Annotated in this window: 50 protein-coding genes, 2 tRNA genes and 2 pseudogenes (2 of these 54 running past the window's edge); 12 read left to right on the forward strand and 42 right to left on the reverse strand. The window is 40.4% G+C overall.

The features are described from left to right. From HMPREF9009_RS01630 to HMPREF9009_RS25625, 7 genes are all read right to left on the reverse strand, one after another. On the reverse strand, positions 1-134 hold the beginning of the coding sequence (locus HMPREF9009_RS01630; RefSeq protein ID WP_049701259.1) for a zinc ribbon domain-containing protein. The gene continues 454 nt to the left of window position 1, outside the view; only the first 134 of its 588 coding nucleotides appear in the window; it begins with the start codon at positions 132-134; its stop codon lies off the left edge, out of view. A gap of 53 nt (positions 135-187) precedes the next feature. After that, on the reverse strand, positions 188-1,753 hold the full coding sequence (locus HMPREF9009_RS01635) for a dynamin family protein (protein WP_049701260.1): 1,566 nt from the start codon (positions 1,751-1,753) through the stop codon (positions 188-190). Between the two features lie 6 nt (positions 1,754-1,759). Then, the gene (locus HMPREF9009_RS01640) at positions 1,760-3,610 is read right to left on the reverse strand and encodes a dynamin family protein (RefSeq protein WP_049701261.1); all 1,851 of its coding nucleotides are present in this window, start codon (positions 3,608-3,610) and stop codon (positions 1,760-1,762) included. Between the two features lie 23 nt (positions 3,611-3,633). Continuing rightward, a complete protein-coding gene (locus HMPREF9009_RS01645) occupies positions 3,634-4,023 on the reverse strand; it encodes a DUF805 domain-containing protein (RefSeq protein ID WP_008023117.1) in 390 nt (129 codons plus the stop codon). A 31-nt stretch (positions 4,024-4,054) separates the two neighbouring features. Further along, positions 4,055-4,417 carry a DUF805 domain-containing protein gene (locus HMPREF9009_RS01650; RefSeq protein WP_049701262.1) on the reverse strand — a complete coding sequence of 121 codons (363 nt, stop codon included), beginning with the start codon at positions 4,415-4,417 and terminating at the stop codon, positions 4,055-4,057. Between the two features lie 209 nt (positions 4,418-4,626). Beyond that, on the reverse strand, positions 4,627-4,974 hold the full coding sequence (locus HMPREF9009_RS01655) for a hypothetical protein (RefSeq protein ID WP_133304333.1): 348 nt from the start codon (positions 4,972-4,974) through the stop codon (positions 4,627-4,629). 49 nt (positions 4,975-5,023) lie between these two features. Further along, positions 5,024-5,200: a hypothetical protein gene (locus tag HMPREF9009_RS25625; RefSeq protein WP_153882610.1), complete on the reverse strand. Its 177-nt coding sequence runs from the start codon at positions 5,198-5,200 to the stop codon at positions 5,024-5,026. A 1,239-nt stretch (positions 5,201-6,439) separates the two neighbouring features. Between HMPREF9009_RS25625 and HMPREF9009_RS01660 the strand changes: the two genes are divergently transcribed. Continuing rightward, a complete protein-coding gene (locus HMPREF9009_RS01660; RefSeq protein ID WP_004323779.1) occupies positions 6,440-8,548 on the forward strand; it encodes a BT4734/BF3469 family protein in 2,109 nt (702 codons plus the stop codon). A 373-nt stretch (positions 8,549-8,921) separates the two neighbouring features. Here HMPREF9009_RS01660 and HMPREF9009_RS01665 read toward each other — a convergent pair whose 3' ends face one another. Further along, positions 8,922-9,266 (reverse strand): hypothetical protein, encoded by a 345-nt coding sequence (locus HMPREF9009_RS01665; protein WP_049701263.1) that lies wholly within the window; start codon positions 9,264-9,266, stop codon positions 8,922-8,924. A gap of 280 nt (positions 9,267-9,546) precedes the next feature. Here HMPREF9009_RS01665 and HMPREF9009_RS01670 point away from each other — a divergent pair. The 6 genes and pseudogenes from HMPREF9009_RS01670 to HMPREF9009_RS01690 all read left to right on the forward strand — a co-directional run. Then, positions 9,547-10,494: pseudogene (locus HMPREF9009_RS01670) on the forward strand (hypothetical protein); the annotation flags it as partial. A 323-nt stretch (positions 10,495-10,817) separates the two neighbouring features. Next, on the forward strand, positions 10,818-12,041 hold the full coding sequence (locus HMPREF9009_RS01675) for a site-specific integrase (protein WP_049701264.1): 1,224 nt from the start codon (positions 10,818-10,820) through the stop codon (positions 12,039-12,041). 25 nt (positions 12,042-12,066) lie between these two features. Continuing rightward, a complete protein-coding gene (locus tag HMPREF9009_RS01680; RefSeq protein ID WP_049701265.1) occupies positions 12,067-13,206 on the forward strand; it encodes a PDDEXK nuclease domain-containing protein in 1,140 nt (379 codons plus the stop codon). Between the two features lie 15 nt (positions 13,207-13,221). After that, positions 13,222-14,223, forward strand: coding sequence for a phospholipase D-like domain-containing protein (locus HMPREF9009_RS01685; protein WP_049701266.1), 1,002 nt, complete (start codon positions 13,222-13,224; stop codon positions 14,221-14,223). A gap of 24 nt (positions 14,224-14,247) precedes the next feature. Beyond that, a complete protein-coding gene (locus HMPREF9009_RS25635) occupies positions 14,248-14,421 on the forward strand; it encodes a hypothetical protein (protein ID WP_153882608.1) in 174 nt (57 codons plus the stop codon). Positions 14,422-14,527: 106 nt separating this feature from the next. Further along, positions 14,528-14,746 carry a hypothetical protein gene (locus HMPREF9009_RS01690; RefSeq protein WP_049701267.1) on the forward strand — a complete coding sequence of 73 codons (219 nt, stop codon included), beginning with the start codon at positions 14,528-14,530 and terminating at the stop codon, positions 14,744-14,746. Positions 14,747-14,771: 25 nt separating this feature from the next. Here the strand turns inward: HMPREF9009_RS01690 and HMPREF9009_RS01695 are convergent, their stop codons facing one another. From HMPREF9009_RS01695 to HMPREF9009_RS01735, 9 genes are all read right to left on the reverse strand, one after another. Then, positions 14,772-16,598: a WG repeat-containing protein gene (locus tag HMPREF9009_RS01695; RefSeq protein WP_049702198.1), complete on the reverse strand. Its 1,827-nt coding sequence runs from the start codon at positions 16,596-16,598 to the stop codon at positions 14,772-14,774. Positions 16,599-16,774: 176 nt separating this feature from the next. Beyond that, entirely contained in the window at positions 16,775-17,497 is a 723-nt protein-coding gene (locus tag HMPREF9009_RS01700; RefSeq protein WP_049701268.1) for a hypothetical protein, read from the reverse strand. Positions 17,498-17,501: 4 nt separating this feature from the next. After that, entirely contained in the window at positions 17,502-18,428 is a 927-nt protein-coding gene (locus HMPREF9009_RS01705) for a relaxase/mobilization nuclease domain-containing protein (RefSeq protein ID WP_049701269.1), read from the reverse strand. Then, positions 18,394-18,777, reverse strand: coding sequence for a MobC family plasmid mobilization relaxosome protein (locus HMPREF9009_RS01710; protein ID WP_049701270.1), 384 nt, complete (start codon positions 18,775-18,777; stop codon positions 18,394-18,396). Before HMPREF9009_RS01710 ends, HMPREF9009_RS01705 begins: the two co-directional genes overlap by 35 nt. Positions 18,778-18,935: 158 nt before the next feature. Beyond that, positions 18,936-19,895 (reverse strand): toprim domain-containing protein, encoded by a 960-nt coding sequence (locus tag HMPREF9009_RS01715; RefSeq protein ID WP_049701271.1) that lies wholly within the window; start codon positions 19,893-19,895, stop codon positions 18,936-18,938. A 202-nt stretch (positions 19,896-20,097) separates the two neighbouring features. Continuing rightward, positions 20,098-21,324 carry a primase-helicase family protein gene (locus tag HMPREF9009_RS01720; protein WP_049701272.1) on the reverse strand — a complete coding sequence of 409 codons (1,227 nt, stop codon included), beginning with the start codon at positions 21,322-21,324 and terminating at the stop codon, positions 20,098-20,100. Between the two features lie 3 nt (positions 21,325-21,327). Then, positions 21,328-21,618: a helix-turn-helix domain-containing protein gene (locus HMPREF9009_RS01725; RefSeq protein ID WP_049701273.1), complete on the reverse strand. Its 291-nt coding sequence runs from the start codon at positions 21,616-21,618 to the stop codon at positions 21,328-21,330. A 127-nt stretch (positions 21,619-21,745) separates the two neighbouring features. Next, positions 21,746-22,648, reverse strand: a complete 903-nt coding sequence (locus HMPREF9009_RS01730) for a hypothetical protein (protein WP_049701274.1) — start codon at positions 22,646-22,648, stop codon at positions 21,746-21,748. A 241-nt stretch (positions 22,649-22,889) separates the two neighbouring features. Then, a tRNA-Leu gene (locus HMPREF9009_RS01735) sits at positions 22,890-22,973 on the reverse strand. A 164-nt stretch (positions 22,974-23,137) separates the two neighbouring features. On the opposite strand from HMPREF9009_RS01735, the gene HMPREF9009_RS01740 reads away from it, so the two are divergent. Continuing rightward, a complete protein-coding gene (locus HMPREF9009_RS01740) occupies positions 23,138-24,220 on the forward strand; it encodes a mannose-1-phosphate guanylyltransferase (RefSeq protein WP_004310696.1) in 1,083 nt (360 codons plus the stop codon). 147 nt (positions 24,221-24,367) lie between these two features. Here the strand turns inward: HMPREF9009_RS01740 and HMPREF9009_RS01745 are convergent, their stop codons facing one another. From HMPREF9009_RS01745 to rpsO, 3 genes are all read right to left on the reverse strand, one after another. Next, on the reverse strand, positions 24,368-26,017 hold the full coding sequence (locus tag HMPREF9009_RS01745) for an AMP-binding protein (protein WP_049701275.1): 1,650 nt from the start codon (positions 26,015-26,017) through the stop codon (positions 24,368-24,370). A gap of 35 nt (positions 26,018-26,052) precedes the next feature. Beyond that, a complete protein-coding gene (locus tag HMPREF9009_RS01750; protein ID WP_004296396.1) occupies positions 26,053-26,628 on the reverse strand; it encodes a helix-turn-helix domain-containing protein in 576 nt (191 codons plus the stop codon). 186 nt (positions 26,629-26,814) lie between these two features. Continuing rightward, positions 26,815-27,084: a 30S ribosomal protein S15 gene (gene rpsO, locus HMPREF9009_RS01755; protein WP_004296393.1), complete on the reverse strand. Its 270-nt coding sequence runs from the start codon at positions 27,082-27,084 to the stop codon at positions 26,815-26,817. Positions 27,085-27,239: 155 nt separating this feature from the next. Here rpsO and typA point away from each other — a divergent pair, with 155 nt between their 5' ends. Continuing rightward, a complete protein-coding gene (gene typA, locus HMPREF9009_RS01760) occupies positions 27,240-29,039 on the forward strand; it encodes a translational GTPase TypA (RefSeq protein ID WP_049702199.1) in 1,800 nt (599 codons plus the stop codon). A 91-nt stretch (positions 29,040-29,130) separates the two neighbouring features. On the opposite strand, the gene HMPREF9009_RS01765 is transcribed toward typA, so the two are convergent. The 5 genes from HMPREF9009_RS01765 to pckA all read right to left on the reverse strand — a co-directional run bounded on the left by HMPREF9009_RS01765 (position 29,131) and on the right by pckA (position 35,915). Beyond that, on the reverse strand, positions 29,131-29,655 hold the full coding sequence (locus tag HMPREF9009_RS01765; RefSeq protein ID WP_004317547.1) for a chromate transporter: 525 nt from the start codon (positions 29,653-29,655) through the stop codon (positions 29,131-29,133). Further along, positions 29,652-30,209 carry a chromate transporter gene (locus HMPREF9009_RS01770; RefSeq protein ID WP_004317546.1) on the reverse strand — a complete coding sequence of 186 codons (558 nt, stop codon included), beginning with the start codon at positions 30,207-30,209 and terminating at the stop codon, positions 29,652-29,654. Before HMPREF9009_RS01770 ends, HMPREF9009_RS01765 begins: the two co-directional genes overlap by 4 nt. A gap of 31 nt (positions 30,210-30,240) precedes the next feature. Next, positions 30,241-32,733 carry a glycosyl hydrolase family 95 catalytic domain-containing protein gene (locus HMPREF9009_RS01775; protein WP_049701276.1) on the reverse strand — a complete coding sequence of 831 codons (2,493 nt, stop codon included), beginning with the start codon at positions 32,731-32,733 and terminating at the stop codon, positions 30,241-30,243. Positions 32,734-32,850: 117 nt separating this feature from the next. Then, positions 32,851-34,158, reverse strand: coding sequence for a MutS-related protein (locus tag HMPREF9009_RS01780; RefSeq protein WP_049701277.1), 1,308 nt, complete (start codon positions 34,156-34,158; stop codon positions 32,851-32,853). Positions 34,159-34,307: 149 nt separating this feature from the next. Beyond that, positions 34,308-35,915 carry a phosphoenolpyruvate carboxykinase (ATP) gene (gene pckA / locus HMPREF9009_RS01785; protein WP_004317539.1) on the reverse strand — a complete coding sequence of 536 codons (1,608 nt, stop codon included), beginning with the start codon at positions 35,913-35,915 and terminating at the stop codon, positions 34,308-34,310. A gap of 280 nt (positions 35,916-36,195) precedes the next feature. Between pckA and upp the strand changes: the two genes are divergently transcribed. Next, positions 36,196-36,849, forward strand: a complete 654-nt coding sequence (gene upp / locus HMPREF9009_RS01790) for a uracil phosphoribosyltransferase (protein ID WP_008023141.1) — start codon at positions 36,196-36,198, stop codon at positions 36,847-36,849. Positions 36,850-36,853: 4 nt separating this feature from the next. On the opposite strand, the gene HMPREF9009_RS01795 is transcribed toward upp, so the two are convergent. The 6 genes from HMPREF9009_RS01795 to ahcY form a co-directional block, all read right to left on the reverse strand. Continuing rightward, entirely contained in the window at positions 36,854-37,729 is an 876-nt protein-coding gene (locus tag HMPREF9009_RS01795; protein ID WP_049701278.1) for a helix-turn-helix domain-containing protein, read from the reverse strand. A gap of 38 nt (positions 37,730-37,767) precedes the next feature. Further along, the gene (locus tag HMPREF9009_RS01800; RefSeq protein ID WP_004302396.1) at positions 37,768-39,405 is read right to left on the reverse strand and encodes an efflux MFS transporter permease; all 1,638 of its coding nucleotides are present in this window, start codon (positions 39,403-39,405) and stop codon (positions 37,768-37,770) included. 49 nt (positions 39,406-39,454) lie between these two features. Further along, positions 39,455-40,546 (reverse strand): HlyD family secretion protein, encoded by a 1,092-nt coding sequence (locus tag HMPREF9009_RS01805; protein ID WP_049701279.1) that lies wholly within the window; start codon positions 40,544-40,546, stop codon positions 39,455-39,457. A gap of 22 nt (positions 40,547-40,568) precedes the next feature. Further along, complete coding sequence (locus HMPREF9009_RS01810) at positions 40,569-41,900, reverse strand: TolC family protein (protein WP_008023145.1); 1,332 nt, start codon at positions 41,898-41,900, stop codon at positions 40,569-40,571. 282 nt (positions 41,901-42,182) lie between these two features. Then, complete coding sequence (locus HMPREF9009_RS01815) at positions 42,183-44,696, reverse strand: YfhO family protein (RefSeq protein ID WP_049701280.1); 2,514 nt, start codon at positions 44,694-44,696, stop codon at positions 42,183-42,185. Positions 44,697-44,847: 151 nt separating this feature from the next. Continuing rightward, positions 44,848-46,266, reverse strand: a complete 1,419-nt coding sequence (ahcY, locus tag HMPREF9009_RS01820) for an adenosylhomocysteinase (protein ID WP_049702200.1) — start codon at positions 46,264-46,266, stop codon at positions 44,848-44,850. 183 nt (positions 46,267-46,449) lie between these two features. On the opposite strand from ahcY, the gene HMPREF9009_RS01825 reads away from it, so the two are divergent. Then, complete coding sequence (locus HMPREF9009_RS01825; protein WP_049702201.1) at positions 46,450-47,640, forward strand: sensor histidine kinase; 1,191 nt, start codon at positions 46,450-46,452, stop codon at positions 47,638-47,640. A 136-nt stretch (positions 47,641-47,776) separates the two neighbouring features. Here HMPREF9009_RS01825 and HMPREF9009_RS01830 read toward each other — a convergent pair whose 3' ends face one another. After that, positions 47,777-49,465: a S41 family peptidase gene (locus HMPREF9009_RS01830; protein ID WP_049701281.1), complete on the reverse strand. Its 1,689-nt coding sequence runs from the start codon at positions 49,463-49,465 to the stop codon at positions 47,777-47,779. 46 nt (positions 49,466-49,511) lie between these two features. After that, the gene (locus HMPREF9009_RS01835) at positions 49,512-50,501 is read right to left on the reverse strand and encodes an adenosine kinase (protein WP_049702202.1); all 990 of its coding nucleotides are present in this window, start codon (positions 50,499-50,501) and stop codon (positions 49,512-49,514) included. A gap of 77 nt (positions 50,502-50,578) precedes the next feature. Here HMPREF9009_RS01835 and HMPREF9009_RS01840 point away from each other — a divergent pair. Then, a tRNA-Asn gene (locus HMPREF9009_RS01840) sits at positions 50,579-50,652 on the forward strand. 117 nt (positions 50,653-50,769) lie between these two features. Here HMPREF9009_RS01840 and HMPREF9009_RS01845 read toward each other — a convergent pair. The 9 genes and pseudogenes from HMPREF9009_RS01845 to HMPREF9009_RS01885 all read right to left on the reverse strand — a co-directional run. Further along, a complete protein-coding gene (locus tag HMPREF9009_RS01845; RefSeq protein WP_008025715.1) occupies positions 50,770-51,705 on the reverse strand; it encodes an ISAon1 family transposase in 936 nt (311 codons plus the stop codon). Between the two features lie 40 nt (positions 51,706-51,745). Continuing rightward, a complete protein-coding gene (locus HMPREF9009_RS01850; RefSeq protein WP_008640050.1) occupies positions 51,746-52,117 on the reverse strand; it encodes an ISAon1 family transposase N-terminal region protein in 372 nt (123 codons plus the stop codon). 75 nt (positions 52,118-52,192) lie between these two features. Further along, entirely contained in the window at positions 52,193-53,185 is a 993-nt protein-coding gene (locus HMPREF9009_RS01855) for an ISAon1 family transposase (RefSeq protein ID WP_182425236.1), read from the reverse strand. Further along, on the reverse strand, positions 53,151-53,531 hold the full coding sequence (locus HMPREF9009_RS01860; protein ID WP_049701282.1) for an ISAon1 family transposase N-terminal region protein: 381 nt from the start codon (positions 53,529-53,531) through the stop codon (positions 53,151-53,153). The genes HMPREF9009_RS01855 and HMPREF9009_RS01860 overlap by 35 nt, the downstream gene beginning before the upstream one ends. 64 nt (positions 53,532-53,595) lie before the next feature. Beyond that, a pseudogene (locus HMPREF9009_RS01865) lies at positions 53,596-54,078 on the reverse strand (ComF family protein); the annotation flags it as partial. A gap of 43 nt (positions 54,079-54,121) precedes the next feature. Next, positions 54,122-54,925, reverse strand: coding sequence for an inositol monophosphatase family protein (locus tag HMPREF9009_RS01870; RefSeq protein WP_049701283.1), 804 nt, complete (start codon positions 54,923-54,925; stop codon positions 54,122-54,124). 241 nt (positions 54,926-55,166) lie between these two features. Next, complete coding sequence (locus tag HMPREF9009_RS01875; RefSeq protein ID WP_049701284.1) at positions 55,167-56,708, reverse strand: hypothetical protein; 1,542 nt, start codon at positions 56,706-56,708, stop codon at positions 55,167-55,169. A gap of 13 nt (positions 56,709-56,721) precedes the next feature. After that, positions 56,722-57,501: a hypothetical protein gene (locus tag HMPREF9009_RS01880; protein ID WP_049701285.1), complete on the reverse strand. Its 780-nt coding sequence runs from the start codon at positions 57,499-57,501 to the stop codon at positions 56,722-56,724. A gap of 7 nt (positions 57,502-57,508) precedes the next feature. Beyond that, positions 57,509-57,671, reverse strand: partial view of an endonuclease/exonuclease/phosphatase family protein gene (locus HMPREF9009_RS01885; RefSeq protein ID WP_004302417.1) — the final stretch only. 611 nt of this gene lie beyond the right edge of the window; the window shows 163 of its 774 coding nt (coding positions 612-774); its start codon lies beyond the right edge, outside the window; the stop codon is at positions 57,509-57,511.

The following is a 57,671-nucleotide window of genomic DNA, read 5'->3' on the forward strand; positions in this document are numbered from 1 at the left end:
GTTATCATAGTAGTGGGCATAAAACCAAGCTCTGATAATCTTTCAAAAAAACTTTCTAATTGTAGAACATTACCACATACGCGACAATATTTTGCATCATCCGGATTATCACATCCACAGTTATTACACTTCATAATTATTACTTTTCTATCTATCACATTATTATATCAGAACGAGTTAAAACTCTTTAGCTATTATACAAGAAGGCACGTGCTTGATTATACTGATAATCCATCTCCTGCAATTTCTTACGCAAATGTGCATAAGAAGACAAGATCACACGTTTCCATTCTTTTTCATCAGGATCAAATTCATCATTGAGTTCTTTTCTCCAAAAACCCTCACGCTGGTAAGCATACTTTATCATATCTTGGGCAGACATATTTTCGCCCGAAAAGCCTAAACGTTCAGGAGCAGAAGAACCATGTTCACCACAGAGACGAAAGAATTCTTCAGCGACGTCATCAACAAGTTCTATTTTACGACAATATATCTTATTCAATAATTCGTATTCATTATGTTCATGAACCAACGCTGAAAAGATATCTGCTATACGTTGTTCTATGCGATTCAAAAGCTGCCGTTCTATTTGTCCGCCATCAGACGCTCTTTCTTCATGTATGACATGTACTAGATTTTGATAAATGCTCTCGAGCTTGATAAGTTTAGCACGCCCTCCAAAATGATTATGAAGTACTGTCATGAACTCATGTGCACCACTTTCGGTATAAAGTAGTTTCTTTGCCCCCAAAAGATTCGCATCAGGCTCGGTTTGTATATAGCGAACTATCAAATCAATGGCATACAAATCTAGTTTCATTAATAACTCTTTACGCTGCATCATATTAATGGAAACTTCATAATCCGGATCTACAAAATCTGCTGCCGACATCATCAGACAGGGCAATAAATCTTTATCTTTGACAGCTAACTCTCGTACTAATCCAAACTCTTCCTCTGTCATGGTAGAAGCCCGCATAAACAGTAAAGATGAAATAGGATAAATATTAAACAGAGTTTTACGCAACATGGGATTATTTGCCAAAGTATTAGCTGCCATACGTTGCCCTATTTGTAATGCCGTCCAGCTATGCTCTGCATCTTCCATCCATAAAATGTCTATTTTGGAAAGAATCCCGATTGCATTAAGTGGATTGAAATTCCCTCCCCGATTGAAATCCTGAACAACCTTAAGAGTATTTTCCGCCACAGAATTAGTAAACAACATAATCACCGCATCAGGACGGACATGCTTTAAGAAGTCGAGTGTATTTTGAGAATCCTGCCCACGAACAGCATCCAACCCGGGAGTATCTATGATATTTATCTCACGTAATATTTCAGCATCGTCAAACGTTTCAATGTAACTTACATTATTCAGTAATTCCTTCCGCCCGTCACTTTCTATTGTCCATCGGAGGAATTCCTCCGGTTTTCTATAAGAATCCGGAGAACCATCTTTATGATGAATAATAATATCAGATTCCGGTGCTCCATATTTCAGCCAACCAACATTATAAGTCACCTCCATTTGTCCCGTTGCCATCACTCCATCTTTTCCTAAAATCGCATTTACAAGAGTAGACTTGGATGAACTGATCTTACCAATAATTGCCAATTGCATAGGTTCATGCAGTTTTTTTATGGAACGTTCCAGCGTTTCATGTAAAATAGGTAACGACCCGGACGGAATGGTCTTAAACAACTCATTCAGTTCTATTTCTATAGCATTTATATTATAACCTTCTTCCATAAATCACTAACAAATAGTCTCATTTGGATCCTGACGCAGTTTTTCTTCCTTATTTTCATGTGCCTGAAACGGATTAGAAAGGATTAGATCAATCATGTGTTTTTGAGTGACTAAAGGATTCATCAGCCGTTCCAGTTCCATTTTACGAGATAAAATCGTTTTTTGATTTTGTGAAAGTTTATTCAAATCAGCCATTAATGTTTGTAGGGTTGTTTGCACTTCCTGCACACGTTGTGACACTACCTTAATCCAAACCTGCTGAAATTCAGTAAAACGACTTTCAACAAAAGTACGCAACTGTTGCATAGCCACAGTTATTTGAGGTTGGTATTGCTCTCGCAATTCCGCTACTTTAGATGCACGGACCGTATCAGAGTGGCTCTTTGCAGCGATGCCCAGCCCCACGGCAATAGGGATAAAAAGAGGAAGGCCGAATCCAAAAACACCAGCTAAGGAGCCCACAACCAAATTAGTTGCAAAACCAGCACCCATACCAGGAACAAGAGACATCAAACGTCTGTGAATAGGTACCTCATTTTCTGCATTTACTTCCATTATTGAGTAAGAAAAATCTTTCACTTGATATTTCAACATTCCCTGAAATTCTTCTATTCGAGATATGCGATCGAAAGCATGTCGAAGTTCTAACACTATTTCGGCACCAAGTGATTCCAACGCCAAGTTCAACTGTTGTCCAATCCACTTACCACCGTTCTCTTTAGTCGCCTGCTCGCTCTGCAATAGTTTATTTAATCCATTGGAAGAGAATAGTATACTTTGCTCATTCAAATGATTGATTACTTCTTCACGAACTTCTGTAATTTTCTGTTGAATTTTAATCCGGAATTCAGATGACGGATTATTCAAGTCATATAACTGTTTTTGAATAATTGTTTCCTTTTGCTTAAGCTCCGTCAGAACTTTCGGATCCGGCATTTTTATCTGGGTTAGCTGAATCTTTATCGGCTCAATGACTTGCTCTAGTAAATCTGAAAAGTCATCACGAATATTCCTTATTATATCTTCTTTATAAGCAATCATCAGACGCTGAAGCTCCGAATCAATCAAACTAAAATGTGATTTCTCGTACATCTTCTCCACATGAGTTTGATTAAATGCCTGTTTAAACTTTGAAGACACTGCTATCACATTCGGCTCTTTAGAAGTGGAAGCATGATTCTGAATCTTTTGCACAGTATCTTGTTGTACTTCAACAACCTGCTCCGGAGTTTTCAAATCACATTTATTGATAATAATCGCACTATGTTTAGCATAACGGGTTACCTTCTGATTGTAAAAATCAAGTTCTGTAGTTGTCAAAGGTTCATTGACGTCTGTCATAAAAAGAGTTATATCCGCTTGTGGCAAAAAATAAGTCGTCAAGAAAGCATGTCGTGGGTCCAATCCTCCAACCCCTGGAGTATCAATCAAAACCAGTCCATTTTTCAGGCATTCCAATGGAAGTTCTATTTCCAAATAAAGTGTATTTTGTACTTGTTCAGCACGTCCCACAGTATACTTTTGAATGTCAGCATAAGGAATTTCCGCCTTTTGAACATGAGACAAGTCACCAAAATATCGTATTACCCGTTCTGCATCTCCATATCGAATGATAGAGACCACCGAAGTACATATATCTTGGTCTACGGGACAAATATTACGCCCAATCAACGCATTTACAAAGGAAGATTTGCCCCGTTTAAACTCCCCGCAAATAAGAACTTTTACTTCTGTATTCTGAATCTGCCTGATCCGTTCTTGAATCTTGGCAAGTGAATCTTTTCTATTTAGTCGCTCCAAAATTGGAGTAACAGCGGTAATTACACCAGTTATTTTTCTTATATCTTCTTCAACCATAATTCATAAATTTCAACTATTTATTATACTGTCGGCCCTCCATATTCATTATAAAAATGATCCCCTTTCGTACAAAGCAGAACAATATTATAGATTGGTATCAATATGTACCAACCGCTTACTCCGACATCATGCATCCGTCTCACTGCGACAGCCAAGGATGGAATAAGTACAGCCAAAGAATAAATAGTTCCGACAAATGGTATAATCGAAAGAAAAATATTAACTAAAAAGAAAGACCAATATTCTTTTCTACTGGCCCGTCCCTCAAATATCGCATATTTCTTCATAGCATATGCATAATATTCAAATACATCTTTTTCCTTGGATACACTTGATTGAATACTATGGCCGCAATAACGACAAAAATGCGCGTCTCCTGGATTTTCTATTCCACATTTAATACATTTCATTATTCATTTACATTTACTCCAACTACATAAATCAATCATCATAGGGAAAATAAGGAGCCGAACTGTCATATTCATCACCCGCATCATTGCTATCCAAGCAAAACAAATATAACAAATACAGAGAACCTATAATTGGAACTAGGCCTGCGAGAAGCATCCATCCTGATTTTCCGACATCGTGTAATCTTCTCACCGCTACAGCCACACTAGGCACAATAACAAGAATTACATATATCACAGACAATATACCCGCCGAAACCAATGCCAATATTAAGGTCACTAAAAAATTGAAAAGAACAAAATTCCAATACTCTTTCCGGCTTGCACGCCCCTCAAAATTTCCATAATTCTTCCAAACATGAAAATACCAATTGTAATCTACATTATTATCCATAAATCGTAATATTAGAATTAAACATTTATATAATAACTTATTAAAAGCCCACAAATAGGTAATAATTAACCCTCTACAGCATTTCACTAGTTAAAAAATTAGTTATCAACAGAAAAACAGATTACCTATATATAAGGTAATTATCAGTTCTTCTTTTTAATATAAGAGACGATAACTCTAAAATTCTATCAGTTCATCTTTCTCATTTATCACTCTCCTAAATCGTCAAAATTAAAGTAGTAATCATCAATACAATATTTATATTCGTATGTTGGATGATTATGATTATAAAAAACATTGGCTTTAACTTCCAATTCTTTCTCATCATCTGTTTTTCCTTGTGATCGATAGACAGCTATATAAGAATTGTCTTTACAGTATATATCATAATAGAATATTGTTTGGATAGATGTCCATTCCAATAAATATTTATCATATCGCAAACATACAGGTTGAATTGTAGCCACAAAACGGCCATGGTCAGGAGTACATGATATTGACACCAATACCACAATTACTACTAACATAGATTTTAATGTTCTTCTTATAGTATTCATTCTTCTAAGATTTTAAATTCTAAACACACTGCCACCTTTCTCAAATATACTATGACGATTTTAATTGTTCATAAATAGCTATGGCAACTATTATTGAAATGATAACAGCTATAGTTATGTTAACTCCTGAAGATGCAAACTTATTAAAGACCACCCATCCTGCTCCAATACAGAAAACAAGTATCAAAACAATACCCCATCCTGGAATTTTTTCATTCATACTCATATACAATTCAATTTTTAAATACCATTCAGCGAAATATAAACGCAAAAAGCGCAGACCCAATCGTCATCCGTCCCCAGGTATCGCCAAACACCCACTGCACAAATGAACAAATTTGTCTACGCTTCGTTATATTATAAGAAGAGTCATACCACCCAACTTTTATCCACGCAAGATAAAAGAGAGATGTTTAGATATTCAGGTTATAATAATAGAAGTTACAGACCGTTTGACTTCATTCTGGCAGTTCTTTCAATTGGCGATTTCAGGGAACCGGAACTAGCTTACGCTCGATAACTAATATTTCATTTAAACACAGATAAGTCTCTTTAGACTTATCATCATTCGCAAAGATAATGCGAAAAAAGAATTATGCAAATAAATTCTTCATTTATCTGATAAAATAAGAAAGCAGCACGATAATCAGTATTAGCTTTTAACAGATACAAATATCATGCTGCTAAAATGTTGTCCTTGTGCAGTCCTTTCATTGGCGATTTCAGAGACCAGGACAAACATATTTTCCATATTCTAGTTCACTGCATCATCTTTACAAGTCTCAAATATAACGAATAATATAGCAGGGAAAAATTACAAAAGTCCCAATCATGCCTAAACAACCCAAAAGCGGTACTATTGATTCGAAAAACATGTCTATCATGACATTTTTTATTTTGCAAATTATAACAACAAAAAGATAGCATTCGTTACAAATATATTATTTACATCTTTCATCTTTCACCTTAAGTCATAAAACATCCTATTTATCGCACTTTCAAACCATTGACAGTTCTTTTTCAATCTATCACCCAATCTTTCATCTTTCACCACCTATCACATCAAAGAAACAGCTATTTCTTTCCTGAACTATTAATAGATAAGTTCCTTTTCATTAAATATAAACTTCCTTTTCATTAATAGAAAACTTATTCCTCACCTGATTCAAACTATAAATGCAAGTTCCGTTTTTATAAATGAAACTTGCGTTTATAAAAACGGAACTTGCATTTATATAATCAAAGCTTTCATTTATAGATTGCAAACAGCCAAAAGAAACTTCTCTATTAGACGAAAAAAACTTTGCATAGGAAAGAAAGGAAGTTTTCTATTAATAGCCAATGCAAGAGATAGTACATAAGAAGAGTCCAATAAAGAGTAGATTATATATTTGGAGAGTCCAATAATAAAACATACCTTTACTCGCCTTTTAAATAAAGAGACATAAACAAAAACACATCTATCATGAAACTTACTTTGATGCGGGACAACGGAGAAACGACAACCATGCGAACGTTGGACATAAACATACAAATAGAAACGATGAAGCATGAAACGAAAGCCCAGCCAGTCAGCAACCTACGCACGAGCATCCGTTACGCATCACCGGACAGCAAACTGGACGACGTCAAGAAATTGGTCAAAGTTGTCCCAGCTGCCACTTTTCGCAAAACAGTCAACGGTATACAGATGACCGGATATAACGGCATTATACAAATAGAAGTGAATCATCTCGCCAACCGGATGGAAGTAAACCGGGTGAAGCAGGAAGCGGCCGAACTTTCACATACATTCGCAGCCTTTATGGGTTCCGGAGGACATTCCGTAAAAATATGGATACGATTCACACGTCCCGATAAGTCACTTCCTCAAAAACGGGAAGAAGCGGAAATATTTCAGGCAAATGCCTACAGAAAAGCGGTCAGCCTATACCAGCCCGCCCTTTCCTATGCTATCGAACTGAAGAATCCTGCTCTGGAACAGTTCTGCCGACAGACTTATGACCCGGAACTTTATTACAACCCTGAATCTACCGTGATTTATATGCGGCAGCCATTGGAAATGCCTTCGGAAACAACTTACAAGGAAGCTGTGCAAGCAGAAGCATCTCCATTCAAACGGTTGATTCCGGGATATGACAGTTTCGACACATTATCCGCTCTCTTCGAAGCTGCTTTAAACAAGGCATATCAATCACTAAGCGAATTACAGCCAAGGATCCATATTCATTCCGATGAAGACCTGAAGCCTTTGCTGGTTCAGGTAGCGAAGAACTGTTTTCAGGCAGGAATACCGGAAGAAGAGACGATCCGTTGGTCCACCGCCCATTTCTATACAAAGAATAAAGAATTCCTGATCCGGCAAACCATACAGAATGTATATACGTGCGAAAAAGGTTTCGGAAAGAAATCTCCCTTATCAGCAGAACAGGAACTGGAATTTCGGACGGAAGAATTCATGCAGCGCCGATATGAATTTCGCTACAATACGATGACGACAGTTACGGAATACCGCGAACGAAACACGTTTTGTTTCTGTTTCCGTCCCATCAGTAACCGCATACGGAACAGCATCGCAATGAACGCACGCCTGGAAGGGCTTAACCTATGGGACAGAGACGTCGTCCGGTATCTGGACTCCGACCGTATCCCTATTTTCAATCCTATTGAAGATTTCCTTTTCAGGCTGGACATCCATTGGGACGGACGTGACCGGATTCGGGAACTGGCAACCCGGGTTCCTTGCAACAATACCCACTGGCCTGACTTGTTTTACCGCTGGTTTCTGAATATGGTTGCCCACTGGCGTCAGACAGACCGGAAGTACGCCAATTGTACTGTACCGTTACTGGTCGGTCCGCAGGCATACCGAAAATCCACCTTTTGCCGAAGTCTGCTTCCACCTGAATTACAGGCTTATTATACCGACCGCATTGATTTCAGCAATAAGCGGGATGCCGAACTTTCTCTAAATAGATTCGCACTCATCAATATGGATGAATTTGATCAGAACCGAGTGAGCCAGCAGGCATTTCTGAAACATATTCTTCAAAAACCGGTTGTCAACGTCCGGCGTCCGCATGGCACCGCTACTCAAGAGATGCGCCGATACGCATCTTTCATTGGGACAAGCAATCACAAGGACCTACTGACTGATACTTCCGGCAGCCGACGCTACATCGTCATTAACGTGACCGGTCCCATCGACTGCTCCCCCATTGATTATGAGCAGCTTTATGCACAAGCCATGCACGACTTATATAGAGGAGAGCGATATTGGTTCAACACGGAAGATGAAAATGTCATGACGGAGAATAATCAGGAATTTCAAGTCATGCCGGTTGCCGAACAGTTGTTTCACGAATATTTCCGAGGGGCAAAAGAAGGAGAAGAATGCGAGCAACTCCTTGCCATTGAAATACTGCAACAACTACAACATGACAGCAAGATTCATGTATCTATCTGCAGTATTGTCCAGTTCGGAAGAATATTACAAAAGAACAAAATACCTTCTTTGCATACGAAACGCGGTAATTTCTACAAAGTAATACGAATCAAGCCGGGAAGAGGATAAGTTTGCAATAAAAAATATCCAGTGAAAGATGACAGATCAGTGACAGATCATTTTACATCTATCACCAACGTACAACTACCATAGACAGGGAGTTTCAGCAGAAGGTGAAAGATTGAAAGATAAAAGCATAAAGAAAAGCTTTAGTGGAGGGAGTATAGATATAAGACGAAACATCGCCTAACAAATTTTCGTTCTACTCAAATTGAAAAAATAGACTCATTTAAATGGAGCCTGCATTCAACTTTAGTAGAACGAAAATGATCATGTAGATTAAATAAATTATTAATGAAAGAACCGAAAATTAAGTATAGCGTCATAACAGATTATCTTTTACGATTCTCCGTTTGACAGGTTTAGATTAAACGAATAGTACTTATTTTGCTTTTTTCTTTTTCTTCGCGTTATCCTTCTTACGCATATCCTGGTATTTCTTATATTGTTCATCGGTCAGAATGCTTTTTATTTTAGCATCTATTTCCTGCCTTTTCTTTTGCATTTCTTCCCGCGTAGGTCTTTCATTCGATTTATTTTTCGCAGGTCTCATTTCTTCCATTGCAGCTTTGAAATCTTTGGCCTGCTTTTCATTCAAACCCAGATCGGTAACAATCTGTTCCATACGTTTCTCTCTATCAGCCTTTCCATTCTGACGATTTTGAGCCATACATACAGTTGAGCCAATCAATAACGCAACTGCCAAACTTAAAATTTGCTTTCTCATCATTTTAATTCTCATATTAAATAAGTTATGTATGTTAGACCTCACAAATGGGTGAAAGTTAATTCGATAATGAGGCCAAAAACTGTTTTTTCACATTATTTATCAAAGGGCAGCTAGTATCACATCGAAAAACGAATAAACGTTTTCTTATCCGGTAAAAAAACAGCAATATCCAGTTTATCGGTTTAGAAATATTATTTCTATATTTGCAGGAAACAGATCAAAAGCTTGACATAACCCTTATGCAAACCTATTACAAAACCGATTAATAATTAAAACGATGAGAACACTTTTCTTTATTCTGCCATTTATCTTTATCACTACAGGATGTATTAAACAGAATACAGAAAAAAGTGATATTTTGACAAAAGAGGATATAGCCAAATTTGACAGTTTATTTAATGCCTGGGAAAAAGAAATACACAACAATCCCAAAGTACAATTAAGTTCAAGTACCCGTGCTTACACCATTTTACCCCAATTCAAAGAGCTAAAAGCTATGGGTAAGAAAATTATCCCATGTATCATAGAACAGTTTGAAAAGGACAATAACACTTTTTTTGCTTTACCTCTTTATGACGAATTACAAGATAATGACAGCCTAAAATCTCACAGAGAAACAAGCGAACAAGATAAAGTGAGCGAGATTGTGCAGAAATTCAGAGAACAGGAAAAAAGAAAGATGTGGGAAGAAGCTAATAGCTACAAGACGTCTATAACCGACACTACTTTCCTGAAGACAAGAGGGACGATGTCGTATGCTGCAATAGATTTATTCACGGGACGAGGTTTCAATAAAGATTACGCATTTAATCAGGTTGTCTATTTGAAAGCCTTACAAAGAGCCCAGAAACATCTGTCTGTCGTAAATGGTCAGTTGGCATGCGACTTAAAGTCAGGTACAGAAATATATATTTCCGAAGATTTATACCTATTTATCACCGACCTTTTTAAGGATTGGAATACGTGGCTGGAATCGGGAAAATATGAGATAATAAAAGACGAACAAGGGCTTTATACAGTGTTACCTAAGAAAACCAACCAATCATCGCAAACGAACTCCGTCACATTGCGACCTATTCCCCGTGACATTCCGACTGGAGAGGACATAAGTCCCGCTTCGCTTTCTATAGAAACAGAACACGATCATTATCCGCTATCAACTACAGAAGTAAAAATAACCATCACCAACCACTCTCACTATGAATATGAGTGCGAATTTCGGTATGACCAACGAGTTACGAGGAGTAGAAAAGAAAAGCGGAGAAAGTATTTCTACTTTCTCCGCTTCAGTACCCAGACCCGGTACAAGCCATAGAAATCATAGGAAAACAAAAGAATTCATCTTCCTTATTATCAACTACTTGTAAATTTCCTATTTTCTCCATTTTTGCCATATTTTGCCCATTTTCTGTTATTCAGTACACTTTTAGTACACTTTGAAATATTATTTTCTTTTGTACCTTTGCAATATCAGAAAACAAAAGAAAATCAACTATTTAGCGTAATCACCCGGTTATGGCACTTAAATCGGGATAAAACCTCTAAACAATGGCAAAGTTAGAAAATAAAACGAAAGAAAACCCCAAGTTAGAGCAGAATAAGCTCTCGGATGGTAGAATTAGCCTTTACTTAGAGTATTATTTAGGTAGAGAGGAAAAGCCCGTATTAGATGAAAACGGCAATCAAGTGTACTATGATAGTGGAAAGATGCAAGGCAAGCCCAAGTTTGCAGTAAAGCATAACAGGCGAAAAGAAAATCTTAGCTTGTATCTGATAGACAAGCCTCGCACCCCTGCCGAACGACAGCAGAACAAGGAAACTTTGGAACTTGCCACAAAGATACGTGCGGAGCGTGAGCAGGAATTTAAGGAAAGTATGTTGGGCTATCGGTTGAAAAAAGATAGAACGGTCAATTTCTTAGACTATTTCCAAGCCTATATCAACAGTTATACCAAGAAAGATATTCGCATGTTACAAATTGCGCTTAGCCGTTTTAAGGACTTCTTAAAAGAGCAATACCCCATGAATGAGTTTAGTATCAAACCGGAACTTATTACCAAAGAAATGATGGAGCAGTTTGTAGCCTATTTGCAATCCCGAAGTGTGGGTGAGGGAGCTAAAAGCATTTACCAGCGTTTCAAGAAAGTTATTCGATATGCGATTGACCACGATGTAATGTTGAAAGACCCATGTAAAAGTGTTACCTGCAAAGTGGATAGCCAAATGCTTCGGAAAGATGTTCTTTCTCCCGAAGAAATACAAAAGCTGGCGGCTTGCCATTATGACAACGAGAACCCGAATGTCAGACGGGCTTTTATCTTCTGCCTATACTGCGGTTTACGCTTCTGTGATGTAAAAGACCTGACCTATAAGAATGTGGATTACGCTAATCGGTTATTGAAGTTTGAGCAAAGCAAAACAAAGGGACATTCAGCCAGTAGTGGTGTAGTTATTCCTCTGAATGACGGTCTATTGTCTATCATTGGTGAAGCCCCGGCAGATAAAAACTGTTTGATATTCGATTTACCTACTTACGAAAGTTGCTGTAAATCAGTAAAGCGTTGGGTAAAGAGAGCTGGGATAGACAAACATATAAGCTGGCATTGTGCTCGGCATTCGTTTGCCGTGAACATTTTGAACAATGGGGCAAATATCAAAACCGTAGCCAGCCTTTTAGGGCATAGCGGATTGAAACATACAGAAAAATACACCCGTGCGGTGGATAAATTAAAAGAGGAAGCAATAAACAGCTTGCCCGAACTAAAGTTTTAACCATAAAAGACTTATCTTTGTAACTATGAACTTTGAAGCATTAGTAAAACATATCAGCACGATACAGAACACGTTGCAGGCACAAGCCGCACACGCTGTAAACCTTGCCCTTACTTCCCGTAACTGGCTTATGGGGTGCTATATCGTGGAATTTGAGCAGAACGGAGAAGACCGTGCCGCATACGGTGAACAACTGTTGAAGAAGCTGGAGCAACGACTGAAAACAAAAGGTCTGAATGAACGTAGATTCAGGGAATTTAGACGGCTGTACCTTGTTTATCCACAGCTAAAAGAGTCTGTCACACAATATATTGCATCACAAATACAAATTCGGCAGTCATTGACCGCCGAATTCACTGAACCAATTCGGCGGTTGGTGACCGCCGAATCTGAAAATGGCGTTTGGAAGCTATCAACAGAATACCCACAAACCGAAACATGGATGATTCCAGCTGATAGATTATTCAACAGATTATCTTCCACCCATTTAAATACTATATCGGGAATTGAGAACCCGGTAAAACGTGCTTTCTATGAAATGGAAACTATCCGTGGCTGCTGGTCTGTAAAAGAGTTAGAGCGGCAAATCGCATCTTTATATTACGAACGTAGCGGACTATCCAAAAACAAAGAAGCCCTCTCCGCTTTAGTCCAGCAACAAGCAACCTTATTGCAACCCAAAGATATTATCAACACCCCTGTTACTTTAGAGTTCTTAGGATTGAATGAACGTGCATTAGTGACGGAAAACGATTTGGAACAATCCATTCTTGATAACCTGCAACACTTCTTGTTGGAGATGGGACATGGTTTCTGCTTTGAAGCCCGGCAAAAACGTATCTTGATTGATGAAGATTATTTCTTTGCCGACCTCGTATTCTATCACCGCATTTTGAAGTGCCATATCATTGTGGAATTAAAGATAGACAAATTTCGCCATGAGTATGCTTCGCAACTAAATATGTATCTGAACTATTTCAAAGCGGAAGTAATGCAGCCGGATGATAATCCGCCTATCGGTATTCTGCTTTGTACTGAAAAGGGTGATACATTAGTGAGGTATGCCACTGCTGGATTAGACCCGAATATCTTTGTACAGAAATACATGATAGAGCTTCCAACCGAAGAAGAAATACAGGAATTTATTTCTTGTCAGAACTATTAAAAAGAATATCCACATATGATACAAGCTTATTTTTCAAATATAAGAAACATAATTCTTAATGAAATACACAACTCTAAAAGAGATATATCAATAGCCGTTGCATGGTTTACTCAACGAGATTTATTTAACGCTATAATTGGAGCTATAGATAGAGGTGTAAATGTTTCGCTTATCCTCATTAATGATATTATCAATCGCAATGAATATGGTCTTGATTTTTCATTATATCTTCAAAAGGGGGGTAAATTATGTTTTGTTGATAGCAAAAAAGTTCTAATGCACAACAAGTTCTGTTTGTTCGATGGTCATCTTTTAATAACAGGATCGTATAATTGGACATATGCAGCAGAACAAAGAAATGCAGAAAATATAATAACCACGGATGAATTAAATGTATGTAATGATTACACAAATTACTTTACTAGTCTTTGGAATGGGCTAACAGAAGTAACTGAATATTCTCGCATACGTTTATCAGATATAGTGGAAGATAATTTTCTTCAAGAATATGACGACATTATCGAAGAGTATAAAAGCATGGAAAATAGCAATCTTATTTCACCAGAAACTTTAAAGACCGTTTATGATTTAAAAAATAATATTGCTATAACTAAATTAGCAACAGTCGTATCACAAGACAAACGCCATAACCCAACATTAAAATTGAACGTAGGAATGAGGTGTCGCATTAATAATATTGATAATAGGACATTAAACATTATAAAACAAGGTCAAACTTTACCGTTTACAAATACAGTTGATACTTGTACTGTAGTAGACAATCAAGAATGTATTGTTTGCGATATTTTATTTGGCAATAATGATAATGCAGACAACAATAAACCGTTATTAAAGATTCGATTAGAGAACTTACCAAAACTGAAAGCTGGTCAAGTAAAACTCAAGACCAAAGTTACGATAGATACCAATGGGTATATGCATGTCGAATTCGTTTGTATCAATACAGGAATAGCAAAAGAAGCAGTATATAACTTCCCTGACATAATCAATTATTAAAGTTATAAGGGAATAATAACTTCAATGTTATTTTTGAAAGACCATGCATTAGTGACGGGAAACAACTTGGAACAATCTATTTTTGAGGGGAATGTGTCAAAACTGACACATTCCCCTCAAACGACTAAGCATAGCATACACTTTATCATCAAAAGTACACTGGCAAAAAGAAAAGCAGAAGTCAGTTTCTCTTCGTAAGCATATATATCACTGTCAATAGAAATAGGTTTAGTCCATTTTGGATATATAGACAAAGGTATGGACTAAATGTACTGCCAAGCCAGCTATCCAAACATTCAATCCTATGCAAATTGAAACATTTCCTTCATGGTCTGTGGTAGAAAAAAGGAATCATAAATATGAATTTGCAGAAAAAATTGAGCCTTCTTGCTCTATCATATATATTGAGAATCCTAACTTCAATAAAGAGCAATCTCAAAAGTATGCCATAGAAATATTGCAAGATTTTATCCAAAACAAGCTTAAATATACATCCAAGAATGAAATGTCAACCACTACTTGATAAATATAAAATTATAAGAGTGTTTTTAAAAATTCCAGAAACGTTCATCTTGCTGATCCATATCCAAACCATCATTATAATACCTCCAATCGTATGAATCTGCCGAATCATCGGACATACTCTCTCTTACTTCTTCATAATGTTCATCCTCCCAAAGATATTTAAAATCTTCATAATATGGATACCAAAAACGATTAATATCATTGTCATTATGAGGTATGTGCTTCCAATACTGTGCAATCAATATTTTATGTTCCTCACTTAACTCAATAGTTCTCCAACCATCAAATGATTCAAAAATTGGATATAACAATTCATACAACTGAGACCCAGTTACTTTTACCATATCCTCTTGACAAATAGCATCTTCGTAGAACTTCAATAGACAGCATTGGCATTGATATATATCATCTTCTTCGTCATATTTAATAATTTTAAATCCTATAGCTATATTATTATATGGATTAGTAATCAAGTTAAATTGTGGCTTCAGCAATTCTTTTGCAACATTTCTTATACCAACTAAGCCACTTTCATTTTGAATAAAAAACAACTCACTATTTATTGATTTTATATCTATATATGTTGGAGCAATAACCATTCGCTCATTGCAAAAAACAATTCCTTTCAATCGCACTATTGAACCATCAGTCTTTACAAATTCTTTACTTGTACCATACACTACAGCGGTGTCATTTATAGAAGAAGCCGAACAGACACTAATTCCCTTTATTATCTTATCATCTTCACTATATCTTTTTCCTTTGCACAATTTAGGAGATTCCCCTATAAGCAGGCCTTCACCCACAGGTAAATTGTTACATAGAAAATCAAATTCATATTCTATTTCTTCACGAGTTTCATTTATTAAATGTCTAGAAATAAATGATATCAAATCTTTATCTACAATGACAGAACACATTTTATCACAATTTAATTCTTTTACTAATTCGTCACCATATTCAATTTCAGTGTTTCCCCAATAAGTTGTTTTCCAATAAGATTTAACAACTATTCCAAAATTAAGAATAAAATAATTAGTTCCGATTTGACAGTTATTAAATCCACCTATAATCATAGTACCTTCTAAATCGTATAAATCATATGTTCCATAATATCTATCCACGAACTCATCACCACATTTATATTCATCATCTCCAGCTATAAAATACTTATTAATATGATGGATAGCATGATACTTTACGGGAATTATCTCTTTACCTTGCCAATTGCAGCATCCCCATACTCCATTCCACGTACAATCAGGTTCAGCTTCTTCTATAGCTCCAAAATTTACATAAACATAGTCCCAATTTCCACTTCGTACTATTTTAGAATATATTGTAGGGATGATTTCCCGTCCATCAAAATCCACCAACCCCTTACGGTGATTATCAGCATCCTCTACAAGTATAGTCCTTCTACACAACATATCATTAGAAACTTCTCTTGGAAACTCTAATATTGGAATAGGATTACTATATTTTATCCGAAAAAACTCCTTTCCTGATGAATCAATGACTCCCCATCTATTACCCAATAAAACATCATACTTATTTCCATTAGCTTCCGCTCTTTTCTCAAATTTATCATAAACAAAAGGAATAATATCCCAACCTTCTGAATTCACCACACCATATTTTCCTTCATGCCTACAAAGCAATCTGCCATTCTCCAAAAGAACAATTGGCACCTCAGACCAAATGTCATAATTATCACAATCATAATCATCTACCACTATATACTCATTTTCATCCATCTTGGCTGAGTAGAAATTCATATTATCAACATCCTTAAATAGATGATTATATTCTAATGCGTCATGACATTCAACAAACAAAGGCTTATCCATAGCTATTTTCATTTTATCTCTACACAAAAGTAACAAAGAGTTTGCAATTAAGCTCATCAATCCATTAAAATCCTCCTAAAAGCACTCTATTTATTTAATATGCCAATTTAATAAGCTGTTAGACTACGATAAAAGAGCCAAAACAATGAGTATCATTTGCTCTGGCTCTCTATTCTTTATGGATTTCCTAACTTATCCGCTTTTTTTCTTAGCTGCTCAGCTCGTTCATTCAAAAGCCTTGCCCTTTCCAGTGTTTCCGCTTGCTTCCTACTACGATATTCAAAACCAATCACTGAATCAGTCAGGATTTTGATAAAAGCGTTATCACGTTCCCTGCTGAAATTCATCTCCAGCAAATTGATGTCGCTTCCCTCTGCCTTTCCTTTCGTCAGGAGATAACGGTATTTTATATCATTATCCTGTAGCTCCTGCATACGTTCTGCAAAACGGATATTCAATGTCAACGATACAAGGCAAACGATTATTCCTGCCAAAAGAAGAAAGAACTTGGGTTGCAGGTAGGAAGTTATCCGATTGAGGATTCTATCCTGCCAAGAAGCAGGCTTTGTTTCTTCATCTTTCCGTGTATCGTAAGCAGCCAGTGCATCCATCAAAGATTTCAGGCAAGCATAAGAAGCCGTCACATATTTTTTGACGTATTCAAGGGATTGCCGTTGTTCCTGTTCCCCTTTCCTCATGGCAGCAAGCTGGGTTGAAATGGCTTGCAGTTCGTTTTCGGGAATAGCCGGATTATTCCGCAATTCCAAAAGACACTGTTCTATTGCATCAAATCGCTTCATCGTTTCTTCCCGACTGACTGGCATTATTTGCTGCTCCTGCTTTTCTTTCAGTTCTGTAACCATAGAGAGAAGCCCCTCCAAAATCAAATTATTCTCCATACGCTTATAACTTTAGGTGTTTTTTCTTCTTTTTCTTCTTCTTTCTCAAAAAGGAATCATCGGGCATTTCATCAGCCGGGACTGACAAACCGGAAAACAAACCGCCTAAACCTGTGATAAATGAATTATCCGCCTTGCCGGACATGGCTATTGGTTCCCAAATGGATTCGCCAAACGTCTGCCTGTTGCTTCCGGCAGTAGTTAGTCCTGCGTCCCCAAAACATTTATCCAGTTTGGAGAAACTAAAACTGCGGTCAATCTCCGAACCCTTGAACGTGTATTCACCTTTGGAAAAGGAAATGCCCTGCACTTCATCCGTCTGACCTTTGTATTTGAAATGAATACCGATACCTTTCTCCGCCAGTTGCCGTTGTAACTGTTGCCAGTTCTTGGATTTACCGATTCCATTCTTTACAGCCGTGTAAATCTCGTATTTCGATTTGTCCGGCTCTCGCAAACGGTGCTGCTTCACCTGTTCTTTTCCTTTGGCAAAGTAAAGCCCATGTTTGGTTTTCAATTTCTTGCAAACCTGCTCATTCCGGTACATATCGTTTTTGTCGGATATGGTCTTGCCATCATTGTCTATCCGGTTGAATACGATATGTACGTGCGGATGTTCCCGGTCTTGATGGCGCACGATGATGTACTGCGTATCGGTGATTTTCATTTCACGCATATACTCCTGTGCAAGCTGTATCATTTTCTCGTCCGTCAGTTTGGGCGCATCCACTGCCGAATAGCTTAACGCAATGTGTCCGACTGGCTTTTTCAAGCCGGGATTCATTTCGGTTTGCATACAGAAGCTGCGTATGATGTCCCGGTTACTTTCCACTAACACCCCCTCCGCATGAAGCAAGACTGCCTGTTCCTTACCCAGCACATAGTCTACACAGCCCTTAAATCCGCTTCCCTTTTTTATTTTTCCAATCATCTGATAGTTGATTTATGATTTCAACAATTTTATCTTTTAGCCTTACCAGTTCCACCGCCACTAGTGCGAATCCTCCGGCATTGGCACGGTGCGCCAGTTGGTTGATGTTGTTGGCTTCCCCTGCCAGTTTGCGGATAGTATCGGCATCCTGTCTGTTCAGCCGGGGCATTATCTCTGCCGAAACGACCGCCTGCCGGACGTACTCGCTGACGGGCAGACCGGATTCTCCAGCTCGTTTCTTGATGGCGTAATATTGAAGTTCGGTCAGCTTCGTACTGACTACACGTTTCTGCTTGTCTATCCGGCTCTTTGCCGGACGACCTCCTGATTTATTTCTTATCTCTGTCATATATTCTTTCTTGTTAGGTATATCTTAAAAATTGCGACCAACGGGAGAAATTTTCTTTGCTGTCAGGCAAAGAAAGGTAGTTTCGGTCTACCGAAACATAACCTTGCTACCCAAAATCATACCGCTTGCTATTGGTACGCCGTTTAAACTTCACTTGTCTAAATTCCCATGCCTTTCTTCCGCTTAGGAACTACGAGGTGTTCGATTTTCCGCCTCATATTGTGCTGTCGGGCATCCTGCTTTTTCTGCCGTTCACCACACAGATACTCGTTCAAATCATTGTAGCCCTTATACAAGAAAGATGAATCTCTGACACGATAAGAATATTCGTTCCGTATCGCATTGGTTGCTTTCCACCCGGCATCATCATTGTCGAGCATACAATGGATGTGCTCATAACCACTCAGCGCATCAATGGCTTTATTGACTTTGGATGTCGAGTTGAGTATGAGATAATCCTGCCCGTCAAGGCAAGGCATATTGGGCGATTTCTCCATTCGTATGGTAAGGAATGAAAGATAATCCATAAAACCCTCGAATACGAAGCAGGTATCTTTTGATTCTCCTTGTTGCCGTATATGGGTGATGTCCTTAGGGGCAATGCACCCCTTGAAAAACGAATTGCGCACCTCATACCCTCCAGCCACGTTTGGAAAGCCAATAGCAAAGAAAGGTTTGCCATTGTTGGTGAAATGGAGTTCCTTACATTCTATTTTTGCCAGTGCAACGTTGATTTCACGTCCCTGCAAATAGCGAAGCAATGCCGGATGGGAAAGCTCACAAACTTCCAAATGCTGGAAACTCGGCTCTGACCGTTGCTTGCGAAAAGAAAAATTAACTGGGCGAATATGTGGCGACTGGCTGGCAATCTTCTCCAGCAGATACGGTAAAGAATCGATTGAATAAAGTTCTTTTGCCAACGAAAGAATATTACCACCTTTGCCCAGTCCAAAATCAAACCACAAATTGAGGTCGGTATTCACCTTGAAAGATGGCTCTTTCTCTGCTCTGAATGGTGATTTGTACCAAAGGCTGTTGCCTTGTTGCTTAATGGGGTTATACCCCAAACTATGCAGATAGTCCGATATGGGTATCTGCTTGGCTGTATCTATATTCATACTTATACAGAATTAAGTTGGTGAAAAAATAGATGGATTGATGATATTACGCATAAACATCTGATTATATGGCGAGTACCGTTCATCAAATTCTCATCAGAATCCGGCTGCTGAAAGAAATACTCTTTTCTCTTTTCATCAGCACCTATATCCGAGTGAGAAAATGATGAATACATATACCGTTTATTACCAGCATATTGCATCAATCATTCATCAATTCATCAGAATGGGTTAGCATTTCTCTTGTCACAGTATAATAACGCCCTATACCCTTGCTTTCGGAATAGCGTTCAGGGGCGTTGTAATTCCCCTCATATCTCGCATAAGTCAGGCTATTGGATGCAGGTTTAAGTTTCCATATCTCCTGTAGCACTTTGCGGATTTGGATAGTATCTACTCTGACACGGGCATACTCCAACAAGAAAATCAAGTCTTTCGGGATGAAAGAAACGCTATCCACTCCCATAGAATCCATAATATCCAACAGAATGTCCGTTAGTTCCACCTCCATACGGCAACGGTTGCTACGGATAATGTGTTGCAAGGCTGCTGTGCGGATTTGTTGCGGAGAGAACCACATTCTGCCGTATTGCTCCGTAGAGAGTTTCCGGTGCAATAAGAAGTGCAGGAAATGCGGAATCTCTGCTTTCAGCTTCGGCAGGATATTCGGGTCGTCAGTCTGCAAAGCAGGAACTTGCCGTACCCAATAACGTATTTCTCCCGAATCAATGATGACAGGCAGGTGTTCATTGTTGGACGAAAGTATAAACTTGGCAAAGAAAGCGACTTCATAACGGTCTTTCCCTTTGGCTTCTATCTTGTAGGACAAAGCTGTACTCAAGTTTTTCAACCGTTCTGAATCTTCCCTGCGGTCTAACAGCACTTCATCCACCGCTATTATCAGTTTTCCTGCCCAGTCTGAATTGAATTGGCTACGGAAATCCTCATTCGTGTTGAAAGTCACGTTCCCTTGAAAGAGTGCTTTCAGGAAGTTTAGAAAGGTACTCTTTCCCGTATTGCGTTCCTGCGATGTCAGTAGCAGGATAGGCAACTTCTGTACGGGTTGTGTATAGAGCAATTGCACATAGTCAAGTCCCAGCTCATATTGTTTCCCGAATATGTGCTTGAAAAGGGACAGGACAAGCGGACACTCTCCCGGCATGGGAGTGTGTCCTATCGGTTCATACAGGTTCAGAAACTTATCAATCACCGATTGGTAGTTGATATGGTTAGGAACAGTGCAAAATCCATCGTACTTCGGGATTTCGGAAAGTTTGTCATTCCCATAATCCTGCCTGAAAGTTTCCACATTCCACACTACACGCCGTTCTATGAACTCGCCGTTGATGGACGGCTGGCGCACCATCTTGTACAAGGTGGTGCCCACACGTGCAAACTGCTTGATGTCTGATACTCCTTTCTCTGCCATACACTAACGCTTTAGGCTTTTGTTGGCAAGGATATACCGCTGCGCTTCCTGCTCAATCTGCATTTGCGTTTTGATAGGATTCTGACGTAGCCATGCTTCCAAGTCCGCTTTCTCAAAATAGAGCATCTTCCCCTGCGGCTTATAGTGGGGTATCAAGTTGCCCGAAGTTAGTTTGTACAGGTAACTCTTGGAAAGGTTTAGAAACTTGCTCGCTTCATCAAAGCTAAGCACATTCTTGGTCAAAAACAACATCTGTTCGAGTTCTTCCACTCGCATCTCTAATGTTTTATCCATATTGTCTTTAGGATTAAGTGAAACAATATGAAGGTGCGCACCCTCGTTTTCTTTTCGTTAACGAGGGCAAAATTAGAGCTAATAAAATGGACGGACGTTGACCTTTGTCTGACCTCTCAACCTATGCTCAACCTTTCTTTAGTTCTTTGATGTATTTGTCAATGATTTCATGACCTTTCGGCTCAATGTATTTGACGTTATCATTGGCTGTGGATAAGTCTGTACGTGTCAGTGACTTATTCTTTGTCTTACCAAAGACCAATTGTTTTTTGGCGATAACCGACTGCCATTCATAGGTGATATAGTCATAAGCACTCAGCTTCATCATCAGATAAGCAAGCAGACGGTTATTATTGGACTTCAAAACCCCATCCAGTTTGCAAGCAAAGAAGTTTTTCAGGATAGTAGTAGTGACAGAGGTAGTGAATACCCGTGCTTCATTCACGCAATTGGTAAGGATGGCTATTTCTTTAGAAGTAAAATTAGATTGGAATGGATTGGATTTGCCGAGAACTTTAACAGACTTAGGATGTTCTTCTTTGGGTTCTTGGAGAGCTTCTGCCGGAATCTTTTCAACAGGTGGCAGCAGTTTTTCTTCCTGCGCTTGCAGATATTTCAAATACTTAGAAGATACAATGAACCGGACAATAACAGAAAGATAAGGCAAGCTATCGTCATAGGCGGTTGGCGTCTGCAAGTACTCTTCCATATCGAACTTAACACATTCAAAAGCCAAATATGTTTTGCGCTCTTGGGAAGTCAGGTCTTCAAAGAAACTGCTTTCCCATAAGAAATCATGAAGCTCCATATCCGTATGGATAGAACGCAAAGCGCAATAAGTCTGCCGTAATCTCACAACATCCTCGGCAATACGAAATATTTCCTGCCGCAAGTAATCTTTCAACTGCGATTCATTCAGGTATTCCTTTTTCAAGGAAAACGCATCAACCATTGTTTTATAATCATGCTGAATGCAAGCATCAACAATCTTCTGTATCTCACGGAACTGTATTTCACGGCTATCTTCCATAACAATATTCTCTTTTGGGTGTAATTCACTTGCAAAGATAATGGCAGGAAGTACTTTTGAAAGAAAGAAAAAGCCGGGAAAAAGAAGAAACGCCAAGAGAACGAGTTAATAAAATATAAATGTAAGCCACACAAAACAAGCAAAGTACACCTTATTTTTATTTTCGCCAGCCAGTACACTTTTAGTACACTACATAAAAGAAGAAAACCCTAATAATCAGGTGATTATCAGGGTTTCTAAGTACCCAGACCCGGGGTCGAACCGGGATGGAAGTGAATCCACTGGTGTTTGAGACCAGCGCGTCTACCGATTCCGCCATCTGGGCGCATACTTGATTTCTCAATTGCGGTGCAAAGATACGACATTATTTTGATTCCACAATAGTTTGGCAAAAAAAAGGAGAAAAAAATAATAAAACATATCTTAAACACTTCTCTATTCAGAGAATAAACCGTACATTAGCAGAAACTTTAAAATAGAGTCACTATCATGACAAACCAGGATAATTATTGCGTGATTATGGGTGGCGGCATTGGAAGCCGCTTCTGGCCGTTTAGCCGCAAAACATTGCCCAAACAATTCTTAGATTTCTTCGGAACGGGCCGTTCACTTTTACAACAGACTTTCGACCGGTTCCAAAAGGTTATCCCAACAGAAAATATTTTCATCGTTACCAATGCAATGTATGCGGACTTAGTGAAGGAACAATTGCCCGAAGTGAACGAAGAACAGATTCTGCTGGAACCCGCAAGACGAAATACCGCTCCGTGTATAGCATGGGCCGCTTACCACATCCGGGCACTGAACCCGAACGCCAATATCGTAGTCGCTCCTTCAGACCATTTAATTTTAAAAGAGGATGAGTTTCTTGCCGCTATCGAAAAAGGACTTGATTTTGTTTCACGCTCGGAAAAGCTACTGACATTAGGTATTAAACCCAATCGCCCGGAAACAGGGTATGGATATATACAAATAGACGAACCCGCAGGAGAAAACTTCTATAAAGTAAAAACATTCACTGAAAAACCGGAACTGGAATTAGCTAAAGTATTTGTAGAGAGCGGAGAATTTTATTGGAATTCCGGCCTATTTATGTGGAATGTAAATACAATCATCAAAGCAAGTGAAGATTTACTACCTGAATTAGCTTCCAAACTGGCACCGGGAAAAGATATTTATGCCACCGACAAGGAGAAAGCATTCATCGAAGAAAACTTCCCAGCATGTCCTAATGTATCCATCGACTTCGGCATTATGGAGAAAGCGGATAATGTGTATGTATCATTAGGAGATTTTGGCTGGTCCGATCTTGGAACTTGGGGATCACTTTATGATTTATCGGAAAGAGACCCGGAAGGCAATGTTACGCTGAAGTGCCATTCACTTATATATAACAGTAAAGATAATATGGTAGTACTTCCGAAAGGCAAACTGGCCGTTATCGATGGACTGGAAGGATTTCTGATAGCCGAATCGGACAACGTTCTTTTGATTTGCCGCAAAGATGAAGAACATGCCATCCGTAAATATGTAAACGATGCCCAAATGCAACTGGGCGATGATTTCATTTAATAACACGCAACCGGACGCCGGAGACAAAACCGGATAAGATCATACAAATAGTGAACGGTGAACAAACTGCATAATTGATTGCAGAGAGTTCACCGTTCACTGTTTATAATCAAAAAACTTTGTGTGTCTTTAAATAATCATAAGTTTCTAAATAATCTCTATTCCCTGCTCCTTGCAAAGTTGCAGTCCCAGATCTTTTAATCTGAACTTCTGAATCTTTCCACTACCCGTCATCGGGAATTCATTCACAAAGAAGATATATTTCGGAATCTTATAACGGGATATTTTATTTCTGCAGAAATCACGTACATCGGCTTCCTGCATTTGTACTCCTTCCTGCAAAATAATAAATGCTCCGACTGCCTCACCATACTTTTTAGAAGGAATACCAGCCACCTGAACATCTTTCACTCCATCAAGCTTATAAAGAAACTCTTCTATTTCGCGCGGATAAATATTCTCGCCACCACGAATAATCATATCTTTGATACGTCCGGTAATCCGGTAATTTCCATCTTCATCCTTAATACCCAAGTCGCCGGAATGCAAGAAGTTGTTTTCATCAAGCACTTCCGCCGTTGCTTCCGGATTCTTATAATATCCTTTCATGGTATTATAACCACGGTTACACATTTCACCTTGTACACCAACCGGACATTCTTCACCTGTTTCAGGGTCAATCACCTTCACCTCCGTAAATTCGAAATCATGTCCTACCGTATTACAACGTACATCGAACGGATCATCAATACGGGTGGCCGTCATACCGGGAGCGGCTTCTGTCAATCCGTAGACGCTGGTCACCTTCATATACATCTTCTCTTCCACCTGCTTCATCAGTTCGACAGGACACAGAGAACCTGCCATAATACCTGTACGAAGACAAGACATATCAAAGAGATCGAACATCGGATGATGCAACTCGGCGATAAACATAGTCGGCACACCATAAAGAGCCGTACAACGTTCTTTATGAATAGAGGCCAGCACAACCAACGGGTCGAAACGTTCTACCATCACTTGTGTACAACCATGAGTCAGACAGTTCATGGTAGCCAATACTACCCCAAAACAATGGAACAACGGAACGCAACAACAAAGTTTGTCATCTGCCGTGAACTTCATGTGTTCCCCCGTCAGAAATCCATTATTGGCGATATTATAATGTGTCAGCATCACCCCTTTCGGAAAACCGGTAGTGCCCGACGTATATTGCATATTTACCACATCGTGACAATCCACTTTGCTTTTTAGTTCGTTCAAACGGTCATCTTCCACATTATCTCCCAACAGCAGGATCTCCGCTGTATTATACATACCACGATGTTTTTCCTGACCTACATATACTACATTTCGCATATATGGAAAGCGTTCGCTCTTTAAATGTCCACGCTCACAAGTCTTCAATTCAGGAAGCATCGTGTATGTCATCTGCACAAAATCACTATCCTTCTCACCATTCACAATACAAAGCGTATGCATATCCGAGTTCTGGCAAAGATACTCCAATTCCGATTGCTTGTAGTTCGTATTCACTGTAACATATACCGCACCAATCTTCGCGCAGGCATATAGCAATGTCAACCAATCGGGAACATTAGCCGCCCAGATACCCACATGAGTACCACGTTCCACACCAATGGCAATAAGCCCTTTTGCCATATCATCCACACGACGGTTCAACTGACTCCAGGTAAAACGGAGATTTCGGTCGGAATATACGATATATTCCTTATCGGGAGTCTCTTCAGCCCAGTGCTCCAGCCACTGCCCCAAAGTACGATCAAATAATTGCATGTAATTATACTTAAGTCTTGGTTCCTACTATTTCATTAAATCGGTGTGTAAACTACTGCCAGGATTTTTGCAGCCTGTCCCTCATAAGCATGTACATGATGAGGAACAATGGAATCATAATAAATACTATCACCCTCTTCCAGCAGATAGGTGTTCTTGCCATAGCTGATTTCCATGATACCTTCCATAACCATGATAAACTCTTCTCCTTCATGAGAAGAAAGCACGAAGTCGGTATCTTCCGTCGGCATCACATCGATAATAAACGGTTCCATGTGACGGTCCGCCTTTGACTTGGACAACGAGTGATATTCCATGTGTTTGCGAGAGTGAATCGCATTATTGGAAAAACTGATCGCATCCTTGGCCTCTTTCTTACGGCATACGACCGGTCCGACTTCATCCTGATCATCAAGGAAAGTACCCAGACGTACTCCCAACACACGCGCAATCTTAATCAGCGGTGCGAGAGAAGGTATATCAATGTTATTCTCAATACGTTCAACCTGTTCGATAGCCAAACCTGAACGTTGCGCCAACTCTTCTATGCTTATTGATTTATCTTCGCGGAGGGCTTTAATTTTCTCGCCAACAATCTTACTTGTATCCATTTTGAAAGCATTTTAGTTATCAAAGGTGATAAATTATAATAATTAAGCTGCAAAAATAGCAAAATCTTTAGATGAACACAATTATAACCGAAGAAAATACGACTATCAGGAAGAAAAAGAAGAAACTAAAAAAAAGCCGTTCCTCTATCATGAGGAACGGCTTTAAATCTTTTCGCGACAAGTAGATTACTTACGCAAACCGAGCTCTTTAACAATAGCACGATATCTTTCGATATCTCTTGCTTTCAGGTAGTCGAGTAAGCGACGACGCTTACCTACCAACATTGTTAACGCTCTTTCAGTACTATAATCTTTTCTGTTGAGCTTCATGTGCTCAGTCAGGTGAGAAATACGGTAGGAAAACAATGCCACTTGGGCCTCAGCTGAGCCGGTGTCAGTGTTAGACTTTCCGTACTTTCCGAAGATTTCTTGCTTTTTAGCAGCGTCTAAATACATAATTCTTAGAATTTTAATTGATAAATTATTCTTTTGAGCGTGCAAAGATAGGCATTATCTTTATATCACACAACGATTTACAAGAAAAAATTGCTATCATTGCGCATATTTCTAATCCTATTTTCGTACCTTTGCAGCCAAATAATAGGTATTATATGCAAAATATTCGAAACATTGCAATCATTGCCCATGTTGACCATGGGAAAACAACGCTGGTTGACAAGATGCTATTGGCCGGAAATTTATTCCGCAGCAACCAAAATAGTGGTGAACTTATCCTGGATAACAACGATTTGGAACGTGAACGTGGTATAACGATTCTCTCCAAAAACGTATCCATCAATTACAACGGTACAAAAATTAATATTATTGATACTCCGGGACACAGCGACTTCGGTGGTGAAGTAGAACGTGTATTGAATATGGCCGATGGCTGTATTCTGTTGGTAGATGCCTTCGAAGGTCCGATGCCACAGACTCGTTTCGTACTGCAAAAAGCGCTCGAAATCGGTTTGAAACCCATTGTGGTAGTTAATAAGGTAGATAAACCTAACTGCCGCCCGGAAGAAGTTTACGAGATGGTTTTCGACTTGGTGTTCAGCTTGAACGCAACAGAAGATCAGTTGGACTTCCCCGTGATTTACGGTTCCGCCAAAAACAACTGGATGAGCACCGACTGGCAGCAACAAACTGACAGCATCACTCCGCTACTGGATTGTATCGTCGAAAACATTCCGGCACCGCAACAATTGGAAGGTACTCCCCAGATGTTGATTACTTCTCTGGATTATTCTTCTTATACCGGTCGTATTGCCGTAGGTCGCGTACATCGTGGTACATTAAAAGAAGGTATGAATATAACGCTTGTGAAACGTAACGGCGATATGTTCAAGAGCAAAATTAAAGAGCTCCATGTTTTCGAAGGCTTAGGCCGTGTGAAAACAAATGAGGTTTCTTCCGGTGACATCTGCGCGCTGGTAGGTATTGACGGATTCGAGATTGGAGATACAGTTTGTGATTTCGAAAGTCCGGAAGCACTGCCACCCATCGCAATCGACGAACCGACCATGAGTATGTTGTTTGCTATCAACGATTCTCCTTTCTTCGGTAAGGATGGCAAGTTTGTGACTTCACGTCACATCCACGACCGTCTGATGAAGGAACTCGACAAGAACCTGGCTCTCCGCGTAAGAAAGAGTGAAGAAGACGGTAAATGGATTGTTTCCGGCCGTGGTGTACTCCACCTTTCTGTATTGATTGAAACAATGCGCCGCGAGGGATATGAATTGCAGGTAGGTCAGCCACAGGTTATCTTCAGAGAAATCGACGGTGTGAAATGCGAACCGATTGAAGAGTTGACCATCAACGTACCGGAAGAATATTCCAGCAAGATTATTGATATGGTTACCCGCCGTAAAGGTGAAATGGTAAAGATGGAAAATACAGGCGAACGCATCAATCTTGAATTCAATATGCCTTCACGCGGTATCATCGGTTTGCGTACCAATGTACTGACGGCTTCTGCCGGTGAAGCCATTATGGCACACCGTTTCAAAGAATATCAGCCGCACAAAGGAGAAATTGAACGTCGTACCAATGGTTCTATGATTGCTATGGAAAGCGGAACAGCTTTTGCTTATGCCATCGACAAATTACAGGATCGCGGTAAGTTCTTTATTTTCCCGCAGGACGAAGTCTATGCAGGACAGGTAGTAGGCGAGCACTCTCACGACAACGACTTGGTTATCAACGTAACCAAATCGAAGAAGCTGACGAATATGCGTGCTTCCGGTTCGGATGACAAAGTACGTCTGATTCCGCCTATCCAGTTCTCACTTGAAGAAGCACTGGAATATATTAAGGAAGACGAATATGTAGAAGTTACTCCAAAGGCAATGCGTATGCGTAAAGTGATTTTGGACGAAATCGAACGTAAACGTGCCAACAAGAACTAACCATTCTTTCATTAATATTATAATAGAAATCCCGGTGAAACGCTGTGTTTTACCGGGATTTTATTTTTTTCTGCAAGTATCACAAGCATTACTAATACAACAACAATCCTACCACACCCGCCAGACAAATCAACAGGATAGGGTGAAGATTCCATTTCCATGTAACCAAAAAGGCTGCCGCAAAAATACCGATACTTTTATAGTCCATAAAATTTTCTCTATTCATCATAAGTAATGCAGCCGAAGCAATCAAAGCAACCGACATAGGTAGCAGTCCGGACATAGCCGCCTTAATATACTTGTTATCCTTGCACTTCGCAAAGAAATAAGAAATGAGCAACACCAGAATAAAAGAAGGTAAACAAACCGCTACCGTAGCCAGCACCGCTCCCCACACGCTTTGCGTTACCGCATACCCTACATAAGTAGCACTATTGATACCAATCGGCCCCGGAGTCATTTGCGAAATCGCCACCACATCCGTAAACTGTTGGGGAGTCAGCCAATGATGAATATCCACTATCTCATGTTGAATAAGGGAAAGCATCGCATATCCACCTCCAAAACCGAACATACCTATTTTAAGATACACCCAAAGTAACTGCAAATATATCATACCTCTTTATTCATTATTTTTTCTTTCAACCACAATGTATATACCAATCCTCCCAGAATTCCTGCCAATACAATATAAATAGGAGACAGTCCAAACTGCCAAATCAAAAGAGTAGCTATGGCAGGAGCAACCAACTGAAGGTATTTCAGTTTCAGAGCTCTTACAGCAGAAATACAAGGAAACAAAATCAACGCTACCACGGCAGGACGTATTCCATTAAAGATGCGAATCATCACTTCATTATCTTGAAACCGTGCAAAAAACATGGCTATCAGCATCATAATAACAAAGGAGGGAAGAATCGTAGCCAAAGCACATACCAGGCTCCCACCCACTTTATACAACTTATATCCTACAAAAATAGAAATATTCACAGCAAACACACCCGGTAGTGACTGCGTCAAGGCAAACATCTCCATGAATTCTTCCTTACTCATCCACTGTTTGGCAACTATCTCCCGTTCAATTAACGGAATCATGGCATAACCGCCACCAATAGTAAACATTCCAATCTTCGCAAACGTCACGAACAATTTCAAATACTCTAATACCATTCCTACTTTCTAATTTTCCGATATTTTCTATTTACTGTCTAATAAGTCCTTTAGTCACATCATATTCAATCCGGTAACTACGCCCTTTCACCGTTTTAAAAGAAAGAGTCTTATCAGCATACTTTATCACACAGTTTCCTCCCGCATTAGAATGAACCACAGCTTCTTTCAGCTGATTATTCTCCCAAACCATATCCACTTCAAAATTCCCCTTTGCACAGATACCACTAACAGAGCCTTCCTTCCATGCATCCGGCAAAGCAGGCAGCAACTGAATAAAACCCATATGACTTTTAAGCAACATCTCGGTAATACCAGCTGTTCCGCCAAAGTTTCCGTCAATCTGGAAAGGCGAATGTGTATCCCACAAATTATCCAGCGTACCGTTCTTCAACAAATTGCCAAACAAGGTATAAGCATGATTACCATCTTGCAAACGTGCCCATTGATTCAACTTCCAGCCCATGCTCCAGCCGGTAGCCCCGTCACCACGATGCACCAGTACTACTTTAGCGGCTTTCGCCAGTTCGGGAGTGGTGACCGGAGAAACCGTATGCCCAGGATGCAGTCCGAACAAATGATTCACATGCCGATGCTCGTCTTTCGGATCATCAATATCTACCGACCATTCCATCAACTGACCATACCGCCCTATTTTATAAGGAACGAGATTGGCAAGCACATGCTCCCACTGCTTACGTTCTTTCTTATCTACGCCCAACACTTTACTCGCCTCGATTGCATCCAGCAAAATCTCACGTACAACGGCATGTACAAAGGTAGCACCCTGATCGATAGGGCCATGCTCCGGCGAAGTAGATGGAGCAGCCGTATATGTTCCATCCGGTTTATGCCACAAATAATCGACAGCAAAGTCCGCACTACTTTTTATCAACTCATAACCCGTTTCTTTCAGGAATTTCAGATCTCTTGTATAATCATAATACTCCCAGATATGAGTAGCCAGCCAGGGACCTGCCATAGGATTGAAGTTCCACGACATATCCTGACTTTCCAACGGAGTGGTAAATCCGAATATATTGCCGGAAATAGATGCCGTCCATCCTCTGGCACCGAAATAAGATTTCGCGGTCTTTTCACCCGGTTTTACCAGCGTACGAATGAAATCGACCAATGGAAGCATACATTCATTCAGGTTGGTGGAGCATACCGACCAATAATTCATCTGAATATTGATATTATTATGATAGTCCACACGCCACGGTCCATCGACATTATTATGCCAGATACCCTGCAAATTCGCCGGCATATTGCCCGGACGGGAACTTGAAATCAACAGATAGCGGCCGAATTGAAAATATAATTCTTCCAAATAGTAATCCGGCTGTCCTGCCCGGTAGTTTTTCAACCGCTGGGGAGTCGGCAGATTTCTTCCCTTGATCGCCGGATTCAGATTCAATTTAACCCGATCGAACAAAGCAGCATAATCATTGTAATGCTGACTAAACAAAGCAGTATACCTCTGTGACACTGCGTTATTCATCCATTCCTTGGTTGTTTCTTCCGGATTGACACCCACATACGTCTTCGGATCTTTAAAATCCGGATCAAAGTTAGGTTTATAATCAGTATCAGCCGTAATATAAAACACGACTTCATCCGCACCTTTCACCGTCAGTTTTCCATCTGCATTAAACAAGGTTCCGCCTTTTGTCTCCGCCTGAATACGAACGACGTATTTCATTCCGTTATTGTCCAGAGATGCGGAATACACCAGTCCTTTATTACCGTCAGAAGCCATATTCCCGGTAGACACCGGATTAGGCGCATAACTGAAAACCAAGTTTTGTTTACCCGGTTGATCCGCACTGAAACGCATCACCATCACATTGGCAGGATAAGAAATGAAATAATTGCGCTGATAAACCACATGATCCTTTTTAAACTGAACAACTGCCATTGCAGAGTCCAAAGAAAGGATACGTTTATAGTCACTCATCCCTATAATATTCAATCCCGTTTCTACATAAAACTCTCCCATGGTAGTAAAACTGCCGAAACGGAAAGGATTTTCCCCGTCAGCATCATAAGACACCTCACTGTTGAAGTTTTGACGTGTCAGCATTTCAGCCTTTTCCTGATTTCCTTCCGTAAATGCCTTACGTATTTCATCCAAAAGATGAGCCGACTGTTTATTGACATTCCAATAATAGTCCGCCCCTTTCGCTGTATTCGGACCGCCACGCCAAAGCGTTTTTTCGTTAAAGGTAATACGTTCAGCTTCCACCGACCCCATGATATTCGCACCTAAACTACCATTCCCTATCGGTAATGATTGCGATTCCCAAGCGGGATCCGGATTATGACCTGCATTTCCTGCTGTTTCCGGTTTATCACCACCTTTCCACAGATCCGGTCTTCCCCCATACCACACGGCATACCCCTGCAAAGTATTGGGAGTATCAAACCAGATGGAAAGTCCTTTGGTATAATCAGTTTCACCCGCGTAAAGTCCGGAGACAAGAAACAAAGAGCAGATAAGAAAGAAATAGAGTTTCTTCATGGTTGTCGCATTATTATTCAAGATTATTCTCTCGTATATGGTTTGTACAAAAGTAATCAAAATATGCCTTTAATAAAAATAAAATACTGTCTTAATGGGCACAATAATAAGGTGAAACTATATCAAACCGGCCAGTAGTTTTTTCACGACCCAATATCCTACCCTAGCCTCCGAAATCCCCTGCAATAGCCGATGATGACAAACAAATGCATCGTCAATAATTTCTGCTTCCATATAATAAAAACAACAGGCAGGATCTTTTTCAAATGCTTTTGCATACTCCAGAATATGAGTTGATATAAGGAAATGGCAACAAGAGAATCTTTTCAATAATTCATTGACTGCAAGAGAAGCCTCAAAAGCATCCTTAGCGTTAGTTCCGCGAAACATTTCATCCAAGACGACCAAACAACGTTTTCCTGTAAGCGCTTTTTGCATCACTTCTTTTATACGAAGAACCTCTGCCATGAAATGGCTTCGCCCGTCACGCAAAGAGTCCGGCAAGTTAATAGAAGTATAAATACCTTCGTAAAGAGGACAAACCATTGACTTCACCGGGACAGGCAGTCCGCAATGTGCCAGCCAGACAGTCAAAGTCAGTGCTTTTAAAGTGGTTGACTTTCCCGCCATGTTAGAACCCGTAAAAATACTGATATTTCCCCGGGACATCACCCAACTATTCTCCCGTACATTTTTCACAAAAGGATGAACTACACCCTCGACCGAAAAATCCATTGTTTCCACCACTTTCGGTGTACAACAGAAATTTTTCTCTTTCGCTACCCGATGAGCTGTCCGGCAGACATCCAATAAATACAAAACTGATAATAATTCTTTCAAAGACAACAAACGGGTACAGCGAAATAGATAATCGTATTTATCTATCGTATAATTAGATAGCCGCCTTTCTTCGCCAGAAGTCTGTTCCAAGACTTCACCTAATTCACTTCCGGACAAAATATCATTCACCATACGGGCTGACTCCTTCATCAATTGTGGGGCATCCTCATCCAATTCTTTCGCCCACCTCTCCAAACAATGCAGCAAATGTATTACCAATTTCACTCCCCGACAAATAACATAACGGGTTGAATCATATCTCAACAGGCGATCTATGACAGTAGCACATGACAGTAAGACGTGTGCTTCCCTGATCTGGTCGCGATAAGCCAGATAATATTCAATAAAATCCAATTCTTCTTCATTCAAAAGAAGTTCAGGTAAAGCATCCCACGCAACAGCCTCCTGCCTTTTGCGGATCATATCCAAATCACTTAACGGATACATAACCCAGTTCATCATCAATGACTTTCCTTCTTTCGTTTCTGTTTTAGAAAACAAAGAGAAAAGAAACTGCTCATTGTTTGCAGTCTCCGTTATGCTTAAATCCGCATAGGTCTGTTTGTCTGTATCCAGATACGTCATAGCTGTCTTTAAAAGTAAATAGTCTCGTTTTGACAAATATAGGAAAAAAAATAAACAGACAGTATTCCTTTTCATAGAAAGACACAGTATAGCAATAAAAAAGGCGGTTCGAAATCGAACCGCCTTCCATATTATATCTGATTCTCCAATTAGAGTTTCGGACCAGCAGCAACCAAAGCCTTACCAGCTTCGTTACCAGTAAATTTAGCGAAGTTCTTGATGAAACGTCCAGCCAAATCTTTAGCTTTTTCTTCCCATTGGCAAGCACATTCGTAAGTGTCGCGTGGGTCAAGGATCTTCGGATCAACACCCGGAAGTTCTGTAGGAACAACAAAGTCGAAGAAAGGAATAACCTTAGTAGGAGCTTTGTCGATAGAACCGTCAAGGATAGCGTCGATAATACCACGAGTATCTTTGATAGAGATACGTTTACCAGAACCATTCCATCCAGTGTTAACCAAGTATGCTTTAGCACCAGTCATCTCCATCTTCTTAACCAGTTCTTCTGCATATTTAGTCGGGTGCAATGACAAGAAAGCAGCACCGAAACAAGCCGAGAATGTCGGAGTCGGTTCAGTGATACCACGTTCCGTACCAGCCAATTTAGCTGTAAATCCAGATAAGAAGTAGTATTGAGCCTGTTCCGGGTTCAGGATAGATACTGGAGGCAATACACCGAACGCATCAGCCGACAAGAAGATAACTTGTTTTGCGTGAGGACCTTTAGAAACCGGTTTAACGATGTTTTCGATGTGATAGATAGGATAAGAAACACGAGTGTTTTCAGTCACGCTCTTGTCAGTGAAATCAATCTTACCGTTAGCGTCAACAGTTACGTTTTCAAGTAAAGCGTCACGTTTGATAGCATTGTAGATATCTGGTTCGCTTTCTTTATCCAAGTTGATAACCTTAGCGTAGCAACCACCTTCGTAGTTGAATACACCTTCGTTATCCCATCCGTGTTCGTCGTCACCGATCAATTTACGTTTCGGGTCAGTAGACAAAGTAGTCTTACCTGTACCAGACAATCCGAAGAAGATAGCAGAGCTAGTTCCTTCCATATCAGTGTTAGCAGAGCAGTGCATAGAAGCGATACCACGAAGCGGGTTCATGTAGTTCATGATAGAGAACATACCTTTCTTCATTTCACCACCGTACCAAGTATTCAGGATTACTTGTTCTTTAGTCTTCAGGTTGAATACTGTAGCAGTTTCAGAGTTCAAGCCCAGTTCTTTGTAGTTGTCAACTTTTGCTTTAGAAGCGTTGAAACATACGAAATCAGGTTCTCCGTAGTTAGCAAGTTCTTCAGCAGTCGGGCGAATGAACATGTTAGTTACGAAATGAGCCTGCCAAGCTACTTCCATGATGAAACGTACTTTCATACGAGTAGCTTCGTTAGCACCACAGAAAGTATCAACAACGAACAAACGTTTGCCGGAAAGTTGTTTTACAGCTTTAGCTTTCAAGTCAGCCCAAGCTTCTTCAGTACATGGTTTGTTATCGTTTTTATATTCTTCGGAAGTCCACCATACAGAATCAGCAGAAGCTTCATTCTTAACGAAGAATTTATCTTTAGGAGAACGACCGGTGTAGATACCTGTCATTACATTCACAGCGCCTAATTCAGTAACTTGACCTTTTTCAAAGCCTTCCAGACTCGGTTTTGTTTCCTCAGCGAACAAAACATCATAAGACGGATTGTGCAAAATCTCAGTCACACCTGTGATGCCGTACTTGCTTAAATCTAAATTTGCCATTTTCTTTGAATTAATTAAAATTGGTATTTTGTTTTCTATCTCTTTTCACCTTAACATGGGGAGCTTTGGATACCCCCTTGTAAATCCGGCTACAAAAGTAATACTTTCTTTGGAAAGGAAGAAGGTATTAGAGAAATTTTTCCCTAATTGAAACTCTTTTATAAATTCCTAACAATATCTGCAAACTGAATATTGCAATTTGAAAGATTATCGTTTACTTTGCAAGCCAGTATGTTATCAATACTATGAAAATGAGATTAAAATTTGATTAAAATATAATATGAAAGTAATTGATTTTGGCCAAACTAATTCGATTCTAAACCAGTACATATCCGAAATTAGAAATGTAGAAGTTCAGAACGACCGCCTGCGTTTCCGCCGTAACATCGAACGGATCGGAGAAATCATGGCTTATGAAATGAGTAAAGAGTTTAAATACTCGGTAAAGAACATCCAGACACCACTGGGAATCGCTCCGGTCAGTACACCGGACAACAATTTAGTAATCAGTACGATCCTGCGTGCTGGTCTGCCTTTCCATCAAGGTTTCCTTAGCTATTTCGACAGGGCGGAGAATGCGTTTGTTTCCGCTTATCGTAAATATAAAGATACGCTAAAATTCGATATACACATAGAATATATCGCTTCTCCCCGCATTGATGACAAAACGCTGATTATCACCGATCCTATGCTGGCAACTGGGGGGAGTATGGAACTTAGTTACCAGGCAATGCTGACGAAAGGACACCCTGCTGAAATTCATGTTGCTTCGATTATCGCCAGCCAAAAGGCTATCGATCATATAAAGAATGTATTTCCGAAAGACAAGACAACAATCTGGTGCGCAGCCATCGATCCCGAACTCAACGAACATTCTTACATTGTTCCGGGACTGGGCGATGCGGGCGATCTTGCCTACGGCGAAAAAGAATAAACGTTTAAAGATTCTTCCGATATTGCTGCGGTGAAACCCCAACCTGCTTCTTAAAGAACGTACCGAAATAAGAAGCATTGGGGAAGCCGAAGGCATTTGAAATCTCCTGAATATCTTTCTGCGTATTTTTAAGCAATGAGATGCTCTTACGAATGATAGCTTTGAATACAAGTTCCTGCACGGTATATCCGCAGATACTTTTAGAAACGGCAGAAAGATATTTAGGAGACAAGCACAATTTATCCGCATAAAACTCAACACCCCGTTCCTGCATATAATATTTTTCGATTAACTGGATCAAGTGAATAAAGACTTCATTTTTGCGTCCTCCCACTTCCCGCCCGTCATTGACAAGTTTGCGATTATAAATAGAGCAAATCCTGTACGTCAATGCAAGTAGAAGTAATTTCTGCTCATAAAGTTTAAATGAATTTTCTTCCGACTGTAACACATTATCCAATAAGGACATATACTTTACGATCTCTTCTTCCTCACCAGTAGACCAGACACAAGAAGGTTCTTCGGGAGTAAGACGGGAATACATATACATGGAAACAACCAGATTCCCCATAATATCCCGGATCGGTTCTATCTGATAAATCAAAATCCGCACCTCCATGTCTTCCGACTCTTGCAAAACCTGAAACTCGCCGTCTTCGGGAATAAACAAACTTTCGCCTGCTCCTGCGAAATGCTTTTTCTGATTAAGCGAAAACTGGAAATTACCCTGGCGGCAAATAATCAGCCCCAGTCCTTTCATTTGAAAAGGTCTCTTCAGTGAGGGTGGAAAATTTACAAATATCCCTTCGGAGCTACATATATTTTTCCCACTTAACAAATCGCGTTCAAACTGCAATAAACGATCTTGTCCGCTATCCATCATACTAATATATTAACAGATCATTATCAAAAACGACGCTAAGTTAGCAATTTTCGTTTAGGATAAGGAACAACGAGCACAAATATCATACAAATTAACCCACCATAAATTGTCCATCCCGCCATCTCTTTGAGTGCAGAGAGCGTGGCCTGCACCTGAATACGCCCTTTGGTAGATATAGCAGCCATGTTACGGGCTTCCGTCTCACTCTTTCCCTGATATTTCATACCTTGTACCGTACCAAGGAAGGAAGTGGAAGCATCCGGATTAAGCAGGTCCACATTTTGCGCATAACGGGTTATATAGTGTTGTTGCCGCTCCTGCAAAACATTTGTATAAATTGCTCCGCCGATACTCGGTCCCACAACCATACGCACAGTAAGCATAATACAGATCCAGGTGGAAAGATATTTAAAAGGCATACGTTGATTGGCATAAGCAGCCGTCAGCGCATACAGAATCATCATGCCTGTGGCACGGATGATAACTGCATATTTCAGACGCTCGTAAACTCCTGCCGTTTGTACCTCGAAATACATGAAAACAGCTGATAAAGACAGGAAGAAGAATCCCATCGCAAACAGATACTTAAAATGTAACCCTTTACCTCCCAACACCATAGCAATCACGGCACCAATAGCATAACCTACCATACACCAATTACCTAATGAAGCATTTTGCAGATTATCGAGATGCATCCCCACTCCTGCAAACACATTGACAAACATAGCACTGGAGTTTATCACCATCAATAATAAGTAAAGTAATGCTCCCATACGTATAGTACGCAGTTTGAACGCATCCAGCAAAACATAAGGCGACCGGCGCGTTACATCCATATATAGAAAAATTCCCGCAAACAGAATACTTACAGCTGTCGCCCAACGAATAGATTCGTCATCATACCAGTCGAGTACTTTTCCATAAACCAGCACATACGTGAGACAAGTCAGCGAGATGCAAAATGCAGTGACATTGCCGAACTTACGGAAATTAATAGGAAACCTTCCGGGAAACTTATAATTCGGCATGGTAATAAACAAGAGCAAAATAGAGATCAGGAGAATCCCCATCATAAAGTAATACACATATTTCCACTCATATTCAAAGGACAGCCAAGCCGTCAATGCTGTGCCCGACTGTCCTAGAATCATAAAAAACAGATAAACAGCCGGCTGACTCACACATCTTTCAATGTCCAATTTATTCCAACCGGCAGTATCTTTCGGCTCCAACCCCGGAGTAATATTGCGGGTAGCTTCCATTCCACCCGCATACCAAATGAGTGTGAACAGATTGACCATCATCAGTACCATACGCAAGAACCCCGTCAGAAGACTACAAAGCGCCAACAGAAAAACGCTGTCTGTCTTTGCACAGATATAACTGAATATATACATGAACGCAAACCCGACAATACACATCATCTTCTCCCGCCGCACACACACCAACTGATATAGGAAAGGAGCAAAGGCTGCCATACCAATAGAAGTAACAAAGTTGGCAAACTGGATATGCTCGGATATAATGCCAAGCCCGCTCATCATTTCGGTGCTATTCACCGAATAAACCCCGCCTACCGTAAGAATCGGCAGAAAGAAAAATAACAGAATGATAATACCCAACGGCTTGGGCATCCAGCTATAGAAAGGATAATTTTTAGGATAAGAGGGCATTAATTTTTGATTTATGAATTATGATTTATGAATTATAGGTGCACGGTAGTTAGAGTTTGGCTTTCACCACTACCATCATGCCTGCTGCTAATCGTTCGTTGTCTTCTTTCGATAAATTGGTAAAGTCGATGCGTACGGGGATGCGCTGTTGGATCTTCACAAAGTTGCCTGCGGAGTTATCGGTCGGCACTAATGAATATTTGGAGCCGGTAGCTCCTGATATAGAGGTGACTTTGCCTTTAAACTCTTTATCGCTAATGGCATCTACTGTGACAAATACTTCCTGTCCGATATGCAGGTTCTCGATTTGTGTCTCCTTATAATTGGCAACGATCCATTTCTGGGTATCAGGAAGAATATAGGTGATGGTCTGCCCTGCCGAAATAAACTGTCCTTCCTCTAATGAGCGACGGCCGAGTTTTCCGTCACAAGGAGCTATTACAACCGTATAGGAAAGATTCAACCGGGCCATTTCGAGCGCAGCTGTTGCTCTTTGAATAGCCGCTTCGGTATTCATGCGACGGTAGGACACTTCATCTACACCGGAAAGAGCTGCTTTTTTCTGCCTTTTCGTAGCTTCCAGTTTCTTATGCGTAGCTTCATAATCAGTGACAATCTGTTCAAGTTGGATAGGAGTAGCCGCATTTCGTTTCACGAGGTTCTCATATCGTTTCCGGTCTTTTTCCAGTTTCGCCAACCGTACTTCAATTTCGGCAATAGACGCATCATAAACAGATGCTGTTGTCTGCGTGGTATTGAGTGTTGCATTGATGACGGTCGCACCAGCTTGCGCATCTTTCAAGGCAGCTTCAGCCTCCATTACGCGAATTTTATATTCACGATCATCCAGTACCAGCAAAGTATCTCCTTTATGTACCTCCTGATGTTCTGTAAAGTAGATTTTGTCAATGTAACCTGAAGCACGTAGATTGATAGGAGACACATATTGTTCTATTTGTGCATCGTTACTAGTCTCCGTCTGGCTATAATTCAAAAAAAGGCAGATCACTTCAATCACTCCCCAAACAATAATAGCCACTCCGAGAAGGCTGATAGCAATCTGCCAGCGACGAAGTTTCTTCATTTTTTTTGCTTTCTCCTGATGAGTAGCGGAAGGAAGGTTATTTTCTATTGTTTCCATATTTATGATTGTTATTTGCGTATTATTTGACTAATGATTCTATTTGTCCGGTCAGTTTAAGCAGCATCAGGTTAGTCACCCGATAGTTATAATGTGCGCTGATATAGTTGTTTTGAGCTTCGCTCATCTGCATTTCATCTTGCAGCACTTCCGTCATAGAAGCAATGCCTTCCCGGTAACGGTCGGAAGTGACTGCGTACACATCTTCGGCAAGCAAGTAGTTATCCTTCTGTTTCTTAAAGTTACGCTGATTGTTCATCAGGTCGTTCACAGCATTCAGATATTGAGTTTGCAGATTCTTCCGGGCATCTTCCCATGCCAGTCTTTTGTTCTCTATATCGATCATCGCCTTCTTTATTTTATAGGTTTTATCCAGTCCGTCGAAAATCGGAATACGCAAGGTTAGCCCCACTCCATAGGAACGAAACCATTGATTGGACGGACCGGAGTGGAACCAATGATAACCTTTATCCGTATATGCAGCATATCGCCAGCTGCCTGTCAGACTAAGAGAAGGGATATATCCATTAGTAATGATCTTCTTTTGTCGTTCCGCCAGTTGCACTTGCGATTGTGAGAGTTGAAGTTCATAGATATTTTCCGACAAGCCGGTCAGGGCTACCGTAGTAATGCTATCGGTATTTACCGGTGTCAGCGCGATTTCCTTTTCAGCCGGATAATCCATAATGTATTTCAGCATATTCAATTGCTGTTTCATCATTGCTTGTGCATTGTCATATTGCACCTTCAGATTTTCCAAATTGATATTGACTCTTTTCAGATCGACTTCCATGGACATTCCATTATCGAAGAAAGCCTGTGTAATATCTCTCAATTCTTCCAGACGGGTGATATTTGCTTTTATCAGCATGATTTGTTCGGCCGTGACCTGTCCGAGATAATACATCTTACTGATTTGAAGAATAACATCTTCCCTGGCTTTTCCATAAGACAGACGGCTGATTTCTTCCATCACTTTAGCTATGGACATAGAAGTATAAAGAGTCTGATTGAAAAGCGGCATCTGCATTTCCAGTCCTGCATTAGCAGAATGTTGCAATGTTTTCGTTATATTATAGGGAACTCCGTAAGATGAACCGTCTGTGACTGACACCGGAGGATCAAAATTGTTATTATAACCGGCTATCGCATTAATTTGCGGCAGCAGCTTTGAACGGTTTTCAGATACGCCATATTTACTTTTTTGTATTTCTTTACGTTTCCCTTCTAACGACAAGTTATTGTCAATACCAATGCGGAGACAATCCTCTAATGTCAGAATCTCTACCTCCTGTGTGTTCCCACGTAACACGAACAAGAAAAAAAAGGAAAAAATGAATAGTAGTCTTTTCATAACATAATGCTCTATTATTGGCTACAAATTTAGTAGCTTACAGCATAATAAGACTATCCACAAACTATTTGTTTATATTCATATTTTCCTTTTTCAATGAACAAACAATAAACAACTACTCTCAAAAACATTACACTTAATATGTTTCTATGAACAGCGTTTGTTTTTTCATATTTTTTTAGTGAATGTAAAATAAGGGCGGCGCTCTTTGTGAGGAGGAGTGCCGCCCTTATTTTACAACCTTACAATACATCATGAAGGTTAATGACTATTACATTTCGCTTAAGGCTTCTTCGCTATCTTGCTGCGCTGCATCAACGCAAAGATTATAACTCCGATCAACAACAAAGTCAGTGCCGCATAAGCAATACTTTCTGTAACCTGTATGCTTTGTGGATCAAACCACATTTCGATGGTATGTTCCCCTGCCGGTACATTTATCGCACGCAAGATATAATCTGCACGGGCAATATCGACAGGCTGACCGTCAATAGTCGCCTGCCATCCCGGATAATATATTTCGGAGAAGACAACAACTCCGTCTTTAGGAGTGGAAGCCTTGTAGACCAGACGATTCGGCTCGTAACTAGTCAACTGGATGGTAGATAGAGAATCTTTATATCCTTCTGTCACACCTTTCAATTGTTCTTTAAACTTCACATCCACTACGGCTGTTTCCGTTGGAAGAATATCATTCAAAGCGTCGATTTCTTCATTTGCATTATTTACATACTGCACCTTATCTACGAACCACGCATTGCCGTATGCATAAGGATTTACCACAGGAACAGCCTGCCCTTGCTCTCCGGCAGGGAAAATGAAGTATTTTGTATTCAGCATATTCAGTACACGGAATTTGGAAGCGTCTACACTGTCCATCTGTCCGCCGGCAGTAGCCACCGCCTGATAGGTTTCCTGCATTTCGGGCATGATATGATGATCGATCATTTCCTGATAGCGACGGAGCTTCGCTGCATGATAACCTCCGACACTTTTATGCCAGTATGCTGTGTTGTTTTCATTAAACGTATTACCGGGGAAGCCTATAAAGTTCAACACACGATAATTTAAAGTAGTATCCTGAAGGATCATCTCATCCGCCTGTGTTTTAACAAACGCTTCTGTCTGTTTGGATTTCGGCACAAACTGTTCGTCATTCAAATAGCGTTTATTAATGCTCCACATATCTATCAAACATAAAAGCGCAATACCAGCCAATGTGAAAGAAGCTTTCAACTTCCGCTGTTGATATAAGAATAAAAACAGGCAACCAATCATTATAATAAAGAAACTACGCCATGCGTCCGAAGCAATAATAGCTTCACGCATTTCAGTCAGGTTTGCCACAAACGGAGCCAAATGTTCGGCTGGAAGTGCTTGTTTCAAAGCAGCCATCTCTTGTGTCGTAATAAAACCGGAGAAGAAAGCACCCGGAGCAACAGCTAAAATCAACGCAACACCAGCAGTCAGTACCAAAGTGGCAATCACCCCTCCACGGTTCTCTTTCAACTTCAGCGTATCCGGTTTGCTCAAAATCTCTTTCAAAGCAAAAATCGCCAACAAAGGAATGGTAAATTCAGCAATCACCAGAATGGAAGATACAGCACGGAACTTATTGTACATCGGGACGTAATCGATAAAGAAGTCCGTCAATCCCATGAAATTCTTTCCCCATGAAAGCAGAATCGAGAAGATAGTAGCTCCTAGCAATGCCCATTTCAGAGGACCTTTCACTATGAAACAACCCAATACGAACAGGCACATCACAAATGCCCCAACATATACAGGACCGGCTGTCCACGGTTGCTCACCGAAATATTGCGGCAACTGCGAATAAATGCCGCTATACATTGGATTGGCCTTTGCCATAGCAACTTCGCTTTGCGACATCGTAGACCCTGATCCTCCTCCTTTTACGTTCGGAACCAGCAACGTCAATGTCTCGCCAATACCATAACTCCAGTTGGTTATGTAGTCACGGTCCAACCCGCTACTTGTCTGGCTGGCCGCAGCGCCCTCCTGCTTCAATTCGCTCTTGCCGCGCATCGTCTCCTTACTATATTCATAAGTATGATACAGATTGGAGATATTGATACAAACTCCTACCACGGCAGCCAATGCCAAAATTGCGCTGGCCTTGAAGAAATGGGGCAGTTCTTTCTTTTTATAAGCATCTTCAAAGTACGCTCCCACAAAAAACAGGATCACAAACATGAAATAATAGCTCATCTGAATGTGATTCGACTGAATCTGAAGGGCGATGAACAGCGCTGTAATAATTCCACCCAACAAGTATTTCTTCCGGTAAGCCAGAACGACACCCGCAATCGTAGGTGGGATATAAGCCAACGTCACAAACTTCCAAATGTGCCCTGCCGGTATCAGAATGAAGAAATAGGAAGAAAAAGCCCATATCACTCCGCCCAATCCTGCCAACCAAGCCGATATTCCGAAAGCCCGCAAAAGAATATAGAATCCGAGCATCATAATAAAAGTCAGCACTACATAATCCGGGAGAAAGAGGCGATAAACCTTCTCCACCCCTTTCAGGGACGTTGTCGAGTCGTAACTCGGAGACATCTGATAGGTAGGCATACCTCCAAAAATCGAATTCGTCCAGCGCGTACGTTCTCCGGTACGTTCGAAATACTCTTTCGATTCTTGTCCTGCGCCGACTCCGGCAGCCGTGTCATGCTGAAACAAGATACGACCTTCAATATCAGCCGGAAAAAAATAGGCGAAAGAAAGAATGATAAAAGCCAGAATGGCTATTAAGTCGGGAAGAAACTTTTTCATTTGCAATGACACGATTTACTATTTACGATTGAAGTTTGAATATAAAATAAATTACGATCTGACAATCCAATATTTACAATTGATAACGGTAGAATACCGATCTCCCACATTTATCAATCGTAAATAGTAAATCGTCAAATCGTAAATCTAATTAGTATCTATAATGATCTGCCTTATAAGGTCCGTCCACTGACACACCAATATAGGCAGCCTGTTCAGGAGTCAACTTGGTCAGTTTCACACCGATCTTTTCAAGATGCAGGCGGGCAACTTCTTCGTCCAGATGCTTCGGCAAGCGATATACATTGATATCATATTTCTTGTTGAACAGTTCCATTTGTGCCAATGTCTGATTGGTAAATGAATTACTCATCACAAATGACGGATGACCAGTTGCACATCCCAAATTTACCAAACGACCGTCAGCAAGCAAAATGATGCTGTGTCCATCCGGGAAATAATAACGGTCTACTTGTGGTTTGATGTTCACACATTTGATACCCGGATAATGTTTCAAGGCATCTACCTGAATTTCATTATCGAAATGACCGATATTGCAAACGATAGACTGATCTTTCATTTTCTCCATGTGGTCGATACGGATAATATCGATATTACCTGTAGTAGTCACAAAAATATTGCCTTCCATGCAAGCTTCTTCCATAGTCACCACTTCAAAGCCTTCCATGGCAGCCTGCAATGCACAGATCGGATCTACTTCCGTCACGAGCACCCGCGCTCCGTAAGAACGCATAGAATGAGAACAGCCTTTACCCACATCACCATAACCACATACTACCACCACTTTTCCGGCAATCATCACATCCGTTGCACGCTTGATACCGTCAGCCAGCGATTCGCGGCAGCCATACAGGTTGTCAAACTTAGATTTTGTGACCGAATCATTCACATTGAATGCCGGGAACAACAGTTTGTCTTCTTCCTGCATCTGATACAAACGGTGTACGCCTGTCGTAGTTTCTTCAGACACGCCACGCACTTCTTCCGCTACACGATGCCAGCGAGTACTGTCTTCCGCCAACACTTTCTTCAAGATTGCATTCAGTTCTATTTCATCCTCTGCATGTACTTCTTTATCCAATACGGCAGCATTATTCTCCGCATCATAACCTACGTGAATCATCATCGTAGCGTCACCGCCATCATCTACAATCACATTCGGTCCTTTACCACCGGCAAAGCTCAATGCCTGTAATGTACACCACCAATAATCAGCAAGAGTCTCCCCCTTCCATGCAAACACAGGCACACCCGTAGCAGCAATTGCAGCCGCCGCATGATCCTGCGTTGAATATATATTACAAGAGCACCAACGTACTTCAGCTCCTAAAGCCACTAACGTTTCAATCAGCACAGCCGTCTGAATGGTCATGTGCAACGATCCCATAATGCGGGCACCTTTTAACGGTTTGGATTCTCCATACTTTTCGCGAAGAGCCATCAGGCCGGGCATTTCTTTTTCTGCCAAATCGATTTCCTTGCGTCCGAAATCAGCAAGCGTAATATCTGCCACCTTATAGGGCAGAGTAGAGAATAATTCTGTAGACATATTGTAAATCATTTATATATAATGGATGCAAAGATAGAACATTCTGATTAGTAGGGCAAAAGCTATCCGTTTTTTTTATATTATAATAACTTGGGAGGCAATCCGCGTCTCGGAATATTGTCTTATATTTGCAACAGATAAAACAATTTCTACAATATTCTAATGAATAACAATAAATCTTCTATGAGACATTACGAGGGCAAAACGAAGGAGGAACTTTTAGAAATAATCGAACAATTAGAAGAGAAGATAGATTTTCTTTCCTCTCATTCTTTGCCTCCTTCCCAAGAACGTTTTCGCGATAAATACAGCACCCGGATATTGGATGCCCTCCCCGATATGCTCACCGTCTTCGACCATGATGCCAATATTATAGAGCTTGCTTCTTCGCCGGCAACCAACCACGTAGAAGGTATCAATGCCAGTAATATCACCACCACTAACGTAAAAGATATTCTGCCGGAAGAAGCTTATGAGAGTGTCCGCAAGAATATGGATAAAGTGATCCTCACGGGAGAAAGTTCCACAGCCAGACATGACCTGATGTTGGACGGTGTTTTACATCACTACGAGAACCGCATCTTTCCTTTGGATAATGAATATCTGTTGTGTATGTGCCGTGATATATCCCAACAATGGGAGGCAGAACAGACGAACGCGCAACAACAGAAAGAGCTGAAGGCCGCCAGAGTCAAAGCAGAAGAGTCGGACCGGCTGAAATCTGCTTTTCTTGCAAACATGAGCCATGAAATACGCACCCCGCTCAATGCGATTGTCGGATTCTCCAAACTAATCACTTACGCAACATCTACGGAAGAGAAGAATCAATATGCGGAAATCATCGAACGAAATTCGGAAATGTTACTGAATCTATTCAACGATATTCTGGATCTGGCCTCACTGGAGGCCGACTCCTTAAAATTCAACATCCGTCCGGTCAAGTTAACAGATATCTGTTTGCAACTGGAGCAACAATTTTGCCATAAAACGCAAAACGGAGTCAAACTTATTTTAGATGATGTAGATGCGGACATGTATGCCTCCGGTGACTGGAATCGTATTATACAAATTATAAGTAACTTGCTTAGTAACGCCACGAAGTTTACCCCCAAAGGAGAAATTCATTTCGGGTATCAGGAAAAAGAGGAATTTGTAGAGTTCTACGTGAAAGATAGCGGCATCGGTATTCCGGCAGAAAGAGTTGCCACTATTTTCCGCCGCTTTGGAAAGGTCAACGATTTTGTTCAGGGAACCGGATTGGGGCTGACTCTTTGCAGAATGTTAGTAGAAAAAATGGGAGGACGTATCTGGCTGCGCTCCCAGGAGGGGCAGGGAAGCAGGTTCTATTTCACTCTCCCTTTGATTCGCAAATAAATGTGTCAGTTTGAGGATACAAATGACTGTATCCGGGAACGACACTTATATGACTATTTACAATTAGATACAGAAAACGCGGCCTGTCGATGACAAAGCCGCGTTTTCCGTTTATCTATATTTGAAAAATATTTCTTTATTTCTTAGCAGCCGGAGCACTAAGCATTTCTTTGTATTTCACCGGATCATTCAGTATTTTCATCGCTTCTTTCAAACCGTCATCATCCTTCAACTGCTGGATTATATTACCACGTTGATAATAGTAACGCTTGATAATTTCAGTAGCAATCATTTTCTTTATGTCGGTAGAGAAATAATCCAAGTCACGGTCGAGATTATGGTTCAACTTCTTCTCTAGCACTTTGAATTCCTCTGAAGCGTCATCCATATATCCTTCAAACTCGGCAGCTTCTTTCAACGTTTTCAGAATCTTCTCACTCTGTTGGTCATACTTGAAGTCGGCTTTCTTCACCAATGCTTTAAAATCATTATAATCAGCATCTGTCACCTCAAACTTCTCCGGAGCAACGATAGTGGGATGTTTCAAACAATACTGCGTTGCATAATCGAAGATTAGATTATCACGTACCAAATAGAAAAGGATATTCGGTAATTTCTCTTGTTTGATCGTAATATCCGGCATTACACCACCTCCGTCACGGACTTCACGTCCGGCAGCCGTATAGAATACCTTAGTTAAACTGTCGGGAATAGTGCCAACACTTCCGTCTTCATTGCGATGTTTGTAATCAATAGCCTGCACGCAACGGCCGCTCGGAATATAATATTTGGAGGTAGTCACTTTCATCGTTCCGCCATAAGGCAAAGAACGGGGAACCTGTACCAGTCCTTTTCCAAAAGTACGGTTACCAACGATCACAGCACGGTCGAGATCCTGCAAAGAACCTGATAAGATTTCAGAAGCAGAAGCCGTTCCGCTATTTACCAGTACTGCAATCGGAATATCCAAATCCAACGGTTCACGCAACGTTTTATAAGTGTTACTGGCCTGTTTGATTTTTCCTTTGGTCGTCACAATCACTTTTCCACGCGGCAAAAAATAATTCGCAATTTCTACTGCTTCATCCAACAGTCCGCCGCCATTACTGCGAAGGTCTATCACCAATGAAGTAGCTCCCTGTTTCTTCAAATCCAGCAGTGCTTTTTTAAATTCTTTGGAAGGATTGCCGGAAAAAGTACTAAGGCTGATATAACCTATATTGTTATCCAATACGGCAGTATAAGGTATTGCCGGATTCTGAATAGATTCACGCACAATTGTGAACTCCATCGGCGTACGTCCGCCTTTCACATTCGGACGCTCAATCTTCAACTTAAAGCTGGTACCCGCCTGTCCGCGCAACATCTGGCTGACTTCCGCATTATTCTTACCGGCAAGGTCTTTTCCGTCAATCTCCATCAGGATATCTCCCGCTTTCAGTCCGGCTTTTGCAGCAGGTGTTCCCTCGAAAGGTTCAGAAATCATCGAACGCTTTAGTTTCGTATTATAAGCAATGTAAGAACCTATACCACCGAATGATCCTTTAATCATCTGCTCCAACTCACTCTGATCTTCTTCCGGATAATATTCCGTATAAGGATCCAAGGTGTAAAGCATATTATCGATTCCTTCCCGAATCGTTTTATTCGGATCGATGGTATCTACATAGAACATATCCAGTTCTTTCACAATCGCGTTAAATATATCCAGATTCTTTGCAATCTGGAAATTACGGTCGTCTCCGCTCTTGAAACTAAAGAAAGCAACTGTGGCTATCACCGCTACTGCAACAATAGCTATTCGCCTGTTCAGCAATTTTTTCATACCTCTTTTTAATCTAAATGAGTCGTAAAAGTAGCTTAATCCTTTGTTATTCTGCCAGAATCCTGTTAATATTTAACTTAATTTCATCCCAACGTTCTTGTGGCATCGTTGTTCCGATTACCTGAATAACATTTCCCGAGAGAATAGAACCTATTTTTGCACATTTATCCAACGAGTATCCACAGGTCAATCCATATAAGAATCCGGAAGCGAAATAGTCACCTGCACCGGTAGTATCCACCACTTTCTGAACCGGAATGGCCGAAACCTTTATTTCCTCTGTTCCTTTGCGGATATAAGAACCGCTTGCTCCGACTTTTACAATAGCAATACTGCATTTCTTGGCAATCACTCTCAAAGCTTCCTCCGGCTCCTTGCCGGTAAAGGCCTTCGCTTCTTCTTCGTTTGCAAAAACGATGTCGACATATTTGTTTATTAGCAAGGTGAAGAATTCCAGATCATTAGCCACAATGTTATAACTAGCCATATCAAGACAAATCTGCAAACCGGCTTCTTTAGCCAGTTCAATGGCGTGAAGAATCATTTCATGATCCTGAACGAGGTAGCCTTCTATAAATAGGTACGCGTAACCTTTAAACATATCCAACGTCAGTTCTTCCGCTCTCAAAGAAGCCGCTGCTCCCAGATAGGTTCCGAAAGTGCGCTCCCCATCCGGTGAGATAAAAGTGGATGCCACGCCGGAAGGTAGTCGGTCCGAGGTCAATAATTTGTCTTCAATCTTATTTTTCTGCAGATTTTCACGAAAAAATTCTCCATAATTATCATTTCCCACTTTTCCGATAAATCCTGTTCCAGCCCCCAAACAAGCCAGTCCGAGGATGGCATTTCCTGCCGATCCGCCTGTTGCCAAATGGGTTTTCATCTGTGAAAATTTTGTGTTAATCTGCTGTAACTTAGCGTCATCGATGAGCTGCATGCTTCCTTTGGGTAAACCCATTTCATCCAAAAGAGTATCATCCTTCAGGGTTGCGAGTACGTCTACCAGGGCGTTGCCCAATCCTATTATTTTGTCCATTCCTAATATTTTTTTTGCAAAGATATTGCATATTTCAAAAAAACCTAGTACTTTTGCATCGCAATTGAGAAAAACATTCTTCCTTAGCTCAGTCGGTTAGAGCATCTGACTGTTAATCAGAGGGTCCTTGGTTCAAGTCCAAGAGGAAGAGCAAAAAAAGAGGTAAATCAGAAGATTTATCTCTTTTTTTATTTTTCGGATCCAATGTTTTTTCGGATCATAACGGCTCAGTTGTAATTCTTGGGGGATTAAGTTTAGTCAATTCCCTTCATGCATATACCTTTGCTAGCCTAAAAAGGAAGAAGCTCATATCCACTACTCCTCTAAATGATGCCCTAAATGCTTTGATTTTAGCATTAAATGCTTCCGCTGCTGCATTTGTACTCCTGTTCACAAAGAAGTTCAGAATCCTTTCATAATGATTCTCAATAGAGTTTGCTACTGTTGTGAATGTATCGTATCCATATTCTTCAATCTTATTATACCATAGTGCCAGCTTTGCTCTTGCTACATCCTTGTCATAGTTTGTGGAAAAGATCTTTCCCAACTCCAATGAGTAGTAATATACGTGCTTAATATCTTCAAACTGCTTGAAAAGTAATTCTGCCCTGATTTTCTGACTCTTGGTCCATTTATCAGGTGATTTAAATAATAAATATCTGCTTCTGGCCAATAATTGCCTGAGTGTATCTCCGTTTTCGAGTTCTTCTGCTTTATATACTTCCCCCTTCTCTTTTGCCGCTTTCATAGCTTTATTCTCCTCTTTTATCACTTGCCATCTATATGTAATGCGCAACTCTTGTACAGCTTCGTATACAAGTTTTTGTACATGAAACCTATCAATCACCTGCATGGCACGTGGAAAGCACGTTTTGGCAATCTTTTGCATGCTCCCTGCCATATCCAGTGTAATTTCTTTGACCTGATTACGCAGCTCCTGTGGCATCTTTGTAAGTACCGCAATGATATCATCGGTTTTAGTGCCCTGAATTACAGCTATAATAGAACCTTTCCTACCTCGCTTATCTCTATTTATTAAGATGGTATAAAGATCTCCCTTACTTAAAGCCGTTTCGTCAATACATAGGTGATAACCCATATTCTTTGGATAAAGGATATACTCTTGGGCATGTGCTCTCTGATCCCAATTCTGGAAGTCACTCAGGTGGTCTTTATATTGGCTTTGAAGCTGTTTGCCATCCATACAGTAATGCTCAGCTACACTTTGGCAGCTAACGGCGTGATTATCTAAGTAATTCTTTTAAAAAAGCACCGAACTCAGCGGTTATGCGAGTACCGGTGGCTACCAAACTCCAGTCACGACTATATGTCTGCCCAGTGGATGGATCTTCCCAGCGACGACGCTTGATACGTAAATAAACGGCTTTACCACGGATAGGGAAGTCCTGAACTTCAATCTCAGGGAGGAAACCTTTTGAGTGAAGATGGAGATCAGAGTACTCAGCAGGAATAGTGGCTTTCTCCTCTAAATAAAGAATAAAGCAAGTATCCTGAGAAACATGATTGACTAGGGTAAAGTAATCAAGGATTCCTGAAGGCAAGAACAAGCTTAAAGAAGCAACAGGATCAATCGTTTGGGAAGAGGATGTTTTCATGATGCAAAAATAAGAATTTTAACGCAATCCCCCAAGGTTTCAGACTGAGCCATCATAACGGGGCTCACCCGATAATCATTGGGGGTATGCATAAATCTTAGCCAGTCTAAAGAGGAAGAATTTCTCATCCACTACTCCTCTTAATGCGGTTCTGAATTGTTTGATTTTCGCATTAAAGGATTCAGCCGCCGCATTAGAGGATCTTTTATTATAAAAGTTAAGAATATCATCATAATGTTCATAGAAGGTTGCTGCAATTACATTGAAAGCATGAAAGCCTGCCTCTTCCACTTTATTATACCATTTAGCCATACTCAATCTTGCCGCATCTTTGATTGTATTTTTGGCAAGAATCATTCTGAGTGAATGACATAATCCATACGCCTGTCCCAATTCCGGATATTCCTTAAAAAGAATTTTGGCTCTTTGTTTTTGTGCTGGGGTCCATTTTTCGGAGGATTTAAACAGCAGATAGCGGCTTCTTGCCAACAGTTCTTTCTTTGAATCTCCATTTTCATATCTCATAGGCACATATGATTCCCCTTTCTGCTTTGCTTCTTCCATCTCATCATTGGCTTCCTGGATTGCGTCCCAGCGGAGTTTGATACGCATTTCCTGCACTGCATCGCAAGCTAATTTCTGGATGTGGAACCGGTCTATTACACGAGATGCCTTGCGGAAACAGGAGCGGACTATTTTACGCATTGAGTCCGATAAATCAAGTGTCACTTCTTCTACACTGTCCAACAGGTGTTCGGGAATATGGCGTAAAGCCGCTATGACCGTCTCTGACTTCGTCCCTGCAACAATGGCGACAAGGCACATCTCACGACCATGCCTGTCCCTGTTGGTTACTATTGTATAAAGGTCGCCATTCGACAGGGAAGTCTCGTCAATAGCCAGATTAGGGCCAATGTTCTCAGGAAAGACAAGCCACTCTTCCGCATGGCTCAACTCTTCCCAATTACGATAACCGCTTAGCACATCCTTGTATTGCTTCTCAAAGGTAGATGCGTCAATATGATAGAAATCATCAAGCGTACGGCAGGTCACCGGGGATGTGTCCATACGTTTCTTTTAAAAAAGCCGCAAACTCCTTGGAGTAGCGGGTGCCTTCGGCGGCTATTTTAAGAGGTAGAATAAAACTCTTGCCGGTACGAATATCAACCCATTTACGGCGTCGGAGCAAAAGGATTACTTTGTGGTCGCGGATGGGGAAATCGGTGATGGAAACCGCAGGAATAAAACCTTTGGATTCAAAGTGAACATCATTACGTAAAGTATCGTACATCTTTTCATCAAGATGAATGTTAATCTCGGTATCGGTACTTTCTACCTTAGTTATATCAAACGAGGAAAGGACTTCGCTTGGTAGTACTATTTGAGCTAAAGATATTAATGCTGCTTCTGTCATATTACAAAAGTAATCACTTTAAAGAAAGCTACAAATAGTTACCCCCAAGAAATTGCGGGTGAGCCAATATTGATTCTGTATCGATGGGGATTCCTGTTACAGCAGCAATACCACGAGCAATCCACTCACTCTGATTATAACCACGGATTTGCTGTTTTTTCTTATGAAGCGGTATGGGAATTATCACATCAATTCCCTGAAAGAAATTGGACGATAAAAGCTCGGCAGCCATATACCGCCCCATAATTGCACCTATTTCCTTTTGTCCACCATATTTCAACCGATGAAGAATCAAGCGGAAGTCACTTCCTTTCTCATAAAAGAAAAAAGAAGTAGCTCGTTCCAAAGGGATTTGTCCCCAGAAGAGCCGTTCTACCGGATTATCTTTTCGAAGATGATAATTAGTACGGGGTAGATTGATATTACATACTGTACAAATACATTCTTCACCCTTTGCTAACGGCCGGCCGCAAACAACGCAGCAACGGGGAAATAGCAAAGATAAGAAGGAACTAAGCCAGTCTTTGATAAGAAGTGTGTGTTTCATAATAATAGAGATTTAAAGTTGCAATAGCACCTACATATTGCAACTACATATTCAATGGAGGAACTTCTAACAGGAGTTTCTGAAAGACAGGATGAAGATTTCCATTCGTTGCAATAATATGATGTCCTTCTATGAAATGATCCTCACCATAAAAGTCAGTCACCTTTCCTCCCGCCTCCTGAACAATCAGTGCCGCTGCAGAATAATCCCATTTTCCGAGAAATGCTTCCATCCATGCATCAAAACGCCCAATAGCTACATAACAGATTGCGGCAGCAGCCGAGCCATTCATGCGAATACCTCCCACTACCCCATAAAGCTGATCGATGAGATGAAGAGCAGTCTGTTTATATTGCAGATGATTATAAGGTAATTCTGTAATGACAAATGCATCTTTGATGTCCTCAACGTTCGACACATGAATTTCTTCGCCATTCATAAACGCTTTTCCGCCTTTCCAGGCATAGAAACATTCATCCCGGCAAACCTCATAAACGACGCCTAAAAGAAGTTCGGTACGGCTACGTAAAGCGATGGACACACAATAAGGAGCCTCATCATGAATATAATTCGTAGTTCCATCCAAGGGGTCAATCACCCAACAGTATGGCTCATCCTGATAAGTGGCAGAGCCTTCTTCTGTAATGAATCCCGCTTCAGGCAGTAAAGCAGTTAGGGCTTTCACCACACGCACTTCAGATTCTTTATCTACATAAGACACATAATCGTGTGCATGTTTTTCCACCACACGCTCACGACGGAAGTTCTTTCGTTCTTCTTTTAAAAAAGATCCAACTTCTGTAGCAATCCGGCATACATCAGTTGTAAGCTGCTTCAAATCTAACATTTATTTACTCAAATTAAAAAGTGCTTCGAAGTTATAGCTTTTCCGGCAAAAAGCATAAAGGAAAATAATATTTTCGTGTTTGATACGCAAATTAATGAGATAACATCAAAACTATTATAACCAATATTAAAAGAAACATCTAAAAACAAGGCCGGCTCATATTCTTTTATGAGCCGGCCTTTCTTAACTTTTACATCAAAATATAAATGTATTGTTCTTTATCCCTTAATTTATAACAACATTACTTTTGAACCACAATTTTCAACTTACAGGTACGTCCATAGAGTAATGCCACACCATCATAAGTGAGTCCAGTTATGCCAGCTCCCGAGTAGGCTGGTCCCTGGCTTCCTACCACTCCTGTAGGAGTAGCTATTTTACATCCTCCGGCAACTAATGCATCCATATCGTTTGCGGCTTCAATGACATGAATGACACCGTATTTGCCCGCCTCAGTAACAAAGGCAATATAAGTACCGTCTTTTATCTGCAAACTACAAGGATCATTCGGGTATCCATCAGACGCATTGACTCTTTGCATTAACATATCAGCACCTCCTTCAGCTATACTTTTAACTATACTTTGCAACACATTCAACGCTTCAAAAGTATTGACGTCCGAAGCCGCATTCTCCATCATCACATCAATACCAAGATCAGTAACTTTATCATCGGGAATAAGAGCAAACCCCGTTTTGCTAGTGGTAACACCTGCCGGTTTAATCCAGTCATTCACATCATAAGCTCTCCCTATCGGGCCTCCATTAATTCTTGACGCACTGACATAAGAGAAACCTCTGTTTTTAACGGCAACAAAGCTTGGATTTCTCCATATATTGATGAAAGCAAAGTCTACGCTATTTGCCTTTGAGCCATATCCTTTAATTTCCTTCAGGCTTAATACATGCTTTTGCACACCTTGTACCATTATTCCCTCTATGGAGAAAATATAAGGTTGATCCGGTTCTGTTGAATGTTCCCATTCGGGTGCCATTTCGATATTGTTGAAAACAAGCGCAACATTATTGTCAACACCCTCAAGACCTTCGATATTGATAATCTTTTCCTCTTTCAACCCCTCTATATCTTCCACCACAATTTTGATTCCATTGGTCTCTTTATTGTCTACGACAGTTTTTAGGATAAATTCCATTTCCAACGGATTGCCTGATACGGGAATAGTCGTATATTCCTTCAGGTCACCCAGTACTTTATTACACAATGTATGTTTTATAGACTTAATGCCCACAGCAGAACGAATCACCACAGACAGAGAAACCTCTTCATCAGGTACTAAAACAGGGAAATCTGATGGTTCGGTGAATATCTGGGATGGAAGTTTAGTTATCTTTTTAATAGGTATTACCTTTTGTGCCGTTTTTGTCAAAACGTCCGTTGATGTTACCAGTATCCCGGCTGCTTCACGCGTGTTGACCTTGACATTCAAGTCAAATTCAAGTGTCATATCAGTTTGCAAGGTATCTATCTTTAAACGTTGGCGTTCAGTCGCGTTTATCTCTTCATATTCTCCATTTTCATCCATCTTCAACAAGGTAGCATATATGCTATGTATACCCACAGCAGAAAAACTTTTAGCAGATACAGTCACCGTCGAGTTATACTCCACCACATCTATTTCGGAAGGAGAAGTGAGTTCTACAGTAGGTGGCGGATACGCGTTGTCGTCCGAATAATCAGACTCACTATCACTACAATTTGTCAACAACAAACCCCATGGAAGGGCAAGTATCAGGATCATTATATTTTTGATATATTGCTTCATGACCGTTCATTTTTTATTTTAAAGATTCGATTTGTAATTGAAAACAATGTAAATCTCCGCTTACACTTGTTTCGGTTACCCTCCTAAAAGCCCATTTGTGTGAAGTCAGGACAAATATACAATACTCGGAGTCTCTATTTCTATTTTCCACTTCTACAAAAGAATAGGTATCAGAAGTTAAGTTAGAAGTAATTGCCGACTCAAGATTAGGCAATAACGCACGTTTAACAGTGCCTACCAGAACCGTCTGTTCGTTTACCTTTTTCTTGAAAACGTCGACAGCCGGAGCTATCAGGTCTTCACTATTTAATGATACAGAACAGAAGAGCATATCTATTCCGTTCACTGCTTCTGTTTTTGTTTCAAGATATCTGCAATCGTTTTTTACTACATATTGTGTCATTTCGGAAATAGTAGAAGGAAAAAGCACAGTACTGCCGATTATCTTTTTCTCTCCGTTACTATAGCTGACAGGTACAAACACCGGCACTTTCTTACTCTCTCTAGCAGTCTCCGTACCCGTATTTATGATTGCAGTTTGCCCATAGACAGCGTTCGTCCTGTCCAACAATGCCACTGAATGAACAGTGTTTCTGATAGATGACGCCACCTCTTTATAACTACAAGAGCTAAATAAGTTTTGCTCTGACAAGTGCGCATAAACCAATACGTTAGTTGTTCTGAACCGGTTCCATTCCGGAATATCTTCTCCCTTGTTATCCTCATCACTACACGAAACGAACAGACAAGAGATGGCACATATAAATAGCAGATATAGATAGTTTGATTTCATATTTCATTCATTTTACAAATTCAACTTCAGCAAACAAAGCCCTGTGGTCAGATACTTCCGGATTAGATAAAACTTTAAACGACTTCACTTTCCACTTATTCTGTGGAAGTCCGAATATATAATCAATCTTGATTGTCGGCTGATCTGCCGGATAGGTGAATGTATCATCG

Origin of the sequence: Bacteroides sp. 3_1_13 (assembly GCF_001185845.1) — a bacterium.
GTDB classification, from domain to species: Bacteria; Bacteroidota; Bacteroidia; order Bacteroidales; family Bacteroidaceae; genus Bacteroides; species Bacteroides xylanisolvens.

What these genes read in the sequence shown, in the direction of transcription:
- HMPREF9009_RS01635 (WP_049701260.1), bottom strand. Translation starts at nt 1,753, where the DNA reads ATGGAAGAAGGTTATAATATAAATGCTATAGAAATAGAACTGAATGAG.
- HMPREF9009_RS01640 (WP_049701261.1), bottom strand. Translation starts at nt 3,610, where the DNA reads ATGGTTGAAGAAGATATAAGAAAAATAACTGGTGTAATTACCGCTGTT.
- HMPREF9009_RS01645 (WP_008023117.1), bottom strand. Translation starts at nt 4,023, where the DNA reads ATGAAATGTATTAAATGTGGAATAGAAAATCCAGGAGACGCGCATTTT.
- HMPREF9009_RS01650 (WP_049701262.1), bottom strand. Translation starts at nt 4,417, where the DNA reads ATGGATAATAATGTAGATTACAATTGGTATTTTCATGTTTGGAAGAAT.
- HMPREF9009_RS01655 (WP_133304333.1), bottom strand. Translation starts at nt 4,974, where the DNA reads ATGAATACTATAAGAAGAACATTAAAATCTATGTTAGTAGTAATTGTG.
- HMPREF9009_RS25625 (WP_153882610.1), bottom strand. Translation starts at nt 5,200, where the DNA reads ATGAGTATGAATGAAAAAATTCCAGGATGGGGTATTGTTTTGATACTT.
- HMPREF9009_RS01660 (WP_004323779.1), top strand. Translation starts at nt 6,440, where the DNA reads ATGAAACTTACTTTGATGCGGGACAACGGAGAAACGACAACCATGCGA.
- HMPREF9009_RS01665 (WP_049701263.1), bottom strand. Translation starts at nt 9,266, where the DNA reads ATGAGAAAGCAAATTTTAAGTTTGGCAGTTGCGTTATTGATTGGCTCA.
- HMPREF9009_RS01675 (WP_049701264.1), top strand. Translation starts at nt 10,818, where the DNA reads ATGGCAAAGTTAGAAAATAAAACGAAAGAAAACCCCAAGTTAGAGCAG.
- HMPREF9009_RS01680 (WP_049701265.1), top strand. Translation starts at nt 12,067, where the DNA reads ATGAACTTTGAAGCATTAGTAAAACATATCAGCACGATACAGAACACG.
- HMPREF9009_RS01685 (WP_049701266.1), top strand. Translation starts at nt 13,222, where the DNA reads ATGATACAAGCTTATTTTTCAAATATAAGAAACATAATTCTTAATGAA.
- HMPREF9009_RS25635 (WP_153882608.1), top strand. Translation starts at nt 14,248, where the DNA reads ATGTTATTTTTGAAAGACCATGCATTAGTGACGGGAAACAACTTGGAA.
- HMPREF9009_RS01690 (WP_049701267.1), top strand. Translation starts at nt 14,528, where the DNA reads ATGCAAATTGAAACATTTCCTTCATGGTCTGTGGTAGAAAAAAGGAAT.
- HMPREF9009_RS01695 (WP_049702198.1), bottom strand. Translation starts at nt 16,598, where the DNA reads ATGGATAAGCCTTTGTTTGTTGAATGTCATGACGCATTAGAATATAAT.
- HMPREF9009_RS01700 (WP_049701268.1), bottom strand. Translation starts at nt 17,497, where the DNA reads ATGGAGAATAATTTGATTTTGGAGGGGCTTCTCTCTATGGTTACAGAA.
- HMPREF9009_RS01705 (WP_049701269.1), bottom strand. Translation starts at nt 18,428, where the DNA reads ATGATTGGAAAAATAAAAAAGGGAAGCGGATTTAAGGGCTGTGTAGAC.
- HMPREF9009_RS01710 (WP_049701270.1), bottom strand. Translation starts at nt 18,777, where the DNA reads ATGACAGAGATAAGAAATAAATCAGGAGGTCGTCCGGCAAAGAGCCGG.
- HMPREF9009_RS01715 (WP_049701271.1), bottom strand. Translation starts at nt 19,895, where the DNA reads ATGAATATAGATACAGCCAAGCAGATACCCATATCGGACTATCTGCAT.
- HMPREF9009_RS01720 (WP_049701272.1), bottom strand. Translation starts at nt 21,324, where the DNA reads ATGGCAGAGAAAGGAGTATCAGACATCAAGCAGTTTGCACGTGTGGGC.
- HMPREF9009_RS01725 (WP_049701273.1), bottom strand. Translation starts at nt 21,618, where the DNA reads ATGGATAAAACATTAGAGATGCGAGTGGAAGAACTCGAACAGATGTTG.
- HMPREF9009_RS01730 (WP_049701274.1), bottom strand. Translation starts at nt 22,648, where the DNA reads ATGGAAGATAGCCGTGAAATACAGTTCCGTGAGATACAGAAGATTGTT.
- HMPREF9009_RS01740 (WP_004310696.1), top strand. Translation starts at nt 23,138, where the DNA reads ATGACAAACCAGGATAATTATTGCGTGATTATGGGTGGCGGCATTGGA.
- HMPREF9009_RS01745 (WP_049701275.1), bottom strand. Translation starts at nt 26,017, where the DNA reads ATGCAATTATTTGATCGTACTTTGGGGCAGTGGCTGGAGCACTGGGCT.
- HMPREF9009_RS01750 (WP_004296396.1), bottom strand. Translation starts at nt 26,628, where the DNA reads ATGGATACAAGTAAGATTGTTGGCGAGAAAATTAAAGCCCTCCGCGAA.
- rpsO (WP_004296393.1), bottom strand. Translation starts at nt 27,084, where the DNA reads ATGTATTTAGACGCTGCTAAAAAGCAAGAAATCTTCGGAAAGTACGGA.
- typA (WP_049702199.1), top strand. Translation starts at nt 27,240, where the DNA reads ATGCAAAATATTCGAAACATTGCAATCATTGCCCATGTTGACCATGGG.
- HMPREF9009_RS01765 (WP_004317547.1), bottom strand. Translation starts at nt 29,655, where the DNA reads ATGATATATTTGCAGTTACTTTGGGTGTATCTTAAAATAGGTATGTTC.
- HMPREF9009_RS01770 (WP_004317546.1), bottom strand. Translation starts at nt 30,209, where the DNA reads ATGGTATTAGAGTATTTGAAATTGTTCGTGACGTTTGCGAAGATTGGA.
- HMPREF9009_RS01775 (WP_049701276.1), bottom strand. Translation starts at nt 32,733, where the DNA reads ATGAAGAAACTCTATTTCTTTCTTATCTGCTCTTTGTTTCTTGTCTCC.
- HMPREF9009_RS01780 (WP_049701277.1), bottom strand. Translation starts at nt 34,158, where the DNA reads ATGACGTATCTGGATACAGACAAACAGACCTATGCGGATTTAAGCATA.
- pckA (WP_004317539.1), bottom strand. Translation starts at nt 35,915, where the DNA reads ATGGCAAATTTAGATTTAAGCAAGTACGGCATCACAGGTGTGACTGAG.
- upp (WP_008023141.1), top strand. Translation starts at nt 36,196, where the DNA reads ATGAAAGTAATTGATTTTGGCCAAACTAATTCGATTCTAAACCAGTAC.
- HMPREF9009_RS01795 (WP_049701278.1), bottom strand. Translation starts at nt 37,729, where the DNA reads ATGGATAGCGGACAAGATCGTTTATTGCAGTTTGAACGCGATTTGTTA.
- HMPREF9009_RS01800 (WP_004302396.1), bottom strand. Translation starts at nt 39,405, where the DNA reads ATGCCCTCTTATCCTAAAAATTATCCTTTCTATAGCTGGATGCCCAAG.
- HMPREF9009_RS01805 (WP_049701279.1), bottom strand. Translation starts at nt 40,546, where the DNA reads ATGGAAACAATAGAAAATAACCTTCCTTCCGCTACTCATCAGGAGAAA.
- HMPREF9009_RS01810 (WP_008023145.1), bottom strand. Translation starts at nt 41,900, where the DNA reads ATGAAAAGACTACTATTCATTTTTTCCTTTTTTTTCTTGTTCGTGTTA.
- HMPREF9009_RS01815 (WP_049701280.1), bottom strand. Translation starts at nt 44,696, where the DNA reads ATGAAAAAGTTTCTTCCCGACTTAATAGCCATTCTGGCTTTTATCATT.
- ahcY (WP_049702200.1), bottom strand. Translation starts at nt 46,266, where the DNA reads ATGTCTACAGAATTATTCTCTACTCTGCCCTATAAGGTGGCAGATATT.
- HMPREF9009_RS01825 (WP_049702201.1), top strand. Translation starts at nt 46,450, where the DNA reads ATGAGACATTACGAGGGCAAAACGAAGGAGGAACTTTTAGAAATAATC.
- HMPREF9009_RS01830 (WP_049701281.1), bottom strand. Translation starts at nt 49,465, where the DNA reads ATGAAAAAATTGCTGAACAGGCGAATAGCTATTGTTGCAGTAGCGGTG.
- HMPREF9009_RS01835 (WP_049702202.1), bottom strand. Translation starts at nt 50,501, where the DNA reads ATGGACAAAATAATAGGATTGGGCAACGCCCTGGTAGACGTACTCGCA.
- HMPREF9009_RS01845 (WP_008025715.1), bottom strand. Translation starts at nt 51,705, where the DNA reads ATGGATGGCAAACAGCTTCAAAGCCAATATAAAGACCACCTGAGTGAC.
- HMPREF9009_RS01850 (WP_008640050.1), bottom strand. Translation starts at nt 52,117, where the DNA reads ATGAAAACATCCTCTTCCCAAACGATTGATCCTGTTGCTTCTTTAAGC.
- HMPREF9009_RS01855 (WP_182425236.1), bottom strand. Translation starts at nt 53,185, where the DNA reads ATGGACACATCCCCGGTGACCTGCCGTACGCTTGATGATTTCTATCAT.
- HMPREF9009_RS01860 (WP_049701282.1), bottom strand. Translation starts at nt 53,531, where the DNA reads ATGACAGAAGCAGCATTAATATCTTTAGCTCAAATAGTACTACCAAGC.
- HMPREF9009_RS01870 (WP_049701283.1), bottom strand. Translation starts at nt 54,925, where the DNA reads ATGTTAGATTTGAAGCAGCTTACAACTGATGTATGCCGGATTGCTACA.
- HMPREF9009_RS01875 (WP_049701284.1), bottom strand. Translation starts at nt 56,708, where the DNA reads ATGAAGCAATATATCAAAAATATAATGATCCTGATACTTGCCCTTCCA.
- HMPREF9009_RS01880 (WP_049701285.1), bottom strand. Translation starts at nt 57,501, where the DNA reads ATGAAATCAAACTATCTATATCTGCTATTTATATGTGCCATCTCTTGT.